General features: G+C 59.6%; 63 protein-coding genes. 33 read left to right on the plus strand and 30 right to left on the minus strand.

Annotated features, from left to right (window positions below):
* Together YP76_RS28320 and YP76_RS17610 are read left to right on the plus strand one after the other, a co-directional pair.
* The coding region (locus YP76_RS28320; RefSeq protein ID WP_046764941.1) for a zincin-like metallopeptidase domain-containing protein at nt 1-207 on the plus strand (207 nt) is incomplete at its 5' end.
* Nucleotides 208-261: 54 nt separating this feature from the next.
* A complete protein-coding gene (locus tag YP76_RS17610; protein ID WP_046764942.1) occupies nt 262-549 on the plus strand; it encodes a hypothetical protein in 288 nt (95 codons plus the stop codon).
* Nucleotides 550-652: 103 nt separating this feature from the next.
* Here the strand turns inward: YP76_RS17610 and YP76_RS17615 are convergent, their stop codons facing one another.
* Entirely contained in the window at nt 653-1,564 is a 912-nt protein-coding gene (locus YP76_RS17615) for a hypothetical protein (protein WP_157035810.1), read from the minus strand.
* Nucleotides 1,565-1,575: 11 nt separating this feature from the next.
* Nucleotides 1,576-2,223 (minus strand): hypothetical protein, encoded by a 648-nt coding sequence (locus YP76_RS17620; RefSeq protein ID WP_046764944.1) that lies wholly within the window; start codon nt 2,221-2,223, stop codon nt 1,576-1,578.
* Nucleotides 2,224-2,576: 353 nt separating this feature from the next.
* Here YP76_RS17620 and YP76_RS17625 point away from each other — a divergent pair, with 353 nt between their 5' ends.
* Complete coding sequence (locus YP76_RS17625; RefSeq protein ID WP_046764945.1) at nt 2,577-2,768, plus strand: hypothetical protein; 192 nt, start codon at nt 2,577-2,579, stop codon at nt 2,766-2,768.
* Nucleotides 2,769-2,813: 45 nt separating this feature from the next.
* Nucleotides 2,814-4,649, plus strand: coding sequence for a ParB/RepB/Spo0J family partition protein (locus YP76_RS17630; protein ID WP_046764946.1), 1,836 nt, complete (start codon nt 2,814-2,816; stop codon nt 4,647-4,649).
* A 130-nt stretch (nt 4,650-4,779) separates the two neighbouring features.
* Here the strand turns inward: YP76_RS17630 and YP76_RS17635 are convergent, their stop codons facing one another.
* Complete coding sequence (locus YP76_RS17635) at nt 4,780-5,439, minus strand: helix-turn-helix domain-containing protein (protein ID WP_198147523.1); 660 nt, start codon at nt 5,437-5,439, stop codon at nt 4,780-4,782.
* Between the two features lie 98 nt (nt 5,440-5,537).
* On the opposite strand from YP76_RS17635, the gene YP76_RS27865 reads away from it, so the two are divergent.
* Nucleotides 5,538-5,837, plus strand: a complete 300-nt coding sequence (locus YP76_RS27865) for a hypothetical protein (RefSeq protein WP_157035811.1) — start codon at nt 5,538-5,540, stop codon at nt 5,835-5,837.
* Nucleotides 5,838-5,863: 26 nt separating this feature from the next.
* On the opposite strand, the gene YP76_RS29165 is transcribed toward YP76_RS27865, so the two are convergent.
* Nucleotides 5,864-6,241 (minus strand): excalibur calcium-binding domain-containing protein, encoded by a 378-nt coding sequence (locus tag YP76_RS29165; protein ID WP_084733239.1) that lies wholly within the window; start codon nt 6,239-6,241, stop codon nt 5,864-5,866.
* Nucleotides 6,242-6,396: 155 nt separating this feature from the next.
* Here YP76_RS29165 and YP76_RS17645 point away from each other — a divergent pair, with 155 nt between their 5' ends.
* Nucleotides 6,397-6,834, plus strand: coding sequence for a LexA family protein (locus tag YP76_RS17645; RefSeq protein WP_046764949.1), 438 nt, complete (start codon nt 6,397-6,399; stop codon nt 6,832-6,834).
* Between the two features lie 7 nt (nt 6,835-6,841).
* The gene (locus YP76_RS17650) at nt 6,842-8,104 is read left to right on the plus strand and encodes a Y-family DNA polymerase (RefSeq protein ID WP_084733240.1); all 1,263 of its coding nucleotides are present in this window, start codon (nt 6,842-6,844) and stop codon (nt 8,102-8,104) included.
* 16 nt (nt 8,105-8,120) lie between these two features.
* Here the strand turns inward: YP76_RS17650 and YP76_RS17655 are convergent, their stop codons facing one another.
* The 4 genes from YP76_RS17655 to YP76_RS17670 form a co-directional block, all read right to left on the minus strand.
* The gene (locus YP76_RS17655; RefSeq protein ID WP_046764950.1) at nt 8,121-8,735 is read right to left on the minus strand and encodes a hypothetical protein; all 615 of its coding nucleotides are present in this window, start codon (nt 8,733-8,735) and stop codon (nt 8,121-8,123) included.
* Between the two features lie 36 nt (nt 8,736-8,771).
* Nucleotides 8,772-11,201, minus strand: a complete 2,430-nt coding sequence (locus YP76_RS17660; RefSeq protein WP_157035813.1) for a P-loop NTPase — start codon at nt 11,199-11,201, stop codon at nt 8,772-8,774.
* Between the two features lie 157 nt (nt 11,202-11,358).
* A complete protein-coding gene (locus YP76_RS17665) occupies nt 11,359-12,237 on the minus strand; it encodes an AAA family ATPase (RefSeq protein WP_046764952.1) in 879 nt (292 codons plus the stop codon).
* Nucleotides 12,164-13,567 (minus strand): Mu transposase C-terminal domain-containing protein, encoded by a 1,404-nt coding sequence (locus YP76_RS17670; protein WP_046764994.1) that lies wholly within the window; start codon nt 13,565-13,567, stop codon nt 12,164-12,166. The genes YP76_RS17665 and YP76_RS17670 overlap by 74 nt, the downstream gene beginning before the upstream one ends.
* Before the next feature lie 189 nt (nt 13,568-13,756).
* Between YP76_RS17670 and YP76_RS17675 the strand changes: the two genes are divergently transcribed.
* Nucleotides 13,757-14,329: a recombinase family protein gene (locus YP76_RS17675; protein WP_046764953.1), complete on the plus strand. Its 573-nt coding sequence runs from the start codon at nt 13,757-13,759 to the stop codon at nt 14,327-14,329.
* Between the two features lie 1,022 nt (nt 14,330-15,351).
* Here the strand turns inward: YP76_RS17675 and istB are convergent.
* The 3 genes from istB to YP76_RS29275 form a co-directional block, all read right to left on the minus strand.
* Nucleotides 15,352-16,212, minus strand: coding sequence for an IS21-like element helper ATPase IstB (gene istB / locus YP76_RS17680; RefSeq protein WP_046764954.1), 861 nt, complete (start codon nt 16,210-16,212; stop codon nt 15,352-15,354).
* Nucleotides 16,209-17,471: an IS21 family transposase gene (gene istA / locus YP76_RS17685; protein ID WP_046764955.1), complete on the minus strand. Its 1,263-nt coding sequence runs from the start codon at nt 17,469-17,471 to the stop codon at nt 16,209-16,211. The genes istB and istA overlap by 4 nt, the downstream gene beginning before the upstream one ends.
* A gap of 64 nt (nt 17,472-17,535) precedes the next feature.
* Complete coding sequence (locus YP76_RS29275) at nt 17,536-17,847, minus strand: GFA family protein (RefSeq protein ID WP_084733241.1); 312 nt, start codon at nt 17,845-17,847, stop codon at nt 17,536-17,538.
* Nucleotides 17,848-17,990: 143 nt separating this feature from the next.
* Between YP76_RS29275 and YP76_RS17690 the strand changes: the two genes are divergently transcribed.
* The 3 genes from YP76_RS17690 to YP76_RS17700 all read left to right on the plus strand — a co-directional run bounded on the left by YP76_RS17690 (nt 17,991) and on the right by YP76_RS17700 (nt 20,959).
* Entirely contained in the window at nt 17,991-18,740 is a 750-nt protein-coding gene (locus tag YP76_RS17690; protein ID WP_232307601.1) for a recombinase family protein, read from the plus strand.
* 88 nt (nt 18,741-18,828) lie between these two features.
* A complete protein-coding gene (locus tag YP76_RS17695; protein ID WP_046764956.1) occupies nt 18,829-19,692 on the plus strand; it encodes a replication initiator protein A in 864 nt (287 codons plus the stop codon).
* A 433-nt stretch (nt 19,693-20,125) separates the two neighbouring features.
* On the plus strand, nt 20,126-20,959 hold the full coding sequence (locus YP76_RS17700) for a helix-turn-helix domain-containing protein (protein ID WP_046764957.1): 834 nt from the start codon (nt 20,126-20,128) through the stop codon (nt 20,957-20,959).
* A 209-nt stretch (nt 20,960-21,168) separates the two neighbouring features.
* Here YP76_RS17700 and YP76_RS17705 read toward each other — a convergent pair whose 3' ends face one another.
* Nucleotides 21,169-21,729 (minus strand): AAA family ATPase, encoded by a 561-nt coding sequence (locus tag YP76_RS17705; protein WP_046764958.1) that lies wholly within the window; start codon nt 21,727-21,729, stop codon nt 21,169-21,171.
* Nucleotides 21,726-21,863, minus strand: coding sequence for a hypothetical protein (locus YP76_RS29170; RefSeq protein WP_332307422.1), 138 nt, complete (start codon nt 21,861-21,863; stop codon nt 21,726-21,728). Before YP76_RS29170 ends, YP76_RS17705 begins: the two co-directional genes overlap by 4 nt.
* A 451-nt stretch (nt 21,864-22,314) precedes the next feature.
* Here YP76_RS29170 and YP76_RS17715 point away from each other — a divergent pair, with 451 nt between their 5' ends.
* The 8 genes from YP76_RS17715 (at nt 22,315) to YP76_RS17745 (ending at nt 27,628) form a co-directional block, all read left to right on the plus strand.
* On the plus strand, nt 22,315-22,635 hold the full coding sequence (locus YP76_RS17715; protein ID WP_046764960.1) for a single-stranded DNA-binding protein: 321 nt from the start codon (nt 22,315-22,317) through the stop codon (nt 22,633-22,635).
* A 337-nt stretch (nt 22,636-22,972) separates the two neighbouring features.
* A complete protein-coding gene (locus YP76_RS17720) occupies nt 22,973-23,692 on the plus strand; it encodes a ParA family protein (protein ID WP_232307602.1) in 720 nt (239 codons plus the stop codon).
* Complete coding sequence (locus tag YP76_RS17725) at nt 23,689-24,054, plus strand: hypothetical protein (protein ID WP_046764961.1); 366 nt, start codon at nt 23,689-23,691, stop codon at nt 24,052-24,054. The genes YP76_RS17720 and YP76_RS17725 overlap by 4 nt, the downstream gene beginning before the upstream one ends.
* An 18-nt stretch (nt 24,055-24,072) precedes the next feature.
* Nucleotides 24,073-24,228: a hypothetical protein gene (locus YP76_RS27870; protein WP_157035814.1), complete on the plus strand. Its 156-nt coding sequence runs from the start codon at nt 24,073-24,075 to the stop codon at nt 24,226-24,228.
* A complete protein-coding gene (locus YP76_RS17730; protein WP_046764962.1) occupies nt 24,225-24,959 on the plus strand; it encodes a ParA family protein in 735 nt (244 codons plus the stop codon). Before YP76_RS27870 ends, YP76_RS17730 begins: the two co-directional genes overlap by 4 nt.
* Nucleotides 24,959-25,837, plus strand: a complete 879-nt coding sequence (locus tag YP76_RS17735) for a ParB/RepB/Spo0J family partition protein (RefSeq protein WP_046764963.1) — start codon at nt 24,959-24,961, stop codon at nt 25,835-25,837. Before YP76_RS17730 ends, YP76_RS17735 begins: the two co-directional genes overlap by 1 nt.
* Before the next feature lie 160 nt (nt 25,838-25,997).
* Nucleotides 25,998-26,558 carry a plasmid mobilization protein gene (locus YP76_RS17740; RefSeq protein ID WP_052757475.1) on the plus strand — a complete coding sequence of 187 codons (561 nt, stop codon included), beginning with the start codon at nt 25,998-26,000 and terminating at the stop codon, nt 26,556-26,558.
* Nucleotides 26,558-27,628 carry a relaxase/mobilization nuclease domain-containing protein gene (locus tag YP76_RS17745; RefSeq protein ID WP_046764964.1) on the plus strand — a complete coding sequence of 357 codons (1,071 nt, stop codon included), beginning with the start codon at nt 26,558-26,560 and terminating at the stop codon, nt 27,626-27,628. The genes YP76_RS17740 and YP76_RS17745 overlap by 1 nt, the downstream gene beginning before the upstream one ends.
* A 19-nt stretch (nt 27,629-27,647) precedes the next feature.
* On the opposite strand, the gene YP76_RS17750 is transcribed toward YP76_RS17745, so the two are convergent.
* Both YP76_RS17750 and YP76_RS17755 read right to left on the minus strand, forming a co-directional pair.
* The gene (locus YP76_RS17750; protein WP_046764965.1) at nt 27,648-28,535 is read right to left on the minus strand and encodes a bestrophin family protein; all 888 of its coding nucleotides are present in this window, start codon (nt 28,533-28,535) and stop codon (nt 27,648-27,650) included.
* A 106-nt stretch (nt 28,536-28,641) separates the two neighbouring features.
* Nucleotides 28,642-29,040: a MerR family transcriptional regulator gene (locus tag YP76_RS17755; protein ID WP_046764966.1), complete on the minus strand. Its 399-nt coding sequence runs from the start codon at nt 29,038-29,040 to the stop codon at nt 28,642-28,644.
* 266 nt (nt 29,041-29,306) lie between these two features.
* Between YP76_RS17755 and YP76_RS17760 the strand changes: the two genes are divergently transcribed.
* The 14 genes from YP76_RS17760 to YP76_RS17825 all read left to right on the plus strand — a co-directional run bounded on the left by YP76_RS17760 (nt 29,307) and on the right by YP76_RS17825 (nt 42,577).
* Entirely contained in the window at nt 29,307-29,651 is a 345-nt protein-coding gene (locus tag YP76_RS17760; RefSeq protein ID WP_046764967.1) for a hypothetical protein, read from the plus strand.
* Between the two features lie 70 nt (nt 29,652-29,721).
* Nucleotides 29,722-30,987 carry a TolC family protein gene (locus tag YP76_RS17765; protein WP_046764968.1) on the plus strand — a complete coding sequence of 422 codons (1,266 nt, stop codon included), beginning with the start codon at nt 29,722-29,724 and terminating at the stop codon, nt 30,985-30,987.
* A 34-nt stretch (nt 30,988-31,021) separates the two neighbouring features.
* The gene (locus YP76_RS17770; RefSeq protein WP_046764998.1) at nt 31,022-32,143 is read left to right on the plus strand and encodes an efflux RND transporter periplasmic adaptor subunit; all 1,122 of its coding nucleotides are present in this window, start codon (nt 31,022-31,024) and stop codon (nt 32,141-32,143) included.
* A gap of 4 nt (nt 32,144-32,147) precedes the next feature.
* Complete coding sequence (locus tag YP76_RS17775; protein ID WP_046764969.1) at nt 32,148-35,390, plus strand: efflux RND transporter permease subunit; 3,243 nt, start codon at nt 32,148-32,150, stop codon at nt 35,388-35,390.
* Nucleotides 35,391-35,455: 65 nt separating this feature from the next.
* Nucleotides 35,456-35,950, plus strand: a complete 495-nt coding sequence (locus YP76_RS17780; RefSeq protein WP_157035815.1) for an SRPBCC family protein — start codon at nt 35,456-35,458, stop codon at nt 35,948-35,950.
* A 134-nt stretch (nt 35,951-36,084) separates the two neighbouring features.
* Nucleotides 36,085-36,336, plus strand: coding sequence for a TFIIB-type zinc ribbon-containing protein (locus YP76_RS17785; RefSeq protein WP_046764971.1), 252 nt, complete (start codon nt 36,085-36,087; stop codon nt 36,334-36,336).
* A gap of 123 nt (nt 36,337-36,459) precedes the next feature.
* A complete protein-coding gene (locus YP76_RS17790; RefSeq protein ID WP_232307603.1) occupies nt 36,460-36,891 on the plus strand; it encodes a hypothetical protein in 432 nt (143 codons plus the stop codon).
* Nucleotides 36,884-37,498 carry a cation transporter gene (locus YP76_RS17795; RefSeq protein WP_084733244.1) on the plus strand — a complete coding sequence of 205 codons (615 nt, stop codon included), beginning with the start codon at nt 36,884-36,886 and terminating at the stop codon, nt 37,496-37,498. Before YP76_RS17790 ends, YP76_RS17795 begins: the two co-directional genes overlap by 8 nt.
* On the plus strand, nt 37,495-37,875 hold the full coding sequence (gene copM, locus YP76_RS17800) for a CopM family metallochaperone (protein WP_046764972.1): 381 nt from the start codon (nt 37,495-37,497) through the stop codon (nt 37,873-37,875). The genes YP76_RS17795 and copM overlap by 4 nt, the downstream gene beginning before the upstream one ends.
* Before the next feature lie 64 nt (nt 37,876-37,939).
* Nucleotides 37,940-40,450, plus strand: a complete 2,511-nt coding sequence (locus tag YP76_RS17805; RefSeq protein WP_046764973.1) for a heavy metal translocating P-type ATPase — start codon at nt 37,940-37,942, stop codon at nt 40,448-40,450.
* A 55-nt stretch (nt 40,451-40,505) separates the two neighbouring features.
* A complete protein-coding gene (locus YP76_RS17810) occupies nt 40,506-40,961 on the plus strand; it encodes an MgtC/SapB family protein (protein WP_157035817.1) in 456 nt (151 codons plus the stop codon).
* The gene (locus YP76_RS17815) at nt 40,961-41,644 is read left to right on the plus strand and encodes a ZIP family metal transporter (protein WP_046765002.1); all 684 of its coding nucleotides are present in this window, start codon (nt 40,961-40,963) and stop codon (nt 41,642-41,644) included. The genes YP76_RS17810 and YP76_RS17815 overlap by 1 nt, the downstream gene beginning before the upstream one ends.
* The gene (locus YP76_RS17820; protein WP_157035816.1) at nt 41,641-42,120 is read left to right on the plus strand and encodes a hypothetical protein; all 480 of its coding nucleotides are present in this window, start codon (nt 41,641-41,643) and stop codon (nt 42,118-42,120) included. Before YP76_RS17815 ends, YP76_RS17820 begins: the two co-directional genes overlap by 4 nt.
* 58 nt (nt 42,121-42,178) lie before the next feature.
* On the plus strand, nt 42,179-42,577 hold the full coding sequence (locus YP76_RS17825) for a flagellar hook-basal body complex protein FliE (RefSeq protein WP_046764975.1): 399 nt from the start codon (nt 42,179-42,181) through the stop codon (nt 42,575-42,577).
* Here YP76_RS17825 and YP76_RS17830 read toward each other — a convergent pair.
* From YP76_RS17830 to YP76_RS17900, 15 genes are all read right to left on the minus strand, one after another.
* On the minus strand, nt 42,574-43,287 hold the full coding sequence (locus YP76_RS17830; protein ID WP_232307605.1) for an LPD7 domain-containing protein: 714 nt from the start codon (nt 43,285-43,287) through the stop codon (nt 42,574-42,576). The two genes, YP76_RS17825 and YP76_RS17830, sit on opposite strands and share 4 nt — an antisense overlap.
* A 67-nt stretch (nt 43,288-43,354) precedes the next feature.
* Nucleotides 43,355-45,175 (minus strand): type IV secretory system conjugative DNA transfer family protein, encoded by a 1,821-nt coding sequence (locus YP76_RS17835; RefSeq protein WP_046764977.1) that lies wholly within the window; start codon nt 45,173-45,175, stop codon nt 43,355-43,357.
* Complete coding sequence (gene virB11 / locus YP76_RS17840) at nt 45,147-46,160, minus strand: P-type DNA transfer ATPase VirB11 (protein WP_046764978.1); 1,014 nt, start codon at nt 46,158-46,160, stop codon at nt 45,147-45,149. Before virB11 ends, YP76_RS17835 begins: the two co-directional genes overlap by 29 nt.
* A complete protein-coding gene (virB10, locus tag YP76_RS17845) occupies nt 46,157-47,338 on the minus strand; it encodes a type IV secretion system protein VirB10 (RefSeq protein WP_232307606.1) in 1,182 nt (393 codons plus the stop codon). The genes virB11 and virB10 overlap by 4 nt, the downstream gene beginning before the upstream one ends.
* Before the next feature lies 1 nt (nt 47,339).
* Nucleotides 47,340-48,185 (minus strand): P-type conjugative transfer protein VirB9, encoded by an 846-nt coding sequence (gene virB9, locus YP76_RS17850; RefSeq protein ID WP_046764980.1) that lies wholly within the window; start codon nt 48,183-48,185, stop codon nt 47,340-47,342.
* Nucleotides 48,182-48,874, minus strand: coding sequence for a virB8 family protein (locus tag YP76_RS17855; RefSeq protein ID WP_046764981.1), 693 nt, complete (start codon nt 48,872-48,874; stop codon nt 48,182-48,184). The genes virB9 and YP76_RS17855 overlap by 4 nt, the downstream gene beginning before the upstream one ends.
* 339 nt (nt 48,875-49,213) lie before the next feature.
* Nucleotides 49,214-50,224: a type IV secretion system protein gene (locus tag YP76_RS17860; protein ID WP_046764982.1), complete on the minus strand. Its 1,011-nt coding sequence runs from the start codon at nt 50,222-50,224 to the stop codon at nt 49,214-49,216.
* Nucleotides 50,225-50,247: 23 nt separating this feature from the next.
* A complete protein-coding gene (locus YP76_RS17865; protein ID WP_046764983.1) occupies nt 50,248-50,556 on the minus strand; it encodes a hypothetical protein in 309 nt (102 codons plus the stop codon).
* Nucleotides 50,556-51,272: a type IV secretion system protein gene (locus YP76_RS17870; RefSeq protein WP_232307607.1), complete on the minus strand. Its 717-nt coding sequence runs from the start codon at nt 51,270-51,272 to the stop codon at nt 50,556-50,558. The genes YP76_RS17865 and YP76_RS17870 overlap by 1 nt, the downstream gene beginning before the upstream one ends.
* A gap of 13 nt (nt 51,273-51,285) precedes the next feature.
* Complete coding sequence (locus YP76_RS17875; protein WP_084733248.1) at nt 51,286-53,640, minus strand: VirB4 family type IV secretion/conjugal transfer ATPase; 2,355 nt, start codon at nt 53,638-53,640, stop codon at nt 51,286-51,288.
* Nucleotides 53,641-53,668: 28 nt separating this feature from the next.
* Nucleotides 53,669-54,013 (minus strand): type IV secretion system protein VirB3, encoded by a 345-nt coding sequence (locus YP76_RS17880; protein ID WP_046764985.1) that lies wholly within the window; start codon nt 54,011-54,013, stop codon nt 53,669-53,671.
* 60 nt (nt 54,014-54,073) lie between these two features.
* Entirely contained in the window at nt 54,074-54,451 is a 378-nt protein-coding gene (locus YP76_RS17885) for a TrbC/VirB2 family protein (RefSeq protein WP_084733246.1), read from the minus strand.
* Complete coding sequence (locus YP76_RS17890) at nt 54,451-55,119, minus strand: lytic transglycosylase domain-containing protein (RefSeq protein WP_046764986.1); 669 nt, start codon at nt 55,117-55,119, stop codon at nt 54,451-54,453. The genes YP76_RS17885 and YP76_RS17890 overlap by 1 nt, the downstream gene beginning before the upstream one ends.
* Nucleotides 55,119-55,424, minus strand: a complete 306-nt coding sequence (locus YP76_RS17895; protein WP_232307608.1) for a hypothetical protein — start codon at nt 55,422-55,424, stop codon at nt 55,119-55,121. The genes YP76_RS17890 and YP76_RS17895 overlap by 1 nt, the downstream gene beginning before the upstream one ends.
* A gap of 178 nt (nt 55,425-55,602) precedes the next feature.
* Entirely contained in the window at nt 55,603-55,893 is a 291-nt protein-coding gene (locus YP76_RS17900; RefSeq protein ID WP_046764988.1) for a hypothetical protein, read from the minus strand.
* Nucleotides 55,894-55,954 lie beyond the last annotated feature (61 nt).

A 55,954-nucleotide genomic window follows, 5' to 3' on the forward strand; every position in this document is an offset into this window, starting at 1 on the left:
GTCGCCGAGATCGGCGCGGCCTTCCTGTGCGCAGCCCTTGGCATGGAACCGAGCGAGCGGGAAGATCATGCCGCCTATCTGGCAAGCTGGCTCACCGTGCTGCGCGGCGACAAGCGCGCCATCTTTCAGGCGGCAACCGCAGCGCAGGCGGCGAGCGACTTCATCCTTGCCGCTGCCGAGGCCGCCCCGGCGCAGCGCGCGGCCTGAGCATCGAGGGCGGCATCGCCGCCCTCCCCCATTCCCATCATCAGGACATATAGCATGGCCAAGCAGCCTCCCCAGATCAGCCTTGATTGGCGCGATGAAAATTACGGATCGGTCTGTGCCGTGACCGCCTTCCGCAACTATGCCGGCACCCATGACTGGAGCGACCTCGTGCGTCGGCGCTTCCGGGGATGCGTGAAGCGGGCAGGCTTCGAGTTCCATTTCGGACGATGCTCATACATCGCGCGCAAGGGAGAGCGAGCGGAGCGCCAACGCGCGCTATGCGATGAACTTGCGAAAGCTGGCTTCCAGATCATCCATGGCGACGCGCGCCCCGTCGAGTGACGGGGCGCTGTCCAACTCTCAATGCAAAGATCGTCAGTGCGCGTCCGAAAAATCGCGGGGCGGCCTTGCGGCCGCCCTGATACGAAGGGCTGCAAGCAGCGTCCTATAAAGAAAAGGGCGAAACAAGGTCTGCCCTGTCTTCCATGCCGTCAGCTTCCATATGGTTCTCTATTTCTACAGCATAGCGTTCCATATAGTCTTCGGGCACTCGCGCTCCTGCTTCAGATAGTAAAAAGCTGGTAATATGGTGGATCGTCGCCGCCTGGGAATCCGCTGACATGAAGCCGTTGAAATATGTGGCCAGGGTCGCAAAAATCACGTCAACCGCATCGTTTCGCGCGAGGCTGGCTTTGCGCGTAACTGCGCCCTTGATGACCAAGCGAGTCATGTAAACGCAGTAGGCGAGCGTATGCCGATAGAGGAAATGGTTGAGGAGGTGACGGCCTTTTGGCCATCGCAGCTTATCTGGGTGGGCGGCGAATGAAATCTCAGTGAGATGCGCAACCAGATCGAAAAATTTGGCGGCGGTTTCGGCCTTCCATGGCTCCTTACGTCGCAGCCGCTGCAATTCTACCTCTGTAAACACCGCACAGAACTCAGCGATGGAGAGATGCATGTCCTCGGCCTTGGCCAACATCGCGGCCATATGGTCATTTGCCCATTTCCCGCGTTGCAGAAGCTGTCGCTGGGCGATGATATCGCCCTTGGCCGCGTTATCTAGTACCCGCGAGAAGTCCGAAATTGCCTTGGTTTCGCTCTTTTCGACAAGCCGATCCGCGATGCCCGCTGAGCAAGGATCGACTTTAGCCGCAGCCCTCGTCCCCTTTAAGGCCAGTATCTGTTTTGGATAATAGCGCAGCACAGACCAAGACGCTTGGATCGATATTAGCGTGTCGCCCTGAAAGGCCTCCATCGCCGCATAGTCGGTCAGAACCGCCTTGTTATTGGGGGACATTGATAGAAACGCACGCAACTCATCACTTTGCATCCGATTGCTGTCGATAACGATCCGCATGCCTCTGGCACTCATGCCGCATTACCAATCAAGCCGGGGTCCGGCTCCCTCCCCGCTTCTCCCAGCGCGACATTGACTTCACCATTGCTGTCCTCAAGCAAGCACACGAACGCGAGATTTCGGCTCTGCGTGATGATCCGGTGAGCGCTGAGAAGATTCATGATCTTTTGCCCCCACTGTTGCAGATCCAGGAAATGATTTTGCACCGGGCTGTTCGTTTTCAGCAGTTTCTTGAGATGGCCCCGGTGCAGCACATCACCGCATTTACCCCAAACTCCAGCCACCTCACCCTTTGTCATGTAAGCCGCACCATCATACTCAGCCATGTGCCAACCATATTCGGTTTTTTCCGGCTTCATTGGCACAGGGTAAAAGTCATCGTGCATCTTCTCTAGCTCGGCGAATATTTGACCGGGAGCGAATGCCTTACGGAGATCAGGCTTAGCCTTTGCGACCAAATCGCCATGAGCAACGAGACATGACAGTCCAATAATCTCGCACAGCATACGTATCTGCAGGATGCCATATTCATGCACCAATGGAGAAGGAATGCCTCGCTGGTCGCCAGTCAGGGCATTGATACTCATGGCGCGCTCTTTCGCTTCCACCATCAATCGCTGATAGACGCCAAGCATCGCCATTTCATCGGCGGTTGCCATTATCTTGTCGTTTCCCCCGATGCCATATTCCGCCCCATGTTTGCGGCACACTGGGTAACATTTCACCGGCACTCTGGACATAGGCGTCATTTGGTCTGGCCCCGCAGCCCTTCCCCCGGAAGGCCATTGAGGCGGGGAACACCAAGGGCTGCTGCCCTTTCGTTCCCGAACAAAAATAGACCGCCCGTGTAGTCCGCCAACCCAGGTGCCCGACGCCCTGCGGGCGTCGACCTGACTAGGCGGCCCGCCCGCGCCAGCGGTCGATTTTTGCCCTCCCTCCCCATCCCGCTCCTCGCCGGAGAGGCAGAGCCGCATGCCGCAGGCAGCGGCTTGCAGCCGGAAAGGAGTAGGCAATGAGTTACACACGATATGGGGGCGATCCCTATTGGAAGCGCGCGAAAGCCGATGGGCTGGGCGTGGGCGGCACCCCCTACAAGAAGGGGGAACGGGTGTTCTTCTATCCCCGCACCGGCGCTATCTATGCCGGAGACGCGGCGCAGCGCGCATCAGCCGAGTTCGATGAACTGGCGACCTTGGAGGGCTGACCCTCCCCTTCCCCACCAAGACATAGATTTTCAGGAGATCACATCATGGCTATCATCGACATCAAGCTGTCGCAGCTTCGCCTTTCCCCGCTCAATGCGCGCCGGGTGAAGCCTTCCGCGATCGAGTCCATGGCCGACGATATTACCGCGCACGGCATGTTGCAGAACCTCGTCGCCTATGAGGAAGATGAACTGTTCTGGGTGTTCGCAGGCGGGCGGCGCTATCGTGCCCTCAAAGTGATGGTGAAGCGCAAGAGGATCACCAACAACGATCTTTTCCCCGTCGAGGTGCGGACCAAGGAGGAGGCGATTGAACTGTCACTTGCCGAAAATAGTGCGCGTGAGAATATGCACCCTGCTGACAGTATCCGCGCCTTTGCGTCGCTGCGCGATGTCGGCTTGTCCGCGTCCGAGATCGCAGGCCGGTTCGGTTATGCGGAAAGCTATGTCTCCAAGATGCTGCGGCTTTCCGCGCTCAATCCAAAGCTGATCGATATCCTCGCCAAAGACCAGCTTACCCTTGAGGCAGCAAAGGCGCTCACCCTTTCCGACGATCACGCCGAGCAGCTTCGCGTTTTCAAAGCGTCGAACGGCCAAGCCCACAGCATCCGTTCCATGCTGACGCAGGAGAAATTGACGACCCAGAGCGGCGCGTTTCTGTTCATCGGTCGCGATGCCTATGCCGATCAGGGCGGCACCATCACCCCCGACCTGTTTTCGCAGGGAGATGGCGGATATGCCGATCAGCCGGAGATCGTGCAGGAACTGGCCCAAGCCAAGCTGGACGGCATTGCAGATGAATATCGGGCTATTGGCTGGCTGGAAGTGACGGCCACATTCGACCAGCCCTATGACCTCTACAACAAGGGTTATCTCTATCCCGCCGAGCGCGAACCCAGCGAGATGGAAGCGGCGCGGATGGCGGAACTGGACGCCCAGATCGAGGCAATAGCGGAAGAGGAAGGCGAGGATAGCGACAGGATCGAGCCGTTGGCCGAGGAACGGGAAACCATTGTGGAGGGGTTGCGCTCCTACAATGCCGATCAGAAGGCCGTCGGTGGTGTGGCGCTGTGGATTTCTCGCGACGGGTCCGTGTCCGAACGCATCTATCGGGCGAAGGCGGAAAAGTCGGTGAAAGCGACCGGCGGGGCAAACGGCCCTGCCCCTCTCTATCCCAATAGCCTGTTTGCCGATATGACCCGGATCAAGACGCAGATCGTGCAGGAGGCGGTTGCCGCCAACCCATCGCTGGCGCTGGACATTCTGCTGGACTCCCTATCGGGTCAGTTGCTCCATGGTGCCTACAGCTTCCGGCAGGCGCTGGAATTGAAGGCCGAGGCCGTCAAGACCGATGTCCCTGACGAAATGATGGTGACGAGCGATGTTCGTCCTGTCGAAGAGGTGATGGCGACACGCTTTGCGGCGCTGCCGACCGAGGGCCGGTTTGAGGCGATCCGCGCTATGGCCCCCGACGACAAGATGTCATTGTTGGCGGGATTGGTCGCGATGATGGTGGACGGCACCGTGTTTTCGGGCGGTTGCCCTTCGGACCGGCATCATCAGTTCGAGCAGATCGCCAAAGCATCGCAGGTTGATATCTCGGATCGTTGGTCGGCCCCCATCGCAGTGTTCGACCGCATGAAGCGCGCCTCGCTCATTACCCTTCTGCGTGATGAAGTGGGCGAAGCCAGTGCGGATAACTGCGCGACCATCAAGAAGAAGTCGGACCTCGCCGTCAATGTATCGGGCCGTCTGCCCGGCAAGTGGTTGCCCGAACCGATGCGGATCGGCGCATTTGATAAGCCGGAATCGGACGAGGATGAGGCCGGCGACGATCTAGAGAATATCGACACCGACGAGGACGCAGACGAATTGGCGTGAATGGCTGGGGGCGGCGCAAGCCGTCCCCGCTCTGCTGGTCGCTGCCCGGCGCGATGCCCCCGTTGCGGGCATCGCGCTGCGCCGCTGATCGCGGCGCTGGCGCCGCGCTCCCAAGGTCGCGCGGCGCCTGTCAGCCTGCGGCTGCGGAAGAATCATCACTGCGTCCAGAAGTGCCGGGGTGCCGATAGCTGTCGAGATGGGTCAGCCTGTAGCGATTGTGGACCGGGTGCGCGGTGCCCGCGCCCGACCCGCCAGGCCATGCCGGGGCACTATCGACATGGACAAGACCATTGGCAGCCAGCAGGGAAATCCCCGCCCGCACGCTTTCCCGCGCGATGCCGGTCCTCTCCACGATCTTATCGTAGCTGATGCTGGCATAATTGCTGTCATTGTCCCGGAACGCTGCGAACAGGAAATAGAGCTTCATCGCGAACAGCTCATTCTTGTTGCGCAGCGTGAAGTGCTGAAATGCCGCCACGACGCCGCCGCTATACAGGCCGCGGGCAGGGAACTTCGTCCAACCAGCGGCCGGGTTATAGTTGGCGATCCCCAACGTCCCCTTCCCTTCCGAGCCGCGCGTAATCAGCCCCCGCTCTTCCAAGATGGTGAGCGCGGCCGATACCGACGCCTTGCTGATGCCTGCCTTCGCCGCCAGCTCGATATAGGACAGTTTGGCGATGCCGGTGTCGGTTTCGGCATGATGGGCGATAATGGCCAGCACCATCAGCGCAGCGGTCTCATGTCCGCCCCGCTGATCCTTCCAACGGAAGGCTTTCAACTCATCGTTCATGATCCAGGCCGTGGGCAGCTTGGCCCATGGTTGCATTTTAGGGCCTGCCCAAGGCGGAGCCATTACTTATCCCGTCCCTTGGCAAGTGTGAGAACGGCGTGAACCGTGAAAAACGCGAGTGCGAGAATCCCGACACTCAGAAGGGCGATGACATGCGCGAGTGGGATGGTGGGCAAAAGGGCGAGCAAATCGGAAATGGAAGACACGGCGAAAACTCCAACTCAGGACCAAAATCGGTCGACGCTGCAAAAAAAAGCATCTCACCGCATTGTTATCTAGAGACAGTTTTGCGCCGTTCCCTACTGATTTGCTCAATAAATGGCGGTGTTCCGGGAATTTTCAAGCCATATTTGAGGCTTTGGGAAGAACCATTTCAGTTCATAAAGGCCGCTTCGTGAACTGAAACTCACTCGTGCGGCCGATGTCAGTTGCCATGATAGGGTTCGCAAGCGATCCCGTCATCATCTCCGTCCATACCAGATCGATAGCCTGGCTCGCCACGATAGATTGGCGCGGTGCCCGCCGCCCGAGCGGCATCGCACCCAGACCAGTAATCGCCAGCTTGCGGTGTGCGAGCGCGAGCCATGCCGGCGCTGACGGCAATGGAATGTGCAGCCGACACTATTTGTTGCCTTCCACCGGGGCTGGCCGCGATTGATCCCAAACCAGCGAAGGCCCCCAGCACGGCAGCCGCTCCCAGCAGCTTCGCTTCTAGCGAAATGGGCTTCGGGTCTGATCGGCGCGCCTTGGCATGGCGACGCCCATTGCGCGAGACATGATCGAAGGAAGACCGGCGAGACATCGTGTCACCGTAACGATGCCCGGTTAAAGGCTGGTTGCCCTAGCGCCTGTCTCTATCCGCGCTCGCACCTATTGGCTCTTGCCACCATCCATCGCAATTGTGTTCCCTTTTCGTTCTCGCTGACGCTATAAGCCTCCGCCGAGAAGGGAATCATCATGCTGCTGCCGCCGATGCAGCCGGTCCCGATCGCGGCGGTATCATCGGGGCTTCGGCTTCGGATCATCGGCGCGGCGGGAGCCGGCTTTCCAAGCCCCGCCCAGGATTGGGCAGATGACGCTATCAGCCTGATAGAATTGCTGCGGCTCGATCGCGCCGCCAGCTTCGTGTTCCGCATCAGCGGGTCGAGCATGATCGACGCAGGGCTGCACGATAATGACGTGGTGGTGGTCGACCGGGACGTCACGCCGAGCAACGGTCATATCGTCATCGCCATTGTCGAAGGGGGCTTCGTTGTCCGGCAGCTTGCCGTCAGGCAGGGTGTTCCCTTTCTGGAAGCGCGCAATTCTCGGATGTCCTACGCGGCGACGGTCGCCGATGATGCCGTCGAGGTATGGGGCGTGGTGCGGGCCAGTGTGCGGGATTACCAACGGTGACTCCGCCATGAGCTGGGCCATCGTGGACGTGTCGAATTTCTATGTCAGCGCCGAAAGGCTTTTCGATCCGCGCCTGCGGAATGTGCCGCTGATCGTCCTGTCCAATAATGATGGATGCGCTATCTCGCGCAGCGAGGAAGCTAAGGCCCTGCACATCAAGATGGGCGATCCGATCTTCAAAATCCGCGATACCATCAAGCGGCACGGCATCCAGCTTCGCAGCAGCAATTATGAACTCTACGCCGACCTGAACCGGCGCTTCAATGCCGTAATCGCCGAGCATAGCGATGTGGTCGAAGTGTATTCGATCGATGAGAGCTTCTTTCGGCTTCCGGTCCTGGCCAACGGTCTAGGGAATGTTCGCGGTGCCCATCAGGTTCGCTCTGCCATTCTGCGCTGTGTCGGTTTGCCGACACGGATCGGCCTGGGGCCGACACGCACGCTGTCGAAGGTCGCCAATGCTCTCGCCAAAGCGACCGAGAAAATCTGGGGCGGCGTGGTCGATCTTCATGACCAAGCCCTTCGCGATCGGCTGTTTCGCGAATGGCCTGTCGGTGAGGTCTGGGGCGTGGGCAAGGCGTTGGCTGGTCGGCTGAGACCGCTGGGCGTCCATACGACAGCAGACTTGGCCGCCCTCCCCCCAACTGTCGCACGCGATGTCGGGACCGTCGTGCTGGAACGGTTGGTGCGCGAACTGAACGGTATCGAGTGTGATGATTTTCACCCCGAACCGGAGGCCCTGAAGGGGACCGCCGTGACCCGTTCCTTCGGGGAGCCAGTGACCGACCTATCTTCCCTGCGCGAGGCGATGTCGCGCCGTGCTTGGCGCGCGGCCGAGAAGATCCGTGCTCAGCAGCTCGTCGCAACCCGAATGATAGCCTTCGCTCACGGCTCGCGGTTTAAGGCCAACTCTCCATCGGCATCGCGATCGGCGCGACTGTCGCCGGCGACCAACGATCCGCGCGTCATCGTCGCTTTCGCCAATCGCATGGCCGAGGCGATGTTCGAGAATGGCCGAGCATATACGAAATGTGGTGTCTTGCTGGAGGAGTTGTGCGCGGACGGCGCATCGCAGGGCGATCTATTCGCCGTTCCTGACCCGCGTGCGCCGTGGCTTCTGGCGGCCCTTGACGGGATCAACGCGCGCTTCGGCCGAGACACTATCGGCTTGGCGGCGCAGGGGATCGGTGCGCGACAATTTGATACCAAGCGTAGCCAGAAAAGCCCGGCGTGGACCACGCGATTGGCGGAGATACCGATCGCGCGGTAGCAGTCCCAATGAGGTATTACATTGGAAGTTGGACGCCGTTGGCGTTTGATGGGGCATGGGATGCATTCTGGCTGGCCAGGTACTTTGCCATAATCTCTTCATGATGCCGTTTACTGCTCTCCAAATGGCGGGCAGTCGTATATTCCGGGTCCGGTGCATGGGCCGCATTCAGCGTGGCGGATCGGCGAAGACTGTCAGCCAGCTCCAAAGCCCTTAGTCCCAGCCCAATAAGTTGGGCGCGTACCTCAGCGGCACCACCATCGGGTGGATCGAAATCATAGAGATAGCTGATCTTCGAGTGCATCGCTTCAACGGCGACACGAAAAGCAAAAGCGTCCTCGGTGAGGCGAATGCCTACACGCTTCCATTCAATCTCGCTGGGAAATGCTGGCAAATCCGGAAGCGATCCATAATCAGTTCCGGCATGGCCTCCAGAAGAAATATGGGCTTCAATCTCACCCAACCTGTACGAGCATTCACCGGCATATTGTTCGAAAAACAATGCAGCATAAAGAACAGAGAATTTTGACTCTCGTGCCATTGTCCATCGATCTCTAAGCCAGATCGCTCCCTGCGTCGCAGCGGATGTGACTACTGCCGTGACGAAAATCGTGAGAAATGCCATATCCATTCCTCTATCTCAGATTGTGAAAGGCCCAAATAGCGATCATAGCAGCCGCTTCAGACGCTGCGCTTCCGCCATAAGATCTCTGTCTCTGCCAAAATCGACTGCTGCGCGATCAAGATGTGATCGAATGGTGCTTCGTTGATCGGGCGAAAGCACTGCGCCATGTTCAATGGCATCAGACAGCCCCTTAAATAAGATCATGAAAGGATGGATAGTCACGCGACCCTTTTCGCGCTCAATTGCTATTGCATCGGATAATGCCTGGATGGCCTCCTTCAACTCAGCGGGAGAAATGTTGCCAAGTAAACGAGATTTGCCGAAAATGACCCTTCCAATGGTCGTCATGGTAAATTGGTGACGGCGTTCGATGGTTTTTGCGAACCGCGCATGTTGTACAGCAAGTTCAGCTTCTGATCGTTGGATAGCTCGATCTTCCGTATTGGTAGCAAGATCGAGACGATATTGAGCGATTTGATGCCAATATCGAGAATTCCAATCCCACTCCTCTTTCGTTTCAGAGTATAGAAGGCCAGCACCTTCGATACCAAGAAATGGCTTGACGACTTCATCAAAATCAAAAAGCCGAGATGCGATGCGAGCGCAAGGTTCGCCATCGATGATTGCGCGAACGCTGACACGAGGTCTGATAGCGTGTGCCAAGCGAAGAAAGATAGCGAGCATCCTCTCCGGCTGCTGATTGGCGAATCTGCCCAAAATAGTGTCTGAGAATGCTTCGTTGAGCGGTGTTACATATTCATTGTCTGAAATTTCAGAGACTTTAAGTGGTAGGGCGCCATCGTCGTCCGCCTGCAAATCAACCTGATACTCAGGGAATTGCGCACTGATAATGTCATATTCGACCCCGGTGCGGAAGCAATGAGAGGCAAGCGCGGCGAAGACATAACATTCGACGTCTCGGGGGGCATCTCGCAGAGATCTATCAACGATTGCGGATAGTGGCTCAAAATTATTCAGGATTCGACAGCAAGCAATGGCGATAAGCTCTTTATCTAAAGGAAATTCATTCAGATCTTTGGTTGGCAGAGAAGAAAGTCCATAATTCTTATAAGCGGTAAGAAGGGGTTCTTTAAGTTTTTCTATCGCGCCAATATAGTCACAAGAAACATTTGAATCACCAGCGATGCGCTTGATATGTGAAAGCCTGTAGGTCCGCTCTGCTCCTATAATTACGACCTTTTTTGAACGGAGGCCTTGCTTTAGCGCCATTATTTCATTGATGTGATCTGCTAAGTTATCGATAAATAGATATATGTCTCCATTAAGGGCGCCAAGCACTTGTAGGGCGCTAGAGACGCGAATGCGGCCTACGGCTCTCATCCAAAGGCAGGTGGAGTTCGACTGAGCAATATTCCAAGCAACACGCTTTAGGAGTGTAGTCTTGCCTGCGCCTGCGCCGCCGCTGATAATGGGAATGGAGGTTCCAAAGGACTTCGAGATTTTTGCAACAAGCGCAGCCCCCTCGTCGCGAGCGATGTCTCGGCCATTCTGGATATCCAGCCATGTGGGCTGATGGCCATAAGCAAAGTTCGTACCTCCATCAGTGCCAGTTAGCCCATCAACAGGAACCCTTTCGAAGTCTGAATGAAACTCAGCGAGGGCTTTCGGCTCCACATTGAGATCGACCACGTCACCCAGATTGTCTCTCATTGCATCGTCGACAGAGGGCCTGACTGGGAAACGCTCATTGAGTTCGTTCAGAAACGCCAGTGAATCGCCCTTGAAAAGCGTCATCTTATAGTCTTCACAATCAGCTTCCGTTCCCGCGTCAGGAAACAGTTCCACTAATACTGAAGGAGGGCGATCGGTTCGCGCCATGACGTCAAACCGATCCGCCATGAAATATGTAATGTCAGGCTCTTCGAGGGAACTACCTAATACAATGAATGGTTCGGTTCTAATTAGCGAAGCCAATACCCGCGCCCAAAGGTTGTGACTGTTAATAGAGGTCATGTATTCTTTTATATCAAATATGTATCCGTCATCAGGACGTCTCGCCCACCCGTGCAAATGAATAATTGGAGTGGTGCGAAGATCGCGGATACTTTCATAAGCATCGTTATAATTAAACGCGGTATAACCCTGAACCGGGAGGGCTTGTTTGTCGTATGCCGCTTCAAGGGCGTCATCCACATTGAGCGTAAAGATGCGTTTCCACCGAAATTTTGCGATTGCTTGGACTGTTGGCCCTGGCGTGCAGCCGCTAAATCTCTGCGTAATTAACTTGTCAGTTTCGTCGGCGGTCATGGTTCGGCAGAGACGATTTAGGGATGAGCCTTTTCTTACGCGCGGCAGGGCATCTTGGAGTAAGGACTGAAGCGTTCCCGCTGAGGGGCAATTTTCGCCTTTCACACCGCTGAGAGAATCAAGGCTGACGCCCGCTCCAATCAGCAAATTATAATGACCGGCCTTCAATGCCCCGCCGATCAGCTCCCATTCCGTATCGTTCACCTATAGCTCCCCTTCGCAATTTGCTGACGCTAACAGGCCAGCGCGAGAATTGGGAGGCTGTCCGTTAGAGGATCGTTCAACGGACACCCATCGTCGGTGTTCTCGAACGTCGTGTAAACGCTCACGCTGAGTGGCGGCGTTGTGATCGCGATGTTTGTCAGTTGCCGGCACCGATGACGAGGCAATCGCGGGCGGCCTCGACGACGTCCGTCGTCACATTGCCGATCCGGTTGATCGTCATGATGCGCTGCATCTGTGCGAACAGGCGCTCCATGAGGCGGAAGTTGCCGCGGGTGATCCGGATGGCGGCCGCTTGCGCTTCGACGGCGTCGAGCTTCTCCTGATCGAAAACAACCCCGAAGTCCCCCGCGTGCTTGGCGAGCAGCATTCGCATCTCCGCTTCGGAGAGGGCCTTGAACTCGTGGACGAAGCCGATGCGCGAGTAGAGCTGGGCGTAACGGGCGAGGCGCTTTTCGAGTCCCGGCATTCCCATGAGCACCAACCCGAACCCGTGATCGTCGGACATGTGGCGCAGGTGTTCGAGCGATTTGATGGTCAGCCGGTCAGCTTCATCGACGATGACGAGCGGACAGGCGGTGCGGATAGCCCGGTAGACAATCTCCTCCGGCGATCCCAAGGCGAGCGTCAACCGTGCTGCCCCCAGTTTAGCGAGGGGTGTGCCCAGACCGCTGTCGAGCGTTCGGGGGGGGTTGCTGACATATGCGGTGTAGAAAACGGCCTTGCAGCCCGCGACCTCCTCGGCCAGCTTCGGCGACAAGACATTGCAGACTCCATACCCCGACAGGTCGGGAAACCTGGCGAACTCGGACGCCGACCGGGTTTTGCCTACTCCCGGTCGGCCATGACACACGCCGATATACCGGTAGTGCGAGCAGGCTTGCGCGAACTCGACGAAGCGGGCGTGCTCACGCGTTTCGAGAAACGGCTGAGGGGGTGGCCGTTCAATCGTCAGCGGCGTAGAGCCGGAGCCCTCGCTTGGAACGGGGCTCGGTAGCCGGATTCTCTTGGTTGCCATCGCAATCACCTCTTGTCTCGGGCGCCGCACCGCGGTCACGTTCCCTGACGCGCCGCCGCTCCCGTTGGATCGAGGCCAGCGACGGGTTGGCGGCATGCTGCGGGCTCAGCGCTCGGCAGACGAAGGCGCCCTCGTGGTAGACGTGGATCTCCGTCAGATCGCGTGGGTCATAAAGAGCCTCGACCTGCTCCCCCACGAACGCGGCCAGGGTGGGTTCGACGTATCGTCGCCCCATGAGCCGGATGCCGTCGCGCAGGACCTTGCGAGACTTGGGCACATGGACGAGCAGCATGTCGAGCTGTTCGAGGCTGTCCGGCATGGCGGGCAGGAACCCGCCTTTCTGCCAGCGCGTGATCGGCGGCTCCCCGGTGCCGCCATGCGGACGGCGATGATAGACGTCGCATATGAACGCCTCGAAACGGTCGCGCAGCTCGTCGAGCGAGAGTGCCGGTGCCGACAGCGGCTTGCCCGCAATCAGGTGTCCGGGCAGATCGGGCAGGAACATGTCGTTGATCGTACGGAACACCCGCTCGATCTTGCCGCGCCCACGGGGACGGCCTGGCAGGGAATGGATGAGACGGATTTTCAGCGCAATGCACGCCTGCTCGATATGCTCGGAGATGAAATCCGAGCCGTTATCGACGTAGAGCTGTTCGGGAATGCCGCTGACGATCCACTCAGGGTTCGGCTTGCGCCAGATCGCCTGTCGCAAGGCCAGCGCTGTGTTGAGGGCGCTTGGTGCATTGAGGCTGAGGAAGTAGCCAGGGATTGCCCGGCTGTGATCATCGAGAACGACGGTCAGCCAAGGGCGCACCGGCGTGCAGTCGTCATCGAGGGCGAGGACATCGAGCACGGTATGATCCGCCTGCCACATCTCGTTCGAGGCCGCGGCTTCACGCCGATGCACCAGCTCATGCTCGTCGCGGTACGCGGCCGGATCGGATGCGACCGCAATTTCGCTTGCCGGTATTGCCTTAACGATACGCGCGACCGCCGAATAGCTCGGTGCCCCGCACCCTTCCGCCACCGCAAGTTTCTGCACCTTTCGGTGAATAGCCGCGACCGGGGGACGCGGGCGCTTGATAGCGAGATCGCGGGTAAGCGCGACCAGATGCTCCGGCAGGTGCAGCCTGCCCCGGTCGGCGCGCGGGAGTCGGTGGAGGCCTGCAAGACCTTCGGCTCGGTAGCGCCCGAGCCACCGCTGCAGTGTCCGTTCGCTAACCGTGCCGGCGCGGGCGAGGTCCGCGAGCGGGATACCGTCGATCAGGTGCGGTTCGAGGGCGCGATAACGCTCGATCGCCAGCGGCGAAACGAGCGCCGGGTGCGTCACCCGCGGTGCATACCGCAAGTTAGGAAAACGGAGGATTGTTTGCCCATGACGCTGCCACACCCGCTGACATTGCGAAACTGGATGATCCGGGGTAAATCTACTCGGTAAAGAAAACTAGGGCAACATAATCCTGAGTATGACGGCTTTCCTTCCAAATCGCGTGCAATCCGCCACGCTCCGGACACTGGCATGAGGATCGGCTACGCGCGCGTCTCCACTGCCGAGCAGAACCTCGATCTCCAACGCGATGCGCTGAAGGCAGCCGGGTGCGAGAAGGTCATCACCGACAAGGCATCCGGCACGGTCGCAGCTAGGCCAGGGCTGGAGAAACTGAAGGAGCAGCTTCGCGCCGGCGACACGCTGGTGGTGTGGCGGCTCGATCGGCTCGGTCGATCGCTGCGCGACCTGATCGGGTGGATGACATACCTCGAGGACGAGAAGGTCGGGCTCCTCAGCCTCCACGAAGCGATCGACACCACCACCACGTCGGGGAAGCTCACCTTTCATCTATTCGGGGCGCTGGCCGAGTTCGAGCGCAACCTGATCCAGGAGCGTACCCAAGCCGGGCTAACCGCAGCACGGGCGCGGGGCAAAAAGGGCGGGAGGCCGACGGCGCTCGGCAAGGACAAGCGCGAGCTCGCCGTTAGGCTCTATCACGAGAACCAGATGCCGATCGCCAAGATTTGCACGATGCTCGGCATCTCCAAACCGACGCTCTACGCCTATGTCCGGGCCGACGAGGCTGCTGAGAAGGCAGCTTGAGGTTGGCCAGAAACGCCCAGAAGCCGTCATTCGCTCTAGTGCCACCGCTCTCGCTTGTTCACCTGGGTATAGGGGGCGGCGACACGGGCGATCCAGGCAGGACTAAACCGGAACCAGGCCGCTCTAGACGGACGATGCGGACCTTGCGGAAGTGCGAGAGTGCCTCATCGCAAGCTGGTTTGTTAGCACACCAAGCAAACATATTTAGCCTGAGCCGATGTCTGTCGTCGACCTGTACGTGAGCAACGACCTTGAACGGTTTTGGCCCGTGCTCTGGTTGCTCAGACACATGACTATACCGACCGACGAGAGACGGTCTGCCAGCGATCATCTCTTCCGATATACTACAATGTGCGCTCCCAGCAGCACATGTAGGAGGGCCACTATATAAGCCGAAATCCGTGCTGATGGTGGCGTCGGTCGATAGCCACTCCTCAACCTTACTGTCGATACCTTGAACCCATCGGCGCTTGAACTTAACCGGAAGAACAAGCTCGTAGTCATAGACAATCTGCGTCCCGCCTTCTGAGTGGCTTTGTGGGTCCGTCATGTCGCAGGCCGTAGCGGCATGAAGAGCGGCGATTGCTAGGGCTTGGCGGGCTCGCCGCTGAAGTGGCTGCAAACTCATCGGGCGAGATGACTCCGGCTTTCCGTTCGGGTGCTGGACAAAGCATACCCGACGTCCGCTTCCCACCACCTTCAGGCAAAAGGCTGCCCGGCGGGAGCCGCCCGACAGGTGACGGCACCGTGGATGCTACCAATCGACGCGTTCATCATCTCCACCGAACGAGGCTGGAAGACGAGCATAGTGCGGCAGCGAATCTACAACAGGCATCACGGCGTCTGCGCAGTGGATATGCAGTTGAGGAACCACCATTCCTTCCGGCAAAAGATATGCATTAAGGCTTCGCAGACCGGCGTCTGTTACTTCAGTGAAAAGTGGGGTGTCAACGGGCGGCGAAGATTCCGCAAAAGTGGGCATCTAAAATTCCCTAGTTTGGCGGGACGGTCTGTGTCGGTGATCAGCCGTGATGGAGATCTGGCTTTTCCTTTGCTGGCGGTCGGCCGCGCCGTTTCGGCAAGGGCGGTGGGTTGATGGATGGAGTTGCGCGCGCATGCTCAGGCAGCAGGTCGGCGTGCTGTCGCATACGATAGCTCGAGCCCTCGATCTGGATGACAACGGCATGGTGAAGGAGGCGGTCCAACAAGGCCGTCGCCACCACAGGATCGCCAAAGACCTCGCCCCATTCGGCAAAGCCGCGGTTGGATGTGAGGATCATGGCGCCCTTTTCGTATCGGGCGTTGACGAGCTGGAAGAACAGGTTGCCGCCGCCCGGCGTGACAGGGAGATATCCGATCTCGTCGACGACGAGCAAGGAGGAGCGGCACAGGAAGCGGATCCTTTCGCGCAACGTGCCCTCGCGTTCAGCCTTGGCCAGCGCAGCGATCAGATCGGCAAGCGGGATGAAGTAGACGCTTTTGCCCGCCTTCACCGCCTCGACGGCGAGGGCGGTGGCGATATGGCTTTTCCCGGTGCCCGGCGGCCCCAGCAGATGCACGACCTCGGCCCGGTTGATGAAGTCCAGGCCGGCGAGCGCCAGGATCCGGTTGCGGTCGAGCGATGGCTGGAAGGAGAAGTCATATCCGTCCAGCGTCTTGATGATCGGCAGCCTGGCCATGCGCAGGGCTGCCTTGATCCTGCGGTTCTCCCGCAACGACAGTTCTTCGTTTAGCAATATGTCGATCGCCTCGACGCCATCGATCTTGCCCTGCTCGATCCCGCGCAGGGTGGCGTCGAGCATTTCCAGGGCGCGCGGCATTTTGAGATGGACCAGACTGCGGCGGATATTATCGACGCGGGACGCGGCTCCCCCATGGTTCATGGCCGTTCTCCCCGCGCCAGTTGGCTGCCGATCGCCTGATAGATAGCAAGGGAGCGCACGGCGACATGCTCGCCGATACGGCCAATGGTGATTGCATCCTTTGCGTGGTGACGACGCTTAGCGCCGCTGCCACCTGTCCGATGCGCAGGATCGATCCTGTACTGCCGGCGCCCCTCCAGGACAGGATGCTCGGCAATGACATTGCCCAGGTCGATGATCCGGATCTTGTCAGGCAGTTGCTGGATTTCGACGACGCGCCGGGAGCGGTCGGGGACGCTGTAATAGTTGCCGCCGACAGAGACCATTCCATCGTGGCTGACCCGGCGCTCCAGCTTCAGAACCGCGTCGAAGCGCCCCGCCGGGAGCAACTGCAACTCAGGCTGCTCGGCGGCAAAGGCGTGGGCGATGATCCGCTGCGTCGTGCCGTGGACACGGACGTTAGCGACGGTATCGAGCCAGTCGATAAGCTGGACATTGAGATCTTCCAGATTGCGGAAGCTCCGCCCGAGGAAGAAGTCTTTGCGGATGTAGCTGAACGGCCGCTCGACCTTTCCCTTGGTCTTGGCCCGATAGGGGCGACAGGCGCGCGGAACGAAGCGATAATGCCCCGCCAGAGCCAGCAATGATCGATTGTAGATGATGTGCCCCTGATCGTCTTCCCCGGTCACGGCGGTTTTCATGCGATCGTAGAGGATCTCGATCGGGACGCCTCCGATCGCTTCAAAGGCCTGCATATGGCAGCGCAACAGGGTTTGGAGATCCTGGTGCATGACATAGCGCGCGAACAGGAAGCGCGAATGCCCCAGCACCAGGCTGAACAGCCAGACAATCCGGCTGATGCCGGGTTCATCGGTAAAATCGACGACGAACCGGGCGAAGTCGACCTGCGCCTGCACGCCAGGCGGCGTCTCGAACCGAACCTCGAAGGGCTTGGGGCCATTTTCTGGTCGGATCGCTGCCAGGAACCGCTTCACAGCGGTATAGGCGCCCATATAGCCCAGCTCACGGATTTCACGCGTCAGGCGCGCCGCCGTCAGATCGGGAAAGGCCGTAACCCGCTCACGCAGAAATTCCAGATAGGGCGCCAGCTTGTTCGGCCGCCCCAATGCGCGTGGGCCATAGACCGGGGCTTCGACGCCCCGTTCAATATATTTGCGGATGGTCTTGGGATCGCGACCAGTGCGTCGGGCGATGGCGGATATCGATACGCCCTGCCGATGTAGCTCGAGGATCATCATCAATTCTCCAAGTCGGATCATCGGCCCCGTCTCCGCGTCTGCAAAGGAGATGAGGACGATGTCGGCTCATCTCATTCTGCCGGGGCTAGCCCCGGCAGAATGAGATGAAGGGGCCACCAACTAGGGAATTTTCAAAGCCCACTTTTGCGGAGAATTGCAGGACCGATGACAGTGGGGTGCCACAGGAGGCACAGCGCAGCCGCGGCGTTCCTTTTACCGCCATCGTGATTGGCTTCCCGCTGACAACCTTCACAGCGTCAGCCGGATACACCGAATTGAGAACGTAGGCGGCACCCTGCGCGATCTGACAATCGCTGCAATGACAGTAAACCTGTGCCAGCGGTTCCTCGCTGATAACTAGGCTTATTTCACCGCAAAGGCACTGCGTTTCGACCATAGCCAACCCTCCACCAAATAGCACCTACGATAGGCGGATTGAAATGACGATCAATGACCGCTCTCCACCCACTTGTTGCCGTTCCGGTGGCTAGAGGCTGAAGCACCGCGACAGATAGCGCGATCAGAACGCCGCCAAATAGCGTGAGCGTTTACAACGTCGGCAGACGGGGTATCGGCGCGTCTCATTTGACTGGTCCGATTTGTTTTGCATTGAAGGCCCCCTATACGTTACAAATCGCGGCTATGACTCAGACCCTCATCGGCTACGCTCGCTGCTCGACGGATAAGCAGGATCTCGCTGCGCAGCGCGACGCGCTGCTACGGCTCGGCGTCGCGCCGGAGCGGGTCTATACCGACCATGGGTTTTCCGGGACCAACAGGGCACGCCCTGGCCTCGATCAGGCGTTGGCTGCTGTGCGCAGCGGCGACACCCTCGTCGTGCCTAAACTGGATCGTCTCGCCCGCTCTGTCCCTGACGCACGAGCGATTGGTGACAGCCTGGCGGAGCGTGGGGTGAAGCTGCAACTGGGTAGCAGCGTGCATGACCCTTCCGACCCGATGGGCAAGCTGTTCTTCAACATCCTGGCCACCTTCGCGGAGTTCGAAGCAGACCTCATCAGGATGCGGACGCGGGAAGGCATGGCCGTCGCGCGGTCGAAGGGCAAACTCCGTGGCAAGAAGCCCAAGCTGTCCGAGCGGCAGCAAAGGGAGCTGCGCCGGATGCATGACACTGGTGATTATTCGGTCAGCGACCTTGCCGAGCTATTTTCGATATCACGACCAACCGTCTATCGGACGTTGGGCCGCATCGCGGGCACGGTTGAGAGCGATCAGATGATTCATACTCGAAAGCACGAACTTGGGGCTGATACGGTCCCTCAGAGCGCCTAACCGATGGTTTTGCGTGGCCCGTTCGTGCTTTCGGGTAGAAATCCAAGCAGCCCAAGGGCGTAGGGCAATAAGGTATGATGGAGCCGCAATGACTCGCACCCCCCAAGGCGAACTCTTCCTGTTGGATAGCCCCCTCACTGGAGAGGTTCGGGGCGAGCGATCCCTTATGGCATTTCCATTTTTTGCTCTGAGCAAGAATGCCTGGATGAAGTCGCTGGCCTACAGCACGCCAAGCGTCTCTATCGAGGTCCGCCCCAGCACAAAGGGCGTCGCGACGATCTACGACAAGGAAATTGTCCTTTATATTGCGAGCCTTATGGCCTCCAAAATGGAGGACGGCGAGGATGTGTCGCAGGACTTCGTGTTTACCGCTCATGATCTTTTCAGCGTGACAGGGAGCAACCATTCATCACGCTCCTATGAGCGGCTGGCGGATGCCCTGGAGCGCCTGCAGGGTACGCAGATCAAGACGAACATCGAGGCCGGCGGCGAAGGCGTGGATGGCTTTTTCTCCTGGCTTTCGGAGGCGCAGCTTAAATATGCGAAAACCACAAAAGGCGAGCGACGGCTGAAGGCCGTGAAGGTTCGGCTCTGCGATTGGCTGTTTCGTGCCATCCTCCACGATCGCCAGGTACTTAACTATGCCACGGCATATTTCCAGCTCGGGCCAATCGAGCGGCGGATTTATGAGGTTGCGCGCTCGACCTGTGTTGATGGCGAAGATCTTGAAATAGATTTGGCGACATTCCGACTACAAATTGGCTACCAGAACCAATTAGCCAATTTCCGTAGTGCCTTACGGGCAATTGCTGCGGCTGACACGATTCCAGAATATCAATTGCGACTTGAGGAGACTGAGGCCGAAGTTGATCCAGCGGCTCCGAAAGCTGGACGGCGCGCGAAAAATAGTCGCGTCATCATCTCTCGCCGGCTCAAGCAGCTCGCCAATTGAGAGAGAATCGGACGTTTCCGATTCGGTGTGCCGCCCCGCATTTCCTATTCGATAGCACGAATTGGCGGCCTTGAATGCTACTCGATAGCACGAATCCGGATACCCATTCCTACCCGATAGCACGAACTTTTACGGTGTTTCCTACCCGATAGCACGAACCGTAAGTCCTTCCGCTTCCATGACAATACTGCGAAAATCTCGCAGTCGATGATCCTGTCGATCAGCTTGGAAGAAAGGGGAGGCTGTGACCTCATAAAGGAAAGCCCGGCACGAAGGCCGGGCATCCCGTTGGAATAGTGGAGCGACGTCGCCAAACGTCGAACCGGGTCGACTACCCCTTCTCCCTACTCCATTCCGATCGTCGGTTCAAGGATGCGCGCTTCGCGCCACGCTATCTTTTTGTCCGGTGACGGCCCTCTCCAGGGAGGGACGAATGGGGACGTTTACCCTAAGCGAGGCGCTCGCGGGCGCATTTTCTAAACGCAAGCAACCAGCGCGCAAAGCCAGATCGGGCGCGCCGCACCCCACTGGTGCGCGTGTCCTGCGCGACAGCGTTGAGGCCGGCACGTTCGAGCATGTCTTTTTCGTGGCCCCTGCCAAGGGAGAAACGGACAAACTGCTTCGCATGGCGCGACGCCTCGTTGAAGCAGGGCGCCAACTCCGCAGTGAGGCCCGGCTTAATGGTCGCGTTCTGTCTCCTACCGAGGCCCTGCTGACGACGCTGACCAGCGCGAGCGTGAGGGTGTTCGAGGAGATCCTTACCCTTTCGCGCCTGAACAACGGCAAAGTCTTCCCCAGCTATGATTATCTTGCAGAGGCCACCAGCCTTGGGCGTGCGACGGTTGCACGCGCTCTGCGGATACTAGAGCGGATCGGCTTCCTGATCCGTCAGCGGCGCTTCAAGCGGATCGAGGCAGAAGGCCCCGGCCCTCGCTACGAGCAGACCTCCAACGCCTACCGGCCACTGCTGCCGAAATCGCTCATGGACTATTTGCCGCGTTGGATGCGCCCTGCACCGGTTCCTGATGATGAGCTTCAACGTGAAACCGATCGGCTCGAAGAGATAAAGTATATGCGCTCCAAACTGTCATGCCGTGAGCTTGCCGAAAGCGTTGTCGATGGCCCGTTGGGTAAGATCCTGGCTCGGCTCGGCGCCGCCATCGATGCGCAGGAGCGTGAGTCTCAAATTGATCCGCAACCGCTAATGGATTCATATATAATAGGGAGAAACGGAGTTGGCCTAGTCGGCCAACGCTCTAACGCCTGACGGCGCAGGGATGAAACGACCCCAAATTGCATCATCTCAACGATAGCGCGTCCGGAAACGTCGGACGCGCCGCTTCGCGACGCGATGCTCCCCAGGAGGAGCAAGCGGGTTGGGCAGCTCAAAATCGCCGCTGTTGAGCAGGCGGAGATGTCGATTCCGGTGCTGAAGGCGACCCCAGGCGCTATTGGAGTGAGATTGCGGGGAGATATCTAAAGGATATCCTGAACCCATTGCGGCATCGTGGATGAGCGAAATTTCACCCTGCCCTTCTCTCGCGAGAAAATGAGTTGAAGACGCCGACTGCTGTTGTCGAACAGCAAGACCCGCTCGGCCAGTTGCATGGCGGTCGGCAGATTTCCCACGCTGCGCGAAAATCGGCGTAACAAGTCCTGCAATGGTACGTCGTGGCCTCCGCTGGCAACACGACTGCGGACACGGCCGATTGAAAAGCTCACGTCGCCCAGGCCGATATAGACAAGGTTGACCTTGTAGCCGGCGGCTGACGCCGCCCGCATCAGGTCCAATTCACTTCTGCCAGTCAATGTTGTCTCGATCGCAAAGCTTATGCCTTCGGCAAGTAAGGTTCTGCGCGCTGTGACAGCCGATCGGCCGGCATGAATCACCCTTTGGGTGTCTAGCAATTCAGGAGGCAGAGTCTTCGCAATGTTGTCCGGGTTCACCACGGGCAGTCGATGCGCAACGTAGCGATCGACAAGCGTCGACTTTCCGGCCCCGTTGGGGCCGGCAAACACCCAGAGTTGCGGCTTCACGCGGCGTCGCGGACGCGATGCTCGCCCATGTGATCGAAACGGACCAGCTCGCGGCGGCCGTCGGGATATTCCTTCACGACCAGGCCGGGAGGCGTATCCTTCTCACCATAATAGATCGGGCGGCCAGCATCCAAATGCGACCGAGCCGCGGCCCCGTCGTCATATCGTGCCGCGGCTTCGAGGATCGGCCAAAGATCGGCGTCCGGGGATTCAGATCGTTTCAGTCGACTTGCCATGCTGACGATATAGCACGTCGCATCGCTTTCGTCACGGGGAGGTCGATCGTTGTTGGCGCTGGGCGGTCTTGCCCCCCTCCCCTCCCCTTTTGTCGCGCGTGATGAACGGGCAGCAGATGACATGACTCTTTCGAGCGACTGACGCAGGTTGGCCCTATTGCCCGATCGGCAAATCCCTGTTTGCGATGGGGTGTGGCCGCGATGCTGCCTTGTGCGATCAAGTCAAAAACCGCCCGGAGGACTACGGTTTCCACTGCGCGGAGCCTCCGTTTTTTATCTTGATCGCGTCAGCCTCGCTCCCCTGAAGTCCCCATCAGGAATTAGCCTGATCGAGAATGAGGTACGTCCCATGCAGAATATCGCTGAGTTTCGCATCATCGGCCGCATCGGCAAGATCAACGAGCATGACAAAGTGACGAAGGTTTCGGTGGCGGCGAACTACAACCGCCAGGACAACGGCGAGTGGACGACCGACACCCATTGGAATGAGGTGACGTTGTTTGGCCGACACATCGAGCGTGCCGCCAAGGCCGACAAGGGCGATCTGGTTCATATCGTTGGCCGGGTCCGCCAGAATTCCTACGATACCGAGGAGGGCAAGCGATACACGGTTGAGTTGATCGCTGACGGCTTCGCGGTTCTCGCCAAGGCCGGTGACGCTGACGCCTAAAGATCGGGGGCCGCCTAGCGGCCCCCTCCCCTCCCCGGCAATCGAAAGGATAGTCTAAAGGATATCCTTTCGATTTCTTATAGCTATCCATCGCTCCGTTCGGTCGTCCCAATTGCGCTTTTTCCGGTTTGTGCCAGTAGGTCATGGGCATTGGAGCAATGGGCCGATGCACTATCTCCCCATCAGGATTGCTAAATGGATATCCATTGCGATTGGCAATGGATATCGGTTGTATTTAGAGCGCCTTGCAAATGCGATTGCCTTGGGATATCCATTGGCAAATCGATAGCCATTCGACATCCATAGCCTTGCGATATGGATTTGGTGTGGAAATCGGTTGAATATCGATTTGTTGAATGAGGGCCGGATTCAGATGCCAGCAATTTCTGTAGCGAACCCGAAGGGCGGGGCGGGCAAGACGACCCTGACATTCGTCTTGGCGAGCGAGCTAGCCCGAAGCGGTGCTTCGGTCGCCGTCATAGACGCAGATCCGAACGCGATCATCGCGGGCTGGGGCAGGAAGCGGGCGGAGCAGGACAAGGCGCTACCCTTCGAGATTATTGCCGGGCCGAAGGAGTCGGACCTCATGAAGCTGGTTGACCAGCTCACGCAGTCGCATGACTTTGTACTGATCGATCTTGAAGGTACGGCATCGCGCATGACGTCACGCGCTCTCGCGCGGTCGCATCTTGTGCTGATCCCGTTCAATCTCTCGCCGATCGACGCGGAACTGGCCGCGAATGCGGTTGCCCTAGTTCTAGAAGAGCAGGAGGCGCTAGGCCGCCGCATCCCATTTAGGTTGGTCAGGAGCCGAGATAATGCGGCGATCCAGACCAAAAGTTCGCAGCGGATTACGGCGGCTATCAACGAAGCGGAATTACCTTTGCTGCCCGTTGGTCTCGTTGAACGCGCGGCCTACCGCGACATTTTCGATTTCGCGGCGACACTGGAGGAACTGGACGATAGCCAGACTTCAGGATTGGCAGGCGCAAAGAAGAATGCCCATGAGGTGGCCCGTGCCGTTGTCGAAGCGGTTCAGTCGGAGATGCAGAAGTGAGTTCCGGCAGCTATGGCTTTGGAAAAAAGGCGGGGCCGAAAACTCCCGCCGACGCGCCCGAAGATGAGGGTCGGCTTGACCTCTCCGGCATCACCAGAACGCCGTTGCCACTCGATCCGGTTCGCGAACAGGCGGCGATCGAGCGAGGCGCAAAGTTGGGCTTTGTCGATCGCGGGGCAGGGGAGACGGAAGAGGCTGGCACTGTTGTCCGTCGGCGCCGGCAACCCGCGCCACAAAGCACGGTCTATATCAAGGGACCGAAGGAAATTTTGGACTGGTTTATCGAGTTCAGCAACGAGCGTGGGCATCGTGCATATTGGCAAGCGCTCGCGGAGTTTAGGGACATGATCGACGGCAAGTAGAAGTGGAGGTGCAGCGACATGAGCGGCATAGCGCAAGCCGGTCTCATATTCCTTGTCATCATAGTGCTGATGATCCTCAGCGCGAAGGATAACGCGACCCGGAACCGCATCCGAAACGAGGATGAGGACACCTGGTGGTTCTCTCGCCGCAACTGGTGGGATGATCGGCGGTGAAGACGATCGCGGTCAACATCGAAAAGGGCGGGGCAGGGAAGACCACCATTGCCTGTCATCTGGCATGGCATCTAGCGGACGCCGGCCACCGCGTTCTGGTGCTTGACCTAGACCGCCAGTGCAATGCCTCCACCGCCCTACGCGACTTCGAAAGCCATGGTTCTTGCAAGCAGCTTTTCGAGGAAGGTTTCGTTGCCCCTGCAGGTCGCCAGCGCGGCATATACTCCAACAGGATGACCGGAGAGTTCGACGCTGATTTCGGGAAGGCTTTGAGTGCCTTCCGCGCGAATTTTCCGAAGCTTGCGGAGGCCCACGACTATTGTGTGATCGACACCCCTCCGGCCTGGAGCTGGATCAATTTCGCGGCGCTGATGGTGTGCGACGATTTGATCGTGCCTGTTGAGCTTGGACCGTTCGGACCGGATTCCACCAAGCAACTCTCCAACTCGATTCAGACGGTCAATCAGCGTGGACGGCGACACCCCATTCGCATAGCGGGCCTTGTCGCAAACAGGGTCAAGGCGAATGATCGGAACCAGCTTGCGATGCTGGAAGAACTGAAGGCCAAGATAGGGCGAAACCTATTTTCGGCTCACCTGCCGGACCGAGCGCATTACAGCCAGGCCGTACAAGCCGGCGTGCCAGTATGGCGCTTTGAGAAGGATGTGCGATCGTCACTTCCTGCCATGCGCGCATTTCTCGATGAAGCGATGCAAAGGATTGAGGCCTGATGGATTTCGGGGATTTCGATATTTTTGCCGCCAAGGAGGAAGTCGCACAGCAGGGGAGGGTGCTGACGCTGGACCCGCGTCGAGTGTATCCCGATCCTGACAATGTTCGTCGCGCCATCGATCAAAGCGAGATCGACGCCTTGGCCGAAACCATCAGCGCGCGCGGTCAACTGCAACCGATTATTGTCGATCCTGCGGATGAAGATGATCGTTATAAAATCCAATTCGGCGAGCGTCGCTGGCGCGCGTGCATGCAGATCGGCCGCGACGTCCGCGCCATCATTCGCGAGCATGGCGATCCCGCGCAGGTTCGGATCGATCAGTTTATAGAGAACGATCAGCGCGAGCAGCTTTCGGTTCGCGACATGGTAGCGTTCGTTGCCGCGCAGGTAGCGGCAGGCCAGAGCATCGCGGATCTAGCGCGCGCTACAGGGCGTGAACGCGCGCGTCTTTCACGGTTGCATGCATTATCATCTGCGCCAGATTTCATTGCTGACCGATTGGATGACCTGCCTGTCCGTGGTGCCGTGGCCTTGATGAAGGCGGCGGCACGGGATGAGGCCGCTGTAAGGGAGTATCTCGATCACGCGCCGTTGGGCACTCTTACGGTTGCGGGGTGCGAGGCCTTCATGCGGGGTGCGTCCGGGTCGATCGTGGGGACCGAGGACGGTTTAGCCTCAAAACCGAAAGAGGCCAGTGTTGTGCAGGCGCCCCCGCGTTCGACAGGCATGACAGAGGACCGACGGGGAGGGCCAATGGTACAGCCGCGTGATGAGGGACATCTGATCGACGTCGATGGCAAGCGGGGTCGTTTGATCGAAGCGCTTGTGCATTTCGATGGCGAGAAGCAGCCACGGATGGTCCGGTTCACGAACTAGCCTGGCACCGCCTTCTTTTCCGCGTTTTCTCTTTTGAACGATGATTGGAGACTGTGGCCCGAGCCACAGATTCGAGTGCCATTTTGTGGAGGTTGTTTTAGGGCAGGATAGGGGTTGTGGTTGCCATTGTCTTACAGTAGCCTCGCAGACGAGGACGATGATGGCAACCACGACAACCTCCACTGACGGCAAAACCAGCCTGACGGTCCGCCTTGATCGGGCCACGCTCGACGCTTTCGATGCACTTGCGGAGGGCAGGGGAGGGCGCAGCGCCCTCCTGCGATCCCTGCTGGATCAGGCAATGCGGCAAGCAGGCGATGCCCCGAAGGTTCAGGCCCGCACGGAGCCGTCGACCAATCGCATATCGTTTCGCGTGACCGAGGCTGAACTTGCTGTTCTTGATGCGCGAGCCGCTGAACGGGGGACGGACAGGGCCGGATGGGTCAAGGCGCTGATGCGTCGTCATATCGGCCTGAAGGGCAATGTCGATGACGGCCTGCGGGACAGTCTCGCGCCGGTTCGCCTTCAGCTTCAACGGATCGGTCGAAACCTCAATCAGGCCATGCGGGCCGGCAACGCCGCGATGATGGCGGACAGCGGCCTTCAGATCGAACGGGAGCTGCGTCGGATCACCGAGATGCGCCAGGACATCAACGAGCAGATTGCCGCGCTCGGCGATGCGCTGCGTGGCGATCTAGCGTTCTGGAAGGTGGCGGACTGATGCCGTTCGGTGAGCGAGAGGATGAGCTGTGGGGGGTGCTGAAGCCCATCTTCCGACCGCGTGTTTCGGGCGACCCCAATATCAAATATGCCAAGCACCTTCTCAACCAGTCTGGTCCCTTCCGTCCGGTCCCCTATGCTAATCCGCGTCGCGAGGATTCTCGCGCCGTTCTTGGACGGGTTGTCCGCAAATCGCCTGAGGTTCTGGTCAAGGTAACAGGCCGCAAAAAGGGCGCTGAGCATCTAGGCGCTCATCTGAGCTACATCGGACGCAATGGCGAGATTGCGATCGAAACGCGCGATGGCGAACTCATTTCGGACAAGAGTGAGGTTCAGCAGATAGCGCAAGAATGGTCGGACGCCCTCTACTGGCGGCAAAGGGCAACAGTTTCCGGCGTGGCCATGGTCTTCTCCATGCCCGAGGGGACAAATCCCGATACTGTCCGTCAGGCTGTCCGCGCTGCCGCCGATCGCATGATCGGCGACAATCATGATTATGTGATGGCCTTACACACCGACACGCCCAGGCCGCATGTTCATCTTACCGTCCAGGCCGAGGGGCTGGACGGCCAGCGTTTCGACCCACGTCGCGAAGACCTGTTCAATTTCAGAGAGGCTTTTGCCGAAGAACTGCGCACTCGCGGAGTGGAATGCGAAGCAACGCCACGCTGGTCGCGGGGGCAGGGCAGGGCCGGCACCAGCATGGCGCTTGCCCAGATGCGGGAAAAGATCAGGCGTGGGGTGTCGCGCCAGCCTACCGAAGCTGACTTACGGCAGGCCCGCGAAGCGTTGCAGGTCGCGAGCGGAAAGGCGCAGCCGCCTGTCTTCGTGACGCGCGCTAAGGAACGGTGGGATAGCACCCGGCAGGAATATGAGCGGGCTGCGGACCGGTTAGACAATAGCAAGGATGCTAGTGACAGGGAGCTGGCGAAGGACTTGCGCGCGTTCCTGAAAGATCGACCATCGGTTGAGACCGTCCCAGACCGCGTATTGAAAGATGCGCAATCTCGCCTGAAGCAGATGAGGGAGCGGGGGGAGCATCCACCAGATCGCCCGCCACGTTCGCGATAGCTAGAGCGTCATGGCAGTCTCACCAGAGGGTGCCGTGAACCGGCTCAAGTTTTGGCGGGGCTTCGCGGTTGAGTGATTGCAGGAGATCGATTTCGATGGTCCGGCACATCGCGCTCAATGGGACGTCGTGGACGGAATTTGCGAAGGGGTCGGTCAGGTCTTCGCCGATGCTCAATGCGGCGAGGAATATCAGGCCGATCAATGTTGATCCCAAGGGCGTGTAGATTCCCAGGGACTCTACAAGTGCGATAGGGACCAGCACGCAAAAGACGCGCGTGAAAAGGTTCGGGAAGAACCGAAAGCCGTTGGGCAGGGGAGTGTTCTTTATCCGCTCCATCCCGCCTTGGGCGTTCGAGATGTCGATCAGCAGCCGTTCGAGGGTCGCTTGCTGGATCGTGTCGATCCTTCCGCCGAGGTGGGCGTCTGCAACAAGGGCGGATATCTCTTCCGCCAGTGCATTCGCCCGATTAGCCTTCGATGCGATTGTTGCTGCTGCTTCGGCCCCGATCAGTCGCTCGATTTCCGGCATAGGATCTTGGCCTCGCAATTGGCAGCGAAGGGCATGGGCAATTGCAATCTGACGAAGGATGACATCATCCACCGCGACATTGGCCCGCCTGTCGGGCGCCATGAAACTTTTGGACGCGCGTGCGAGGCTCCGCGATGCGTTGATGAGGGCGCCCCAGAGTGATCGTGCTTCCCACCACCGCGCGTAGGCCGCGTTCGTTCTGAAACCCAGGAAGAGCGCCAAGGCAGTGCCGAAGAGGGTCGTTGGAAGCGGCGGCTCTGAAAATGGCGTGTAAAAATGGAAGGCCGTCACCAGAACGTCCCAGCCAAATAGCACTGTCAGGGGCTTCCAGACTTCAGCAAGGATTTGTCGAAACCGGGGCCTCGTTCCTACAATCACTATCGGACTCCAACGGCATTGGTGGTTATGGCTTGGCAGGGTGCTGCGCGAGTGGTCCGCGTGGGCCGCTATGCGGCCCGTGCGACAAAACAGAGATGGCAGCCGATCATTTCATTCTGGCCGGCGCCAGCGCCTCGATAATCTTGCAGTCAGCGATGGTATCGCCCTGGCAGCGATCGACACTGAGAACGAGCTGATCCCGCAATAGCGTCAGATCGCTTATCTTCCGGTCTATTTCCACAATATGTTCGGCCGCGATCGTGTCGACTTCCATGCAGGAGGCGTCGCGATTGTCGGCCAGTTTCAGCAGTGTTCTGACCTGTTCCAGCGTGAAACCCAGATCCCGCGACCGTCTTATGAACGATAGCCTCTTGAGATGGGCGTCCTCGTACACGCGGTAATTCCCGCTGTTTCGAGAGGGGGCCGGGATCAGGCCCTCCTTCTCGTAATAGCGGATCGTTTCGACGCGAGTGTCTGTCAATTTTGCGAGATCGCCAATTTTCATATTGACCCTATAGTAACTTCAGGGTGCATATGACAGGCCATAACGACGCGAATCGGATCAGACATGGCGCAAGCCCACGGCTCAAAGACTGGCGAAGCGCATGCGGCAAACGCCGCGTTCGCGCTGTCGCGCCATGTCTGCGAGATGTCGGTGCCTCAATCGTTCGCAGTTGCGCAGGGTGACATTGCAGCCCTCACAAAGACCTCTTTTGCTTCCGCGTGGACTTTGCGATGACAGGTCGCGGAAAATCGGCTAGAGGCCTCTCCATGTTTCGCTGGAGCTTCCTCCTTCTTTGCATGCTTGTCGTGTCGCTTACTACCGTAGCGACCGTGCATGCCAACGAAGTTCCAAACCCGACACTTTCTGCGACCCAGACCAGCATCGAATGCTCTGGCCAGGTTCACAGCGAAGGGGATGGCGATCAATCGCAGGGCGATTCCGACAAGGCTGTTCCCCATCATCATGGTTGCCACGGTGGGGCCTCCTTCCTGCCTGCGCGCGCGGTCGAGGCGACCGTTTTCGCTATCGTCACGGAATCGCTGATGACCGTCGAAGAGGCGGCTCCCGGTCGCTGGTCCGTCGGACCTGATTTACGGCCTCCTATCGCCTGATTGAAGCTCAACTGACTGTCGCCCGTTTTCCGGGTGCGCAGATTGATGCCTATCAATCAGGAATTCTTACATGCACAGGATCATTGCGGCCTTTCTGGCTGCCACGTCTTGCGTCGCCGTGGCGCAAGCACAGGAAAATATAACGGCGCAGCAGTCTGTAGGGGCTGTGTTCACTCTCGATGACGCCGTTGCCGCAGCAGGCGGCAGTGCGCCGGCTGCGGATGCCGCACAGGCTGGGATCGATGCGGCTCGCGCTGGTCGGACCGTGGCGGGCCTTCGTCCCAATCCCACAGTCCAGAGCCAGGTTGAGAACGTGGTCGGTTCTGGGCCTTATGGTGGATTTCGCCAAGCTGAAACTACTGTCGGGGTCAACATCCCCATCGAGCTGGGGGGGAAGCGCTCAGCGCGCATAGCGGTAGCTGACGCCCAATCGAACAGAGCCGTACTGATCGCGGCTATCACCCAGGCCGATATTCGGGTGCAGGTCACTGCGCTCTATATCGATGCGATTGCTGCGGAACGCCGTGTCGTGACGGCACGCGATCAGCTTCGCATTGCGCAGGATGCTCTCAATGCCGCCAAGGTAAGGGTTCAGGCGGGACGCGCTTCGCCGATCGAGGAGCAACGGGCAGATGTCGCACGGCTGAACGCCCAAGCGGGCGCGGAGCGGGCAGCCAGGCTCGCGGATGCAGCGCGTGCCAATCTTGCGCGTCGGATCGGCAAGCCCATTGTCGGGCCGCTGGATACCGCCGCGCTCGATTTACTGCCACCTGCTTCTTACGGCCCGAACATGGTGGAAAGCGCTGGAACGCTAGCCATGGCGGCGGCCGATGCGGATCTTGCCATTGCCGACGCCGGCGTCCAGCTCGCAAAATCTCAGCGCGTCCCGGACGTAACAGTCGGTCCGGCGCTCCGGCGTCTTGAGGTCAGCAAGGATATCGCGGCGGTCTTCTCCGTGTCGATCCCAATACCGCTTTTCAATTCCGGTCGGGCAGCGGTGGCGCAGGCGAGCGCGGAACGCAGCCGCGCGGAAGCTCAGCGCCGTATGACTGCGCTCGATGTGGAGCAGGCTATTACCGATGCCCAAGCGGAGGCGGACAATGCCGCAACCACAGCGCGCAATGCCAGCGGTCCTGCACTTGTCGCGGCCCAAGAGGCCGCTCGCATAGCCCGCGTGGGATATCGCGAAGGCAAGTTCGGGCAGCTCGATTTGCTCGATGCCGAACGGACCCTCGCCGACACCCGCGTCGCCGCGATCGACGCACTCGCCTCGTACCAGAACGCCAAGGCCCGGTTGCAGCGTCTTACCGCTCCCGCGCCAGCACAGGGGAATTGATCCGATGAAACTGACGAAAAGCACTGCGCTTATAATGCCACTGACCTTGGCCTTCCTTCTCGCCGGTTGTGGCGGCGGCAACGAGGCCAGCAGTGAGGCGGCACCCGACAACCAGCAGCAGGCAAATGCTTCCCCCGTCGAGGGCAAGATAACGCTCTCGCCCGATCAGATCGCGTCGGCAGGTATCCAGATTGCTCGACCTACCGTGGGTGGGGCAGGGACGCTTGAGTTGCCGGCGACGATCGAGGGTGATCCGCAAGGCACGCAGGTCGTATCGGCAGCCATCGGCGGGCGTGTCGTGTCGTTGACCCGGAACCTTGGTCAGTCGGTGGGGCGTGGAGATACGTTGGCCGTCATCGAAAGCCGAGAAGCGGCGCAGCTCAAGGGCGAAGTCGAGGCATCTCGCGCCCGTCTTACGTTGGCAAACTCCAACCTAGCGCGCGAACAGCGGCTTTTCGCGCAGCGCGTGTCGCCGGAGCAGGATCTCATTGCCGCGCGAACCGCTGCCATTGAAGCGCGCATTGCCTATAATCAGGCGCAACAGCAGGTTTCCGCCGCTGGTGGGGGTGGGGGTGGTCTCAACCGTCTGGGTATTGCGGCGCCCGTTTCCGGTCAGGTCATCTCGCGCAGCGTCGTGCTAGGTCAGACCGTCGCGGCGGATGCTGAACTCTATCGCATCGCTAACCTTTCCAGCGTTTCGCTGTCGCTCAATCTCCAGCCCGCTGACGCGGGTCGGGTTAAGCCGGGCAATCTCGTCACGGTGACGGCTGCGGGTCGTCAAGCGACGGCCAAGGTGAGCTTCGTATCTCCTGCGCTCGATGCACAGACGCGATTGGTCCCGGTCATCGCTACGCTCGACAATCGGAATATGGAATGGCGGGTGGGAGAGCCGGTGACGGCTTCTGTTCAGCTCACTGGCAGCGGAGGGGACGGCGCGATCAGCGTGCCCACGACAGCGGTGCAAACCGACGAGGGCAAGTCGGTCGTTTTCGTCCGGACTAAAACCGGCTTCCAGGCCGTCCCCGTCACCTTGGGCGATACCAGCGGTGCCAGTGTGATTGTTCGCTCAGGCCTCAAGGGCACCGAGCAGATCGCCACCGTCAACAGCTTCACGCTCAAGGCCGAACTCGGCAAGAGCGAAGCGGCGGAGGATTGAGCCGATGATCGCCCCAATCGTGAATTGGGCGGTTCACAAGCGCTGGCTCGTCCTGCTTCTGACCGCCATAGCCGCCGTCATCGGCGCCGCCGCCCTGTATCGTCTCCCGATCGACGCGGTGCCGGACATCACCAACAATCAGGTCCAAATCAATATCAAGGCGCCTGCCCTTTCGCCCGAACTGGTCGAAAAGCAGGTGGCTTTCCCTATCGAAACAGCACTTGCCGGCATCCCCGGTCTGGAGAATACGCGCTCGCTTAGCCGGAACGGTTTTGCGCAGGTTACGGCTGTCTTCGATGAATCGACGGACATCTATTTTGCACGCCAACAAGTCGGCGAGCGTCTAACCGGGGTCTCGGAAAATCTTCCCAAGGGCGCTGTCCCTGAAATGGGGCCGATTTCCACTGGTCTGGGCGAGGTCTATATGTGGACCGTCAAGCTCCAGCACCGCAAGGACGATAAGCATCTGCCCGGTGAACCCGGCATGCAGCCTGACGGAAGTTATATCACCCCGGAAGGCGACCGTCTCACCGACGAGACTGAACGGGCCACATATCTGCGCACCACGCAGGACTGGATCGTCAGCCCGCTGCTGAAGAACACCAAGGGCGTCGCCGGCATTGACTCCATCGGCGGCTATGTGAAGCAATTTCAGGTCGTTCCCGATGTCCAGCGCCTTGCCTCGCTGGGCCTTACCCTCACCGATTTGGGAACCGCACTCGAACGCAACAACACCAGCGTAGGCGGTGGATTCGTCAACCGCAACGGTGAGGGGTTGGCGGTTCGGTCCGACGCCCTTGTCCGCAACGCCAACGAATTATCGCGCATCATCGTCGCCACGCGCGACGGGACGCCGATCACCCTTGGCCAGGTTGCCGCCGTCAAAACCGGGCAGGCCATACGGATGGGTTCGGCATCCGAGAATGGTACGGAGGTCGTCGTTGGCACTGCCATCATGCGTATCGGCGAGAATAGCCGCACCGTATCGACGGCCGTCGCAGACCGTCTGCAGGAAATTCAGGCATCGCTTCCGCCTGACGTCATTGTGCAGCCGGTCCTCAACCGAACCGCACTGGTTAACTCAACGATCAAGACGGTCGCGAAGAATCTGAGCGAAGGTGCCTTGCTCGTCATTGTCGTGCTGTTCGCATTGCTCGGAAACTTCCGCGCCGCACTGATCGCCGCGATGGTCATCCCGGTTACGATGCTGCTGACCGGCTTTGGGATGCTCAAAGCCGGCGTGTCTGCCAACCTCATGAGTTTGGGCGCGCTCGACTTCGGATTGATAGTCGATGGTGCCGTCATCATCGTGGAAAATGCGCTCAGTCGCATGGCGCATCGCCAGGAACATGAAGGTCGCGTACTGACCCTTCATGAACGGTTGAATGTTGTCGCATCGGCGGCGCGCGAGATGATCCGGCCATCAGTCTATGGTCAGGCCATCATCATTCTTGTTTATGTCCCGCTGCTCACCCTGACGGGTGTCGAGGGCAAGACCTTCGTGCCGATGGCGCTTACGGTCATTATCGCGCTGGCTTTTGCCTTCGTTCTTTCCCTGACGGCCGTGCCGGCAGCAATCGCTATCTGGCTGTCCAATCGTGTGGATGAGAAGGATGGTCGGATCATGAGCTGGCTAAAGGCCCGCTATGAACCCGGTCTCGACAAAGCGATGAACCGGCCAACCTTGACCATAGGCACGGGTGTCGGTGGCTTCGTGCTGGCCATCGCGGCGTTCATGTCTCTGGGACAGGTCTTCCTTCCCCAGCTCGATGAGGGCGACCTTCTCATCCAGGCCCTGCGCATCCCGGCCACCTCTGTCCAGCAGAGCCAGGCCATGCAGGTTCCCATCGAGAAGATGCTTACGGCTCAGAAAGAGGTGCAATTCGTCTTCTCCAAAACAGGCACGTCCGAACTTTCGTCGGACCCCATGCCACCAAACGCCACCGACATGTTCATCATCCTCAAGCCTCGCGATCAGTGGCCCGACCCGAGTCTCACAAAGGCGGATCTAGTCGCTCGCTTCGAAGCCAATCTGAACAAATTCCCCGGCAACGCCTATGAGATCACGCAGCCCATCCAGATGCGCTTTAACGAACTGATCGCCGGCGTGCGCGGCGATCTGGCGATCAAGGTGTTCGGTGACGACTTCAACGCCATGAACGCCACCGCAGAGAAGATCGCCAGCGTTCTTCGGCGCACTCAGGGCGCTGCGGACGTGAAGGTCGAGCAAACCACGGGCCTACCCATGCTCGACATCCGGGTGAACCGCGATGCCATGTCCCGTGTCGGTGTGACAGCACAGGACGTACAGGACATCGTGACCGCGACTTTGGGCGGTCGCGAGTCCGGTATGATCTTCGAGGGCGATCGGCGCTTTCCGGTGGTGATCCGCCTGTCTGAGGCCCAGCGCGCTGACCTCTCTACACTTCAGCAGGTCCAGGTTCCTCTTCCGGGGGGCAAGTTCGTTCCCCTTGCGAGCGTTGCCGACATCCGGATCGTGGATGGTCCCAACCAGATCAGCCGCGAAAATGGAAAGCGCCGGGTTGTGGTGCAGGCGAATGTGCGCGGCCGCGATATCGCCAGCGTCGTGGAGGATGCGCGGGCCACCATCGCCAAGGACGTGCGTCTGCCAGCAGGCAGTTATCTCGTATGGGGCGGCCAGTTTGAAAATCTGGCTTCCGCGCGCGAGCGGTTGCAGCTCGTGATCCCGGCCTGCTTCGTGCTTATCCTGATGCTCCTCTATGGGGCGCTCGGGTCAGCTCGCGACGCGGCGATTGTGTTCACGGGTGTTCCTCTGGCTTTGGTTGGTGGCGTGCTGCTCCTGTTCTTGCGGGGCATGGACTTCTCCATATCTGCCGCGGTGGGCTTCATCGCATTGTCCGGTATCGCGGTGCTGAACGGCCTCGTCATGGTCTCCTCCATTCAGGAACTCATGCGACGAGGGATGGACAGGGCAGAGGCTGCCCGAACCGGAGCGATCCAACGCCTTCGCCCCGTCGTGATGACTGCATTGGTCGCAAGCCTTGGCTTCGTGCCGATGGCCTTGGGGACAGGCGCTGGCGCTGAGGTGCAAAAGCCCCTCGCGACCGTGGTTATCGGCGGTCTCATCTCGGCAACGCTGCTCACCTTGTTTGTGCTTCCGACGCTCTATGCCCGCTACGGCCGGCGCGAGATTCCTCTCTACGAGGATCTTGAAGAGCATGAAGAGCTGCAAGGCGGCGAACAGCATCCGCAACCTCAACACTGATGGGCGAGGGGGAGGGCATGTGCGTCATGGTCTCCCCGTCCTCAAAGATAGTGAGGAAATGGAACATGATTGAGGAAACCGTTTTTACGGCGCCGATTTCACAGTTGAGGAGCTGGAGCTTCATTTCGGAACTTGCCGGATATGAGCATTGGCATCCCAACTATCGGTTCAGTCAGCTTAATGCGCAGGCAACGCACGCCCAGCTCTCGTTGAAACTGTTCGATCGGCGGCGAGCCAGGCTCTGGATCGAAATCGACCATATTAATAAGCCACAGGGTTTTGGTTGGCGCGGCCAGATCAGCGGCCTTTTCAAGTTCAGTGAACGCTACGAAATCCTCCCCGCCAAGACCGGCGCGGAAGTTCGCCATATCTTCGAACTGCGAGGCGGGCTGGGCAGTATCTTAGGGTGGTTCTCACGTCGCACGATACGCGAAGAGATGCAGGAACATGATTGCGCCCTGCTGAAAGCCCTCAAGAAGCGCGCGTTACGTCCGCCCCACGGCAAGGCGCAACTCAAACTCGTATCGACGGCCCCAACACGCGGATCGGCCAATGACTGAGCCGAACCCTCGTTTCGTAACACCGATCGCATCAGCGCGCCGCCGTCGGCGCGCCCCATATGAAAGGATTTGTCATGGTAGATAATGCTGCCCATCAAGGCCTCCCTTGCCCCGTTTGCAAAGTCGATCTCGTCATGAGCGAGCGGCAAGGCATCGAAATCGATTATTGCCCGCAATGCCGGGGCGTCTGGCTCGATCGCGGCGAACTGGACAAGATCATCGAACGCAGCATGGCCGAGCAGCCGGCCTATCAGGAGCCGAGCAGCACGCTGGGGATGTTCGGCGACAAACATGGCCGGAGTGGCAAGCATGGCGGCGGCCACGGGAGCGGCCACGGCGGTGGACATGGCGGGCGCAAGGGCTTCCTGCGCAACCTGTTCGACTAATCAGCAATGAATCGGCCACCGCACCAATTTGAGCCTTTCGGGACGTGCGAGATGGCCCGCGCCATGGGCGCCACGCCCCCCTTGGGCGCCCATGGCGATAGATTTGCACAGTGGAGATGCCGGATGGGCAAGTGGAGGACTACCGGGTTGTTGCCGCTGCCCCTGCTCATTGTTGGCGGGGCCGCTGCCATAGCCGTTCTGACAGCATGTTCTGACCGTACTGCCGGCGATGACCCTGACGGAAGACATGATCGCAGTTCGCTGCCGGCGCTGATCGGTGAGCAGATCTATGCCTGTGACGACGGCTCCAAATATGATGCCGACTTTCTTGCCGACGGGCTGACCCTAGATATGGCTCGGCTGCCCGCCGAAAAGCCGGTGCGACTGTCGGCGCCAGCAACTGGCCTGACCTATGTGGGTCATAATCTCAACGTGGCCATCTCCGGCAGCGGCGCGCTGACGATGACCCGTCCTGATCGCAAGCCTGTGCGGTGCCTTCGCATCCGCTCAGAACAGGCGATCGGTAACTCCACAAAGGAGGGTGCAGGTGGCTGACATCCCTTCCAATGGATCTTCGGCAATCGAACGGCGGACACTCTGGATCGTCCTGCTGTTGAATGCGGCCATTTCGGCGGCTTTTTTCGTCACGGGGTTGGTCGGCGATTCAAGTGCGTTGATCGCCAATGGTGTCGATAATCTCTCAGATGCCGCCGTCTATGCGCTCAGCATTGCGGCTTTGACGCGCGGCCCGGTGTGGAAGACCCGCGCAGCTTCTGTGTCAGGGATCATGCTGCTGGCCTTTGCCGTGGGCATCCTTGCCGACGTGGTGCGGCGCTATATCTACGGCAGCGAGCCGATCGGCAGTGATATGATGGTCATGTCGGCAATAGCGGGGGTGGTCAATTACGTCTGCCTCAGACTGCTTCAGAAACTTGACGCCCCCGACGTCAATCTGCGGGCAGCCACAACTTTCAGCTTCAACGATTTCGTCTCGAACGGCGGAATATTGGTCGCCGGCGGCTTGGTCATTTGGCTGGAGACCAACTGGCCTGATCTGGTCGTCGGGTTTCTGACGGCCGCCATCGCCATCAAAGGCGGTCTCGAAATTCTCAAGGACGCCGGGAATGAAGCGAGCGCAAATCGAGAGGCAGGACTGAAATGACATCATATCGGATGAAGGGCGTGACGCTCATCGGCCTGAGCATGGCCATGGCGATATCCTCGCCGGCGGCGGCGCAGCATGCCGATCACCAGCGCGCGTCGCCTGCCCCTAGAGAGGTCGCTTCGACCACCGAATATCGCGCCATCAACAGCCGGATGCATGGGGCGATGGACGTCCCATTTTCAGGTGACGCCGATGTGGACTTCATGCGCGCGATGATCCCCCATCATGAAGGTGCGATCGCCATGGCCGAGGTCGAACTGAAATATGGGCGCGACCCAGAGGTTCGGCGCCTCGCCAGTGAGGTCATCAAAGCCCAGCGGCAGGAAATCGCAGAAATGCGCGCCTGGCTTGCCAATCATGAGCGGCAGAAATGAACAGGCGCGGCTCAATCCACTCATTTGCTCTGCATGAAACAATCCAAAGATCGGAGATGGACGCATGACCGAGAAGCTGAAACTCGACATACCGCTGGTGCTGCCGGAGGTAGCGGACACTGCCGATGCTTGCGTTGGTCGCCTGCTGAAATCCATCGAGAGCAGGGCAGGGGTTGAAACGGTGCATGTCGTCGCGGCCGTCGATAGCGCGCCGGCAAAGCTGTGCGTCCACTACGACCCCGACCAGCTTTCGATGCAACGCATCCGCGACTTCGTTCAGAGCGCGGGCGCTTCGATCAGCGACCGCTACGGCCATGCCCATTGGGACATGACAGGTATCGGGCATCAGCGTCGGGCCAGGACCGTGGGCGATAAATTACGCGGTCTGCCCGGAGTGCTTGAGGCCAGCGCGGATGCATCGGGCAAGGTTCGGGTCGAGTTTGATCGGGAGGAGACTTCCGACAAGATCATCCTTTCGGAACTGGCTCGGATGGGCGTCAGGCCGATCGCTCGTGCCAAGGCGCAAGAGGATCATTCCGGCCATTCCCACGGCTCGGAAAAGGCGAAGGCTGGGGAAAGCCATGCTGGACACGACCATGGCAGCGAAGACGGTGGCCATGAACATGGCGGCATTTTCGGCGCCAATACCGAGCTGGTCTTTGCGCTGCTATGCGGTGCATTGCTGGGGATAGGCTATGGCATCGAAAAGCTGCTGGTCGGGGCGCCATCGTGGTTGCCCACGGCCTGCTATGTTGGAGGTTATTTCTTCGGCGGCTTTTTCACGCTGCGCGAGGCCATCGATAATCTGAAACTCCGCAAGTTCGAAATCGATACGCTTATGCTGGTCGCGGCTGCCGGTGCCGCCGCGCTTGGAGCCTTCGCCGAAGGCGCGTTGTTGCTCTTCCTCTTCAGCCTGGGCCACGCACTCGAACATTATGCCATGGGGCGCGCGAAGCGCGCGATCGAGGCGCTGGCAGAGCTGGCACCACGGACCGCCCTGGTTCGCGGCAAGGATGGAAGCACCCATGAAGTCCCGGTGGAGGATCTAGCGATCGGTGACGTCATCGTCGTCAAGCCGGATGAGCGGGTTGCCGCCGACGGCTTCGTCATCAAGGGGACCAGCGCAATCAATCAGGCCCCTGTCACTGGCGAGAGCATGCCAGTTGATAAAAAGCCGGTTGCGGACGCCGCTGCTGCGCGCGCAAACGCAGATCGCCTGGATGCAGAGTCTCGCGTCTTCGCCGGGACGATCAATGGCAGCGGGCTGCTCGAAATCGAAGTGATACGCCTTTCGAGCGAAAGCACGCTCGCCAAGGTGGTCAAGATGGTGAGCGAAGCAGAGACGCAAAAATCGCCAACCCAACGATTCACCGACAAGTTTGAGCGTGTTTTCGTCCCGGCTGTTCTCGCGCTGGCCTTCATCCTCCTGTTCGCGTGGGTGGTGGTCGATGAGCCATTCCGCGACAGCTTCTATCGGGCCATGGCGGTGCTGGTGGCGGCCAGCCCCTGTGCGCTCGCCATCGCAACGCCTAGTGCGGTTCTGTCCGGGGTGGCGAGGGCAGCGCGCGGTGGCGTGCTGGTAAAGGGTGGCGCGCCGTTGGAGCTGCTGGGGTCGCTTAACGCCATAGCCTTCGACAAGACGGGGACGCTCACCAAAGGCGAGCCGCGCATCCAGAAAGTCATCACCGCGCCCGGTGTCGAAGAGGAAGAACTGATGGCTATCGCTGTCGCGGTTGAATCGCTGAGCGATCATCCGCTCGCGCAGGCGATAGCGCGCGATGGCAAGGACTATGTTCGCAACAGGCCGATTCCCGAGGCCAGCAATCTGAAAAGCCTGACTGGGCGGGGTGTTTCGGCGTTGGTGGACGTCGATGAGGTGCTGATCGGCAAGGCGGAAATGTTCGGGAACGATGGCATCCCGCCCCTTTCCGCGCAAATGGCCGAGGCGATCGAGGAGCTGCGCAAAGGTGGCTTCACATCGATGATCGTGCGCAGGGATGGTCAGGATCTCGGTGCGATCGGGCTGTTGGATACGCCGCGTGAGGCGGCACGCGCTACCCTGGAGAAGCTGCGGGCGCTCGGCATCGAGCGCATGATTATGATCTCTGGCGACAATCAGCGGGTGGCGGATGCCGTCGCCAAGCAGGTCGGCATCGACGAGGCGTGGGGCGACCTTATGCCCGACGATAAGGTCGAGGCGATCAAGAAACTGAGGGCGCAGGCAAAGGTCGCCATGGTCGGGGATGGCGTCAATGACGCACCAGCCATGGCTACGGCCACGGTCGGAATTGCGATGGGCGCTGCCGGATCAGACGTCGCTCTCGAAACTGCCGATGTCGCGTTGATGGCCGACGACCTTGCGCATCTGCCATTTGCCGTTGGCCTCAGCCGGCATACCCGATGGATCATTCGCCAGAATGTTTTCGTGAGCCTGGGCGTCGTCGCCTTTCTGGTTCCAGCGACTATCCTTGGGCTGGGCATCGGGCCAGCGGTGGCTGTCCATGAAGGCTCGACACTTTTAGTCGTGGTCAACGCGCTGCGGCTCCTGGCCTATCGCGACACGACGAAGGGATGAGCTGTCGGTCCATATCAATGGTGTCGTTGTGGCGCCGAACATGGCCGCGATGATGCTGATCGCGCCGTCATGGTGGGAGACCGCCACCCACATCCTCAGCTTGGGCGCTGCCTATGCGCTCGCGCTGCCGGTGGGGTGGGACCGGGAAAAGGATGAGCGGAGCGCAGGCATCCGTACCTTTCCACTCGTCGCCATCGCCAGTTGCGGATTCGTGCTGGTCGGCATCGCTATCCTTGGTCGGACGTCGCCTGCGCAGGCCCGAATCCTTGAAGGCTTGATTACCGGCGTCGGTTTTATCGGTGGCGGCGCGATCCTGAAGCATCGCGGCAAAGCGTCGGGCACCGCTACGGCCGCCAGCCTTTGGGCGACCGGCGCGCTGGGTGCGGCCGTAGGCTACGGCCTTTATGACATCGCTGTGGTCCTCAGCTTGACCACGTTCCTGACCCTGCGCGGCTCTCGCCGTTTGAAGCGCGCGACACATGACAGCAGCGCGTCCCCGGAGAAGGCATGATGTCGGCGATACTCTACACCCTCATCCCGCTGGCAGCCGTCATCATAGGGGCGGTGCTGTCAGTCGTTCGTCGCCCCGGTCCCACATTTGTAAGCGGGATGCAGCACCTGGCTGCAGGCGTTGTCTTTGCAGCGGCGGCATCGGAGGTTCTTCCGCAGATCAAACATGGCGCGTCGCCTGTAGCCACGCTGATCGGCGGATTGGTCGGACTAGGCGTCATGCTCCTGCTCAAAGTGGTGGAGGGCAGAGCCAAGGGGCCAGTGGCAATGCTGGGCGCGGTCGGGATCGATATTCTTGTCGACGGCCTCGTTCTGGGGTTGGCCTTTCTCGCTGGCGAAAAGGCCGGGTTGCTGTTGACGGTCGCCCTGACGCTTGAAGTCCTGTTCCTGGGGCTGACAGTGACGGCCGAGCTTGGTGAAACGATCGTTTCGCGATGGCGGATTGTGGGCATCACGGCCGCCTTGGGTCTTCTCCTACCGTTTGGTGCATGGATAGCAGCGCCGGTTGCCCTGTTTCCCCCAACCATCATCGTTGGCTTTTTGAGCTTCGGCATGGTGGCTCTGCTCTACCTCGTAACAGAGGAATTGCTGGTCGAGGCGCATGAACGGCCCGACAGCCCTCTTGTCAGCGCAATGTTTTTCGTTGGCTATCTCGGACTCCTCCTGTTGGAGGAGTTGATGTGATCGCCCCTGCTAACAGACCGCGCGTTCGCCGGATCTCTGTATTGGCAGTTCAGTTGGCAGCTTTGGTTGCCGTGCTGATCGGTACGATGGTGTTTTTCGTCAGGTTCGTGGCGGCGCCGACGCCGCATTCCACGCCGCAGACCGTCAATCTCACTATCATTGTGGAGCCGGGGGGATCGCAGCAAGTCAACGGATACCTTGAGTCCGGGGACCGCATGGCGCTCTCCTGGCGGACCGACGGTGCCGACCTTGGCTATCGCTATCATGTCGAGAGCGGACATGAGACGCCGAGCATCTTGGCAATCGGGCTGTCCAGTGACGGCGCTCAACAGTTCAAGGCCGAACATGGCGGCTTCTACGGCATCGGTCTTCGGAATTTCACGGGTCGCAGAGTGACCGTGACCCTGAAGGCCACCGGCACCTTTGAATATTTCAGGGCGATGTTCGCTCAGGGCAAGCGAGAGGCCCCCAAGTGACGAGGCACTCGCATATCCATTCTCAGATCGCACCGACCGCATCGGCAGGGAGGCCATCATGACGGACATCGATAGAGTTCTGGCTGCTCGAAATGCTATAATTCAACGCAATGCCGCGATCCGCAATGCGACGGCCCCGGCTACTATCGATCCGAAAGCGGCGGAGGCCTTCGCCGCGAAGCTGCAGGGCGCACTTAGCGCCACTGCAACCAGCGTACCGGCATTAACGGTCAATCAGCCTTCACCAACGGATAGCGTCCGCTCCGCGATCGCCAGCGTGAACGAGACTATGGAACAGGAAGATGTGGCGACCGAGGCATATGAGCGTGGAGAAACGACCGACATAGCGGCGGTGATGTTGATGAAGTCGCGTTCGGATATCGAGTTCGAAGCAACGCTTCAAATCCGCAACAAGCTGCTTTCCGCATATAAGGATATTATGAACATGCAGATTTAGCGGCCGCTCGGCGTTCGCTGCCTTTGCAGGATTTGGTTCTGCTGGATGGCCCGAATGCGTTCGTCCTGCTGCTGACGGACCTGCACACCGGCGATGCGCTCTCCTCGTTCAATCCTGCCTGCCACCTCTTCCTTCCTCTGCTCGACAAAAGCCTTTTGCAGCTTGGTATCCTGCGGAAACCTGCTGCTGGCGATCGTCATGGCCTGCGCGACATAACTTTGCGCCCGACGCAGGCCGGGATCATTGGCGTTCTCCGTATGTGACTGCCGACGGAAGCGCTCGGCGAGATCCTGCATGCGGGCTGGCTTCTCCTTATTGTCGCGGACCTGGCTGACCGTTCTCTTGTTGGCGGCGGCATTTGCCGGCGTTTCGGCGTGGCGCGGATTGTTCCGGGAAGGGGAGGTGGAGGGCTGTCGCGCCTGATCGCGCTCGGCCGCTGCCAAGGTCTTTGCATCGGGCTTGTACCCATCAATGGTCAGGCCCTGCGCAGAGGCCGCGAGATACGCTGCCCGCTTGAAATCCGCATCGCCATTGATCTTGAGAGAGGTCCAGCCATTGGCTTTGGCGAGCCGCACCAGATCGGGGAGGGCGCTCGCGTCGCGGGCTTTGATCCGGTCTGGCGATATCGTTGCGACGGGGGCTTTGTCATGGGCGCTGCGGTAAAGTTTGTTCCCGACCCGAACGAAACGCGATTCCAGTTCCTGTGGCATTTCGACGCTGGCGCGCCGGCGTGCCGTCTCTTCGGGCCTGTCCGTGGGATTTACATTTTCAGCCATTTTAGCGCTCCTGTTCGATCAAACCTACTCTTTCGTGGCCGCGTTGCTTTGCTTCGACATCGATCAGCATGTCGGGGAAGTCGGAGATAACGACACAATCCATCGCGAATGTTTCGGGATCGGGATTGGCGAGCTGGTCCGCATCGGGCAGCACGCACGGAGGAAGATCCTCGTCCTCACGGATTCGCCGGGGGCTGGGCGCAACGATCGGCGCAGGCATGAGCCTGCGCGTGAAATGGCCGTCGGCAAAATAGCGGATCTTGTCTCCCCGGATCGGAGGCATGCCTCCCCTCATCAGCAGCAGTTCGTCTGCCGGAAACTGCATCAGTTCCTGCGGAAGCAAGAGCGCGCGCCGATGATCGGACATCGATTTGGATCGGTTTGCAAGGATGCCGTGGATCGTCAGCGAGCGCGTCACCGCCTCCTGCCCCACATATCCAATCCGTTCCGACAGTTCGTTGGCGACGCGGAGTTCCTTGGGGGTGAAGGCTACTTCGACACCGCAGTTCGATACGATTTCGTCAGCTCCATGCTCCCCATAGACGGCGCGAAGCTGGGATCGGGACTGGATAACCGGCAACAAGCGGATGCCATACCCAGCAACATAGGAAAACGCGCTCGCGATCACCTGGGCGCGGCCGATCCGGGCAAATTCATCCAGTAACACCAGCACCTTGATCGGAGTCCGATCATCGGGGAGATCGCGGACGTTGAGATCGATGAGCTGTTGAAAAAGCAAATTATAGAGCGGTGCCACCCGATCCAGTTCGTCCGGCGATACGCCGAGGTAGATCGACATCGGCCGCATCCGCAGCTCGCGAAGATCGAAATCGCTCTCTTCGGTCGCGGCATCCACGCGGGGATTGAGCCATAGGCTCAGCTTGGAGGTGACTGTCTGGACGATGCCCGCAAAAGTGTTGTCAGCGCCCGATGTAAAGTCAGCCAGCGCATTGCGGCATCCCGTGGAAAGCCGGAGCGAACGATCCTCCAAAATCTTGCGGAAATAGCCGCGCGTGTCGCCCGTCGTCATGAGGCGATAGATTGCCCCGATCGTGAAAGGCGCATCGGCTTGTGCAAGATAGGCACCCACGCCCACAAAGGCCGTTCGTGCGGAATCCGTCCAGAACGGTTCCCCTCGTTCCGGGGGAACGAACAACATGGTCGCTATCTTCTGAAGCTCAATGATAGCCTGGTCGGGATTGGCCCGATCGATATAGGCCAAGGGGTTATAGCGAGCGGTTCTCCCGTCGGGATCGGTGGGATTGAACAGATATACCGCTTGGCCATGCTTCGCCCTGAACCCGGCGGTCGCTTCATAATTTTCTCTCTTCACATCGAGAATGACCACCGATCCGGTCCAGCTCAGCAGGTTCGGAATGACGATCCCCACGCCCTTGCCCGACCGGGTAGGAGCTTCCACGATGCAATGTTCGTTGCCGGCAAATATCAGGAAGCGGCCAGATTTTTTGCCAAGCACAATCCCATCATCACCGCGGAATCCGCCGCGCCTGATTTCGCCCTCCTTGGCGAAGCGAGCTGCACCGTGCAGCGGAGGCTTGCGCGTCACGAACCAGAACAGCAGGAGGCCGGACAGGAGCGACCCGGCAGCAAGCCCGGCGGCAACGGCCTTCAGTACAACGGGATCGCCTCGATAATACCAGAAGAATGCCGGCATCTTGAAAGGGTCGTAAGCCGAGGCTGGCAGCCCCAGGACAAACCATGCGATGATCGAGCCGGTCAGGAAGAGTAGGAGCAGCGCGATCGGAATCCCGATCGCCAAGGCCACTCCCCGGCTAGGCTGCGTGCCGCCCTGCGGGGTCATAATATATCTCCGTCACGCGAAATTTACCCTGCACCTTCTTCATCTGCACCACGACATCCACGAGGATCTTCAGAAGCGATCGAATGTCGTCGCGGCCGAGATCCGCGCCGCCCTCGCTCTCCTTGACCAGCAAGGTGAGCTGATCGAAGGCGAGTTCTGCCGATGCGGCATGAATGGTCGTGATTGAGCCGGGATGGCCGCTATTGACGTTGCGCAGATAGAAGAAGGCGGTGCCGTCCCTGAGTTCCTGCAACAAAATTCTGTCGGGCCGCATACGCAATGCGCTTTCCAACAACTCTTTGGCCGTCACCTTGGCGGTGCCCTGGCCATCCTTGCTGTAGGTCATGTGGACGACATTGCGATGCGGGACGACCAGCTCGCGGGTATCCTCGATGGTCAGAAGCCGCTCATCATCTGGGATGAGTTGGATCAGCCCTTTCGCCAATGTCGTCTTGCCCGATCCCGTGGCACCTGAAATCAGGATGTTGAGGCGACTGCGAACTGCCAGCTCGAAAAACTCGACGTGTCGGCCCTCACCGAGGAGGGCGAGCAACCTATCTTCGTTTTCGGTCATGCCCCGCGCCGCGACCTTCGTTTCTGTAAATAGGCCGCTGGCTTCGAAATCTGTCATGTTCATAGTCTTGGTCGACGGCTTGCGTATCGTGATGGATACCGTTCCGTCTGGGGCGACGGGGGGAGCGACAATCTGGACGCGCTCGCCTGTCGGAAAGATCGTGGAGCAGATCGGGTTTTCGCGCGTGACATCCTGCGATGTGAATGCCGCAGCGGCCGTCGCCAATATGTTGAGGCGCGGCAGTGTCAGTTCCTCTTCCACTGCCCAGGTCCAACCGCCTTTGCGTTCGACCGCCACCTCAAGGGGCTGATTGATTACAACCTCCGTCACCTCCTCATCATCGAGATATTTCCGCAAAGGCTGCATCGCGTCATCGAGGACCGCGGTGTTGCGGAAGGCGGTGACGCTCATTTCAGGCCCAACCCGTAAACCTGGCTGAAGTCGAAATCCTGCGCCACGGTAATGGCAAGGTCGGTGCCTTGCGCGACCCGCAGAACGGGCTTTATCTGCTGTGTGTCCTGCAAAATGGTCGATGCGGAATCCGACGGAACGCGCGTCACATTATTTCCCGCGCGGCCGACTGCGGTGGATGCGACATAGGCCCCATCCTCCAGCACGCTGAACAACAATGCCGAGCCGAATCGATCCCAAAAGAACCGATCGACCTTTCCGCCCACCCCAGCACGGCCGAGACTGTCGGACGCCGGCGACGCTATATCTATCGATACACCTCTTGGCGTGACAGCACGGCTCCACATGGCGAACAGGCGATATTGGCCGCGATTGAGACCGCCCTGATACTCGCCAAAGACCCGCGTGCCCTTTTCCATAAGGACGACGCGACCGTTGTCCGAATAGATGTCGCGCGGCACGATGCAGGTCGCATAGCCTGGCACGCTGCTGTCCATCGCGGTCTGAAGGGTGCAGGGGATGATCGAACCGGCGGTGACGAGATAGTTGCGATCGCCGATCATGCGCGCCGTTGTGCGTCCTATGGCCGATGTGCGCTTGAGATCATCCAGAGGCGTTGCTTCGCGGGCTGCCCTTTCCGGCCCAGAGGACTGAGTTCCTTCACCTCCCACGCCCGCAAGGCGATCAGCGATTTGCTGGCCTGATGAGCCATTATAGGCAACGAGCGTGGATCGCCGCGCAGTATTCCGCAATTCCTCAGCTTCGGCGATACGGCGTTGCGCTGCCGTCGCCTCGGCCGACTGCGCGCCATGTGACGGGACACTACCTGGGCCAATCGCTGGCACCTGTTCCCCAGCAAGCTGGACGGGAGCATTCGGGTCTTGCGCGGCCGACTGGAGCGTCGGTGCGATCACGGTCTTCGGATCATAGGGCACTTCCGGAGCGGGTGGCTTCGGTTTTACGTCCGGCATCTTGTTGTTTCCGCCCACGCCAGCAGCGATCGTCAGGGCTGCGAACAGCAGCGAGCCGCCCAGCGCGCCCGCTACGATCATCTTTTTGGTGTCCCACTGAAACGACTTGAGGGAGGGGATGCGGTTAGGCCGATCGACCGCGGGAGCTTCGCGATCGATTTCGTCCATGTCCGGTGTGGCATCGACGTCAAATCTTTTATCGCTCACATCAATCCTCCGTCTGCCGTTCCACCACTTCGGAGGCTGTGTCCGTCTTCGGATCGCGGCCGTAAAAGCTCGGCTTTTCGTTGTAGATGCACAGGACCACCTTGCCCCGGCGCAGTCGCAATTCGCGGAAGATCCCGTGGATCACGACGAATTCGTCCCTGACATCGAACGATGCGGTTGCCTCGCTGCCATCGGGATTTACCGTGAAGATGGCAGGGATTTCCCGCTGATTGGGAAAACGCAGGACCGTAAATTGTCCGTTGTCGCTGACTTCGGACGGCTGAATCTCGGATGATCCCTGCACGGTGTAATTCAGATTGCGGGTGCCTTCCAGAACGCCCAGATCCAATGCAGCCTTGATGGCGCCGTTCTGTTGCGCGAGGACTTGGGCTAGCTGGCGGCGAGCAGCCGCTTCGCGAAGGGCGGCCGCCTCCTGTTCCGGGTAACGAATGCGGACCTTGTAGAAGGTCTCGGCGGCGCGACCATTGGCAATCGCCGACAGGGCAAAGGTGTAATTGCGCTTCTGGCCGGCATAGTCCGTCACAACGATGAGGTTGGTTCCGCCCGCCCGCTCACGCGGCTTGATGAACAACGAGTTTTCAGCCGGCGCGACTTCCCATGAGACGGTATCGCCCATGGCCACGAACTTGATGATCTCGCCCTGCGCGAACTCGATCTGTGTCGCGGTCCTAAAGGCGCTGCGGATCGCGATGACATTCTGGTCACTATAGCTGACTTCCCGGACCCGATGATCGGCGGTGACGGGGCGGGGTGTGTTTTCGGCGCTGGCCGGCGACGGAAGCGCCGCTGCCATCATCGCCGCGCCGAGTATGTGAAGCTGTCTCATTTTCCACCTACTTCCACGTCCGCGCGATAGGCTTTGACCTGAAAGCCGAGCGGATTGGCGTAGCGCCCCGCTTCCGATTCCGGTTTTGACAGTACGTCGAACGTGATGGTCGCGATGGCCGGGGTCTCGGTAGCTTGACCGTCGCGTTCAAGCCGCTTGGTAAAGCGGACCTGGGCGACATTCGCCGAGATGAAGGATACGGCCCTGACGGCAACGAACACCGCATCGCTGGCGGTGAGCTGGTTCTGGGGTGAGTCCGGATTATCCTTCTTGTAAAAGGTGATCCACCGGCGCTGTTCTTCGGGCGCGGAGAGCGCGAGAACCTGATTGAAAAACTCCTGGCGTGCCTGCGGAATCCAGCCCTCGCGCGACCTGACATAGCTGGCGAGAAAGTATTTCCGCACCGCCTCGTCATAGGTGATGGTTTTGTCACCCCGGAGCTGCTGGGTCACTTCGGTTGCGCCCGTGGATCGATCGACGGTGACGACATAGGGCACCACGGTCTTGAGCGGCGACAACATCGCCACCGAGGCGACACCGACGACAGCTATGATGCTGGCGCCGCCAGCGACAATCCACGCGACGCGCTTAGACCGATCGGCTGCAACGAAGCGTTCCCGATCCCAGCTTTGGGCTTCGGCAAAATATGCCTTCAGATCCTCAGCGCTGTCTTTGACCCCGATCGCCATTGTCAGCAGCTCGCATAAACGGGCTGGGAAGCCGCGTTGTTGGCTGGAAGTGGCGAAGCTGCGCTGATCGGCGGCACGCCGCTATCATCCCGCGACGCAGGACTATTGGCGTCCGGCGCGGCAGATGATGGAAAGAGTTGCGTGGGCTGAGCCGCCGATCCTGACGGACTTCGGGCGGGCAGGGTCGGGAGAATGGTGCCATAGGGATTAGCAGGCCGCTTCGATTGCCCGTTGCAACGCGGAACTTTGGCTTCCTTGGCCGCGAGAACCGGCGTGGGCGTTGAGAGTGCGAAAAGGGCTATTGGCGCGAGCGCCTTGGCAAAATTCATGGCATTTCTCCTATCTCGTCCGCGTCAGGGTTCCCCCGGTCCCACTGCCGGTCCCCCCACCCAACCGACGCGCGCCGGCTCCAACAGCGCGCGCGCCGCTAAGGGGCGCACCAGCCATTGTACGGCCTGCGATTGGGGCCAGGTTTCCGGTAACGGCGTTGGCAAACTGTGCCGCTAGGGCAGGGCCACCGCCACCCAGGCCCGACGCGAGGCTTGGGATTTGCAGGAAGAAGAAGAAGCCCAGCACGTAGAATGACAGGGCTTTCAGCACGGCGATCAAAACTTCATCGTCATTCGTGATCGAATTAATGAATGTGTCAGTGGTCTGCGAAATGAACAGCGTGACCAGCAGCGCGAACACAACCAGCATGATGTAGCTGATGGCTGAGCCTAGCCATGCGAAGAACCAGCCCCGCGTAGAGTCAAATAGAAGAGCTGCAACGAATAACGGTCCCACGACAGCTAGCAAAGCGAGTGCAAACAGCGCGAAGGCGCAGATCGTGAAGCCGAGTGCGCAGGATAGCAAAGCAACGAAAAGGATTACCAGATTGGCAAAAGCAGCAAGGATAATTTCCACAATGTTATTGGGCATGCCAATCAGGTTCACGCCCGCTGCGTCAGTGTGGGCCTGAACGATTTCTTCGATTTTCGTGATGGCGCGAAATGCGCCCTGTAGAAGCGTATCGAAGTAGCCACCAAGACCACCTACATCAGCGCCGCCAAGCGCATTGGCGAATTGCCCCGGAAGTCCGTTCATCGTGAAGAGACCGACCGATGCTCCATAAAGTGAGCTGACGGCCCATGTAAGTGCGGCGAGTTTCAGCGTGCGATAGACGAATTCGCGAGCGGGATACTGAACGGCTCCCCTGAGTATCGCGCCCCCCAACAGGATGATGTAAATCGTGACGCCGACCCGGAGGGGACCGGAGATGATGCCGATCACCGACGAATACAGTGCAATGATGCCCGCGAGGGCACCATCAACCGCATTCATCATGCTCTCGAAGATCGGAAAATCCATCGCTCTTCAGCCCTGCCGCATCATCAGATGCCCATCTGCTTTTTCATGCGTTCGCGCTGATCGCGCTGAAGGTTGCGAAGCCGTGCAGCGTCGGCGTTGTTGCAATTCTGGGTGACGACTGACGGCCAGCTAGAGATCGGGCGTTGCGACCCCTTCCACTGATCGCACATTGCTTGAATTTCCTTAGCCTCGTCTGGATGTTCCGAGAGATACAGGATCGTCCGAAGAGGTATGTCGGATCGCAGATCCTCCCCCTTTTGCGACTTTTCGGAGGGCGAACAGCCCGCGACAGCCAAAAACAACAGAACCACAGGGCCTAAGCAGCGGCGCATCAGTCAATCCCCGCCTGTGCCTTCAATTTGGCGAGTTGCTGTTGTCGTTGGGCCGCATAGCCCTGATAATCGGCCTCAGCCTTGGCCCGGCGCTGTAATTCGACGGCCTGCAGGGCCATCATGTCGTTCGACATCTGCGCCTGTTCCAATTGGAGGCGAGCGGTCATGTCGGCACGCTCGGCAGCAGAATTGGAGCTGGCTAGTCGCGAACGCAGTTCCTCCAAACCCTCGCGGCGGCTCGTAACAGAATCTCCTACGGACCCGGCCAAACCTGCGGTGACGGCGGCTTGGCGGGCACCAATCTCATAGTTTGCCCGTGCGCTCTCTGAGGTATCTGGGGATAATTGCCCCATCAGCCCCTGAAAAACACTATCGGAGCGTCCGCGAAGGCGGCCGATGACGTTGAGGTCGCCATTGGCGTATCCATCAAGGCTGCCCGAGGACACGTTCAATTCGCGCATGGCGTCGGTGCGGAGGTTATCCGCAACCCGCCCGATGTCGGTTGCCTTGTTCAGATCTCGATAGAGATCGCGGGCCTGCTGGAGCTGGTCGGCCCCTTGGGCGAGCATCGATACGCCCTGACGCACCTGCTCGATTTGCTGCAACAAGCCTTGTGCGTTGTGGACCGGAATGCCTAAACCCTGCCCCTGGGCGGACGCCGTGATGGTGAGGAGCGAGGCTCCCATCACGATGTAGCGAAGTTTCCTAGCCGTCATGAGACTTCTCCTTTCAACTTGAGCGCCGGTGGTTGTGGAAGATCGGGAGCCAGACAGCAGGGTCGCGGCCGTGTTCTGCGATTACGTCACATGCGACTGCGGTGGTTTCTGCGCGGCCCGACAGGACAGCCAGTTCATTGTCGAGGCCCGTCAGGTCCAGTTCCACGACGACTGAATCATGCCCCTGTTTCACCAGGAACTTGTGCGACTCTGGCGACAGCTCTTCGCGGATCAGCGCAAATTCGGCTTCGGTCATGGAGAAGCCATCGATATAATCGCGGCGCTGCCCGTTCGGGTTGGGCAGCATGATCTTGGTTGCCACCTGCTCTAGAATCGAATGGCTTATGTCGCTTTTGAGCGCATCGCCGGGAGATTGGGTGGCGAACACCATCAGCGCATTGCGCTTACGATATGTCTTCAGCCCGTCCTGGGCGAAGCTGCGAAATGCGTTGTCGCCGAGCGCCTTCCAGAACTCGTCTATCACGATCATCGTGCGGTCGCCGGTCAACATCTTGTCGATCCGGTGAAACAGATAGAGCATCAGGGGCGCGCGGATGTCGGCATTGTCGAGGAAATCGGTCATGTCGAAGCCGATGAAACGGGCATCGAGCGCCATTTCATCTTCTGCGTTGTCGAACGCCCACCCCAGCGCGCCGCGTGAGGTCCATTTCTCCAGCCTCGCCCCAACACCGCCTTCGTCGGCCATGCCGAGCATCGTGCGCAGCGCATCGAGGGATCGCGCGGCCGAGGGCAATTTCATGACGGCGGCAATGCCATCATCGATCCGCCTCTCTTCCTGTACCGAGATCGGTCGACCTTCGGCACGGACGAGCTGACGAACCCAGAGCGACAGCCATGCTCGATCTTCTGGCGTATCGGCCAGGGCCTTCAATGGTGCGAAGCCGGTTGGCGTGCCATTGGCCAACGTCAGATAGGTGCCACCGCTGGCCAGCACGAAAATCTGAGCGCCCCGATCCTTATCGATGAAAATCTGCCGTGCGCCGGTCTTTTCAGCCTGAGCCATCAGGAAGTTGAGCAGGACAGTCTTTCCGCCGCCTGTAGGACCGATGACCATCGTGTGGCCGACATCGCGCTTGTGGAAGCTGAAGAAATACGGGCTTCGCGCGCTTGTCTTGAGGAGCGCAATGGCATCCCCCCAATGATTGCCGGTCGCTCTCCCTGCGGGATAGGTATGGAACGGCGCGAAGGCCGCGAAATTGAGCGACGTGATCGGTGCTGGCCGTGCGCGCCACGCAAAATTGCCTACGAGCTGGCTCCAATAGGCCGCTTCCAAGGCCGCCCCCTCGCGCGCCGCCACCATGCCCGTATCGGCGAGGGCCGCTCGCGCGATCGACATATGATCGCGGAGGGATTTGAGGCTCCCTCCATATACCGCGAGCGTGAAATGATGGTCGCCTAGTACGAAGCGGTTCGACATGAGATCGTCAGCGGCATCGACCAGATCATGCATCTGGCTGATGGCCCGATCGTCGGCGTTCTCCATCTGCCGCTGCCGCAGGCGGAACCGCTCGGCCGCTGTGGCGCGGCTCAGGAACGTGAAGGACTGCGTGAGCACAAAGCCGAAATCGACGGCCAGCAGGGATTCAAACTGGCGGGGCGTGGTGAAGGCGGGATATTCCCGAATGCCGAACACGCCTCCGAACGAGCTGCGATCGGCGTCGCGCACTTCCACTGTCTCGCCACCGAAAATGACCCGTTGCCGATACAGGGCACTGCCCAGATGGCCACGGATGATCGGCACGCGCCGATGGCGTCCCGTCATCACCATTTCCGCGACTTCGAGGGGTTCGGAGAATTTCAGGCCGTTATGCCCATAGATGGCGAGGCGGCGCGGCTCGCAGCGTGCCATCAGCTTTTCAAAATCGCGCGCTTTATCCTCAAGGAACTCAATCAGATCGTCATCCACCGCATCGGCAGCGGATTGGATCTTCGCCTTGGAGCGGAAGAGATGGATCAGCTTGTCAGCGCCATGCACGGCAGGCCGCGCGAGGATGGTGACGAAGAAGCGGTTGATGAACATCCGCTCCTGATTGACGCGCGCAAAATAGGCAGCATCGAGATCGCGGGCGAACTTCGACCGGAAATTGCCGCCCGGATACTGCTCCACCCGCGCCCTGACCAGATGCGACCAGACCGAAAGCCGATCGTCATGGAGGTTGCGCAGCATCCCGTTGAGCTTGGAATGCCAGTCATTGAGGTCGCGGACATCGGCAGTTTCGAAGGCGCGACCCTGTAACTCGAAAGTGAGCATGATCGCACCGGAATCGAGAACGATCATCTCTTCATTGATGTGACGCGCATAAGGGAGAAACTTCGTCGGAAGGACTTCCTTGAGAGCCACTTTCATGGGCACTTGAGTCGAGAGGCGGTCCATCTTAGCCACGGCGGCCGAACCCTTTGCGAGCTATGCCCTTGAGGGGGAGGGGGGTGTAACTCGATCCACCCCAGAAGGTGCGGTTGCGGTTCGCCGCCTTGGTGCGGAAAAAGAGGAACATCAGCCGAAATGCGTTGACGTCCTGACGCACGACAAGCCGGGCCAGGCCATAGCAGACCCCCGCCGTGACGAGCGCATAGATCGGGTTGTTGGTCCCGATCAGGACGATGGCCGAGACCAGCAGGATAGGCACTGCCGCTTCAATCGGAATGCCCGCCCACAGGGCAGGCCGCGTCACGGCAAGGAACAGCGTATTGCGCGCTATATCTTCTCTGTCATCGGCCATAGCTGCCTCCCTTGCTGCGACGGTTGCGGCGGCCCGATCCGGGATCGGGCCGCGAGGTCATCAGGCTGAGCCTGCGATCTGATCCACGATCCACGGTGCGGAGAAGATGATCGCGATGCCGATGATGACCGTCACCAGCGCGCCGGTATTGACCCTGCCCATCAGCCATCCCGCGCCAGCAATGATGACGGCAATTACCGCCAGAGCGCGCAGCAGGCCGTTGCTGAGCAAGCCCAGCACATTATTGGCGAAGCCTTCCAAATTGGCGGATTGGGCATAGGCAGGGTCCGGTGTTGCGATTGCGGCGAGGCCGACGATCGCAACCGAGGCGGCGATCGTTGCTGTCTTGCGCTGGTGCGGCGAAGCCGCCCCTACGATCCGCTGGAATTTGGATCGCACAGACGTTGTGGGGGTGTCCCTTGATGCGAGAGATTTCATCAGCTTCCTCCTGTTTCCGCATTGCGCGCACGCTCGTAAGCGGCTCGGGAGAAGACATCCCAAGCCGGGGGTGGGGGTGGTGCCGTTCGAGCTGGACTGCGATCGGGCATGTTTTCGGCGACCAAATCGGCCAGCATCGTGCGGGGCGGGTTGGTCTGCGGATCGGGAGCCGTCGGGCTATAGGCAACGGGTGAGATTCCGTCCGCTACGCCGGCGTTGTTCAGCACGCGGCCAACATAGCCGTTGCGAAAACCTCGCGTCGTGGAGCCGGTGTTATACATGGACAGCGCGACCCGGAGCGCCTCCTGTGGTAGCCTTCCGTCGCGGACCTGGTGATAGTTGCCCGCCAACACCTTCCCAGCAGCGCCGATATTTGTGCAGGGATCGAATACATTATCCCATGTCAGGCCCAGCGCGGCCATGTTGTTCGAATTTATCTGGCCCAGGCCGAGATCGACGGAGTGGCCCTGTGCGATAAACGCGCGGGCCACCCGCGCCGCATCGACAGCATTGGTCGGGCGAGCGGGCTGGCGGGCGACCCCGTTGACGTTGAGGGCGAACTGATAGCCCTTGCTCTCAGTGTGGACCACGGCGACGATCGTGGATGGGGCCACGCCCGATGCACATTGCGACGCGAGGCCCAGGATTGCTGCCGTGGTGAATTGCATTATTGCGGCCCCCCAGGGACGGCGCTGGCTTCCGCTGCCGCAATGTCGGCCTCGCTCGGGACCGTGTAGGTGTTCCGGCTTCCGTCATGCATGGTCATGACGACAAAGCCGGGGCGACCATTTTTCGGCTTCGTGTATTTTGCGGCGGACACGCCACCCGCGCTACAGGTTGGAAAACCGCCACCGAACGCCAGACTGCGCAGCAATTTGCGGATGGGTGGAACGCACTGCGCATATTGCATCCAGCCACCCGGATTGCTGGCGCACAGCAGGACTTCGCAAGCCCATGTCCCGTCAGAGGCCATGGCTGGGGACGGTGTTGCCGAGGACAGCATCAAAGCGGATGCGGCGATCGGTAGGGACAAGCGATTTCGCATGTTTTCACCTCTCTTGGGAAAACACCTTAAATCGCTTTTTCGACTCTGCCTAGACTGCGAAGGACTCGCAATAAGTGCTGTTCACCGTTTGACCGACAGTTTGCCGTCAGAAACGGGATGGGTCGTTCCATAGAGGGGATGGGTTGACGCCGATCACTAAACTATAGCGATAAGCCGTAACGACGTGGCGAATTGCAGAAGAAACCTTTGAATATAAACGGATTCTCTTCTTGTCGTAGAGCGCCACATGGTAGGGGGTCGATCCACGCCAGCTAACGCGGACATTGATGTACCACTTGCCGTCGTCGTCGCGCTGATGCAACTGAACGTCGGTGATGGTCCCGGCGACTGGGCGGTGTGAGGTCAGCTCGCGCTCTAGGATCAGTTCGAGTTCCATTTTCCCCCGTGTAGCGATTTCTATCATTTTCACTGGTGATTAGTCGTTGCTTCCGTTAGCC

Origin of the sequence: Sphingobium chungbukense, assembly GCF_001005725.1 — a bacterium.
Lineage (GTDB): Bacteria > Pseudomonadota > Alphaproteobacteria > Sphingomonadales > Sphingomonadaceae > Sphingobium > Sphingobium chungbukense.

Bases quoted from the DNA above. Each gene is read 5' to 3' on its own strand.
- YP76_RS17635 (WP_198147523.1), bottom strand. From the start codon at position 5,439: ATGAACGATGAGTTGAAAGCCTTCCGTTGGAAGGATCAGCGGGGCGGA.
- YP76_RS17715 (WP_046764960.1), top strand. From the start codon at position 22,315: ATGCAGAATATCGCTGAGTTTCGCATCATCGGCCGCATCGGCAAGATC.
- YP76_RS17615 (WP_157035810.1), bottom strand. From the start codon at position 1,564: ATGCGGATCGTTATCGACAGCAATCGGATGCAAAGTGATGAGTTGCGT.
- YP76_RS17805 (WP_046764973.1), top strand. From the start codon at position 37,940: ATGACCGAGAAGCTGAAACTCGACATACCGCTGGTGCTGCCGGAGGTA.
- YP76_RS17735 (WP_046764963.1), top strand. From the start codon at position 24,959: ATGGATTTCGGGGATTTCGATATTTTTGCCGCCAAGGAGGAAGTCGCA.
- YP76_RS17825 (WP_046764975.1), top strand. From the start codon at position 42,179: ATGACGGACATCGATAGAGTTCTGGCTGCTCGAAATGCTATAATTCAA.
- YP76_RS17655 (WP_046764950.1), bottom strand. From the start codon at position 8,735: ATGGATATGGCATTTCTCACGATTTTCGTCACGGCAGTAGTCACATCC.
- virB9 (WP_046764980.1), bottom strand. From the start codon at position 48,185: ATGAGACAGCTTCACATACTCGGCGCGGCGATGATGGCAGCGGCGCTT.
- istB (WP_046764954.1), bottom strand. From the start codon at position 16,212: ATGAACCATGGGGGAGCCGCGTCCCGCGTCGATAATATCCGCCGCAGT.
- YP76_RS17885 (WP_084733246.1), bottom strand. From the start codon at position 54,451: ATGAAATCTCTCGCATCAAGGGACACCCCCACAACGTCTGTGCGATCC.
- YP76_RS17745 (WP_046764964.1), top strand. From the start codon at position 26,558: ATGCCGTTCGGTGAGCGAGAGGATGAGCTGTGGGGGGTGCTGAAGCCC.
- YP76_RS17610 (WP_046764942.1), top strand. From the start codon at position 262: ATGGCCAAGCAGCCTCCCCAGATCAGCCTTGATTGGCGCGATGAAAAT.
- YP76_RS27870 (WP_157035814.1), top strand. From the start codon at position 24,073: ATGAGCGGCATAGCGCAAGCCGGTCTCATATTCCTTGTCATCATAGTG.
- YP76_RS17760 (WP_046764967.1), top strand. From the start codon at position 29,307: ATGTTTCGCTGGAGCTTCCTCCTTCTTTGCATGCTTGTCGTGTCGCTT.
- YP76_RS17835 (WP_046764977.1), bottom strand. From the start codon at position 45,175: ATGACCCCGCAGGGCGGCACGCAGCCTAGCCGGGGAGTGGCCTTGGCG.
- YP76_RS17870 (WP_232307607.1), bottom strand. From the start codon at position 51,272: ATGACGGCTAGGAAACTTCGCTACATCGTGATGGGAGCCTCGCTCCTC.
- YP76_RS17665 (WP_046764952.1), bottom strand. From the start codon at position 12,237: ATGGCAACCAAGAGAATCCGGCTACCGAGCCCCGTTCCAAGCGAGGGC.
- YP76_RS17630 (WP_046764946.1), top strand. From the start codon at position 2,814: ATGGCTATCATCGACATCAAGCTGTCGCAGCTTCGCCTTTCCCCGCTC.
- YP76_RS17625 (WP_046764945.1), top strand. From the start codon at position 2,577: ATGAGTTACACACGATATGGGGGCGATCCCTATTGGAAGCGCGCGAAA.
- YP76_RS17755 (WP_046764966.1), bottom strand. From the start codon at position 29,040: ATGAAAATTGGCGATCTCGCAAAATTGACAGACACTCGCGTCGAAACG.
- YP76_RS29275 (WP_084733241.1), bottom strand. From the start codon at position 17,847: ATGGTCGAAACGCAGTGCCTTTGCGGTGAAATAAGCCTAGTTATCAGC.
- YP76_RS17695 (WP_046764956.1), top strand. From the start codon at position 18,829: ATGACTCGCACCCCCCAAGGCGAACTCTTCCTGTTGGATAGCCCCCTC.
- YP76_RS17895 (WP_232307608.1), bottom strand. From the start codon at position 55,424: ATGGCCTCTGACGGGACATGGGCTTGCGAAGTCCTGCTGTGCGCCAGC.
- YP76_RS17780 (WP_157035815.1), top strand. From the start codon at position 35,456: ATGATTGAGGAAACCGTTTTTACGGCGCCGATTTCACAGTTGAGGAGC.
- copM (WP_046764972.1), top strand. From the start codon at position 37,495: ATGACATCATATCGGATGAAGGGCGTGACGCTCATCGGCCTGAGCATG.
- istA (WP_046764955.1), bottom strand. From the start codon at position 17,471: ATGATCCGACTTGGAGAATTGATGATGATCCTCGAGCTACATCGGCAG.
- YP76_RS17645 (WP_046764949.1), top strand. From the start codon at position 6,397: ATGCTGCTGCCGCCGATGCAGCCGGTCCCGATCGCGGCGGTATCATCG.
- YP76_RS17675 (WP_046764953.1), top strand. From the start codon at position 13,757: ATGAGGATCGGCTACGCGCGCGTCTCCACTGCCGAGCAGAACCTCGAT.
- YP76_RS17875 (WP_084733248.1), bottom strand. From the start codon at position 53,640: ATGAAAGTGGCTCTCAAGGAAGTCCTTCCGACGAAGTTTCTCCCTTAT.
- virB11 (WP_046764978.1), bottom strand. From the start codon at position 46,160: ATGAGCGTCACCGCCTTCCGCAACACCGCGGTCCTCGATGACGCGATG.
- YP76_RS17860 (WP_046764982.1), bottom strand. From the start codon at position 50,224: ATGGATTTTCCGATCTTCGAGAGCATGATGAATGCGGTTGATGGTGCC.
- YP76_RS17700 (WP_046764957.1), top strand. From the start codon at position 20,126: ATGGGGACGTTTACCCTAAGCGAGGCGCTCGCGGGCGCATTTTCTAAA.
- YP76_RS17830 (WP_232307605.1), bottom strand. From the start codon at position 43,287: ATGCCACAGGAACTGGAATCGCGTTTCGTTCGGGTCGGGAACAAACTT.
- YP76_RS29165 (WP_084733239.1), bottom strand. From the start codon at position 6,241: ATGTCTCGCCGGTCTTCCTTCGATCATGTCTCGCGCAATGGGCGTCGC.
- YP76_RS17785 (WP_046764971.1), top strand. From the start codon at position 36,085: ATGAGCGAGCGGCAAGGCATCGAAATCGATTATTGCCCGCAATGCCGG.
- YP76_RS17770 (WP_046764998.1), top strand. From the start codon at position 31,022: ATGCCACTGACCTTGGCCTTCCTTCTCGCCGGTTGTGGCGGCGGCAAC.
- YP76_RS17900 (WP_046764988.1), bottom strand. From the start codon at position 55,893: ATGGAACTCGAACTGATCCTAGAGCGCGAGCTGACCTCACACCGCCCA.
- YP76_RS17790 (WP_232307603.1), top strand. From the start codon at position 36,460: ATGGGCAAGTGGAGGACTACCGGGTTGTTGCCGCTGCCCCTGCTCATT.
- YP76_RS17740 (WP_052757475.1), top strand. From the start codon at position 25,998: ATGGCAACCACGACAACCTCCACTGACGGCAAAACCAGCCTGACGGTC.
- YP76_RS17765 (WP_046764968.1), top strand. From the start codon at position 29,722: ATGCACAGGATCATTGCGGCCTTTCTGGCTGCCACGTCTTGCGTCGCC.
- YP76_RS17880 (WP_046764985.1), bottom strand. From the start codon at position 54,013: ATGGCCGATGACAGAGAAGATATAGCGCGCAATACGCTGTTCCTTGCC.
- YP76_RS17650 (WP_084733240.1), top strand. From the start codon at position 6,842: ATGAGCTGGGCCATCGTGGACGTGTCGAATTTCTATGTCAGCGCCGAA.
- YP76_RS17865 (WP_046764983.1), bottom strand. From the start codon at position 50,556: ATGCGCCGCTGCTTAGGCCCTGTGGTTCTGTTGTTTTTGGCTGTCGCG.
- YP76_RS17815 (WP_046765002.1), top strand. From the start codon at position 40,961: ATGTCGGCGATACTCTACACCCTCATCCCGCTGGCAGCCGTCATCATA.
- YP76_RS17620 (WP_046764944.1), bottom strand. From the start codon at position 2,223: ATGGCAACCGCCGATGAAATGGCGATGCTTGGCGTCTATCAGCGATTG.
- YP76_RS17855 (WP_046764981.1), bottom strand. From the start codon at position 48,874: ATGGCGATCGGGGTCAAAGACAGCGCTGAGGATCTGAAGGCATATTTT.
- YP76_RS17890 (WP_046764986.1), bottom strand. From the start codon at position 55,119: ATGCAATTCACCACGGCAGCAATCCTGGGCCTCGCGTCGCAATGTGCA.
- YP76_RS17775 (WP_046764969.1), top strand. From the start codon at position 32,148: ATGATCGCCCCAATCGTGAATTGGGCGGTTCACAAGCGCTGGCTCGTC.